The sequence below is a fragment of the Streptomyces pilosus genome, from assembly GCF_014649835.1.
Lineage (GTDB): Bacteria > Actinomycetota > Actinomycetes > Streptomycetales > Streptomycetaceae > Streptomyces > Streptomyces pilosus.
In genome coordinates, this window is sequence record NZ_BMTU01000009.1 from 115115 (window position 1) to 172476 (window position 57362).

The 57362-nt window shown below is 73.0% G+C and carries 48 protein-coding genes and 1 pseudogene (2 of these 49 running past the window's edge); 31 read left to right on the forward strand and 18 right to left on the reverse strand.

Translation table 11 applies throughout. The features are described 5' to 3' along the window. The 3 genes in view from IE118_RS22285 to IE118_RS22295 are tightly spaced (each overlapping or abutting the next) and all read left to right on the forward strand, a layout consistent with a single transcriptional unit that may run on beyond the window. Positions 1-556, forward strand: partial view of a GvpL/GvpF family gas vesicle protein gene (locus IE118_RS22285; protein WP_189559763.1) — the 3' portion only. Its footprint begins 224 nt before the window's first position; only the last 556 of its 780 coding nucleotides appear in the window; its start codon lies off the left edge, out of view; it ends in the stop codon at positions 554-556. After that, positions 553-741 carry a gas vesicle protein gene (locus tag IE118_RS22290; protein ID WP_189559764.1) on the forward strand — a complete coding sequence of 63 codons (189 nt, stop codon included), beginning with the start codon at positions 553-555 and terminating at the stop codon, positions 739-741. The genes IE118_RS22285 and IE118_RS22290 overlap by 4 nt, the downstream gene beginning before the upstream one ends. Next, the gene (locus tag IE118_RS22295; protein ID WP_189559765.1) at positions 738-1061 is read left to right on the forward strand and encodes a gas vesicle protein K; all 324 of its coding nucleotides are present in this window, start codon (positions 738-740) and stop codon (positions 1059-1061) included. The genes IE118_RS22290 and IE118_RS22295 overlap by 4 nt, the downstream gene beginning before the upstream one ends. A gap of 149 nt (positions 1062-1210) precedes the next feature. Here the strand turns inward: IE118_RS22295 and IE118_RS22300 are convergent, their stop codons facing one another. Next, positions 1211-2032, reverse strand: a complete 822-nt coding sequence (locus IE118_RS22300) for a class I SAM-dependent methyltransferase (RefSeq protein WP_189559766.1) — start codon at positions 2030-2032, stop codon at positions 1211-1213. Between the two features lie 146 nt (positions 2033-2178). Between IE118_RS22300 and IE118_RS22305 the strand changes: the two genes are divergently transcribed. After that, positions 2179-3798 (forward strand): ABC-F family ATP-binding cassette domain-containing protein, encoded by a 1620-nt coding sequence (locus tag IE118_RS22305; protein WP_189559767.1) that lies wholly within the window; start codon positions 2179-2181, stop codon positions 3796-3798. A 97-nt stretch (positions 3799-3895) separates the two neighbouring features. On the opposite strand, the gene IE118_RS22310 is transcribed toward IE118_RS22305, so the two are convergent. Further along, positions 3896-5002 carry a baeRF2 domain-containing protein gene (locus IE118_RS22310; RefSeq protein WP_189559768.1) on the reverse strand — a complete coding sequence of 369 codons (1107 nt, stop codon included), beginning with the start codon at positions 5000-5002 and terminating at the stop codon, positions 3896-3898. Between the two features lie 60 nt (positions 5003-5062). Between IE118_RS22310 and IE118_RS22315 the strand changes: the two genes are divergently transcribed. Then, positions 5063-5350, forward strand: coding sequence for a DUF6158 family protein (locus tag IE118_RS22315; RefSeq protein WP_189559769.1), 288 nt, complete (start codon positions 5063-5065; stop codon positions 5348-5350). A gap of 120 nt (positions 5351-5470) precedes the next feature. On the opposite strand, the gene IE118_RS22320 is transcribed toward IE118_RS22315, so the two are convergent. Continuing rightward, the gene (locus IE118_RS22320) at positions 5471-6013 is read right to left on the reverse strand and encodes a type 1 glutamine amidotransferase domain-containing protein (protein WP_189559770.1); all 543 of its coding nucleotides are present in this window, start codon (positions 6011-6013) and stop codon (positions 5471-5473) included. A gap of 109 nt (positions 6014-6122) precedes the next feature. Then, positions 6123-6515, reverse strand: coding sequence for a DUF2795 domain-containing protein (locus IE118_RS22325; RefSeq protein WP_189559771.1), 393 nt, complete (start codon positions 6513-6515; stop codon positions 6123-6125). A gap of 159 nt (positions 6516-6674) precedes the next feature. Between IE118_RS22325 and IE118_RS22330 the strand changes: the two genes are divergently transcribed. The 5 genes from IE118_RS22330 to IE118_RS22350 all read left to right on the forward strand — a co-directional run bounded on the left by IE118_RS22330 (position 6675) and on the right by IE118_RS22350 (position 11143). Further along, positions 6675-6815, forward strand: a complete 141-nt coding sequence (locus IE118_RS22330; RefSeq protein WP_189559772.1) for a hypothetical protein — start codon at positions 6675-6677, stop codon at positions 6813-6815. Between the two features lie 143 nt (positions 6816-6958). After that, positions 6959-7756, forward strand: coding sequence for an RNA polymerase sigma factor SigF (locus tag IE118_RS22335; protein ID WP_189559773.1), 798 nt, complete (start codon positions 6959-6961; stop codon positions 7754-7756). 138 nt (positions 7757-7894) lie between these two features. After that, entirely contained in the window at positions 7895-8680 is a 786-nt protein-coding gene (locus tag IE118_RS22340) for a hypothetical protein (RefSeq protein WP_189559774.1), read from the forward strand. 154 nt (positions 8681-8834) lie between these two features. Further along, on the forward strand, positions 8835-10082 hold the full coding sequence (locus tag IE118_RS22345; protein WP_189559775.1) for an aminotransferase class I/II-fold pyridoxal phosphate-dependent enzyme: 1248 nt from the start codon (positions 8835-8837) through the stop codon (positions 10080-10082). After that, complete coding sequence (locus IE118_RS22350; RefSeq protein WP_189559776.1) at positions 10079-11143, forward strand: MBL fold metallo-hydrolase; 1065 nt, start codon at positions 10079-10081, stop codon at positions 11141-11143. Before IE118_RS22345 ends, IE118_RS22350 begins: the two co-directional genes overlap by 4 nt. 13 nt (positions 11144-11156) lie before the next feature. On the opposite strand, the gene IE118_RS22355 is transcribed toward IE118_RS22350, so the two are convergent. Then, positions 11157-11801, reverse strand: a complete 645-nt coding sequence (locus tag IE118_RS22355; RefSeq protein ID WP_229846894.1) for a DedA family protein — start codon at positions 11799-11801, stop codon at positions 11157-11159. Next, positions 11798-12571, reverse strand: a complete 774-nt coding sequence (locus tag IE118_RS22360; protein WP_189559777.1) for an MBL fold metallo-hydrolase — start codon at positions 12569-12571, stop codon at positions 11798-11800. The genes IE118_RS22355 and IE118_RS22360 overlap by 4 nt, the downstream gene beginning before the upstream one ends. A gap of 83 nt (positions 12572-12654) precedes the next feature. Here IE118_RS22360 and IE118_RS22365 point away from each other — a divergent pair, with 83 nt between their 5' ends. The 7 genes from IE118_RS22365 to dnaK all read left to right on the forward strand — a co-directional run bounded on the left by IE118_RS22365 (position 12655) and on the right by dnaK (position 21550). Then, the gene (locus IE118_RS22365) at positions 12655-13056 is read left to right on the forward strand and encodes a hypothetical protein (RefSeq protein ID WP_189559778.1); all 402 of its coding nucleotides are present in this window, start codon (positions 12655-12657) and stop codon (positions 13054-13056) included. Between the two features lie 89 nt (positions 13057-13145). Further along, positions 13146-15230, forward strand: a complete 2085-nt coding sequence (locus IE118_RS22370) for a phage holin family protein (RefSeq protein ID WP_189559779.1) — start codon at positions 13146-13148, stop codon at positions 15228-15230. Between the two features lie 138 nt (positions 15231-15368). Next, a complete protein-coding gene (locus tag IE118_RS22375) occupies positions 15369-16430 on the forward strand; it encodes an ATP-binding protein (protein WP_189559780.1) in 1062 nt (353 codons plus the stop codon). Beyond that, complete coding sequence (locus IE118_RS22380; protein WP_189559781.1) at positions 16427-18229, forward strand: vWA domain-containing protein; 1803 nt, start codon at positions 16427-16429, stop codon at positions 18227-18229. The genes IE118_RS22375 and IE118_RS22380 overlap by 4 nt, the downstream gene beginning before the upstream one ends. A gap of 98 nt (positions 18230-18327) precedes the next feature. Continuing rightward, positions 18328-18756, forward strand: a complete 429-nt coding sequence (locus IE118_RS22385) for an OsmC family protein (protein WP_189559782.1) — start codon at positions 18328-18330, stop codon at positions 18754-18756. Between the two features lie 79 nt (positions 18757-18835). Next, entirely contained in the window at positions 18836-19579 is a 744-nt protein-coding gene (locus IE118_RS22390; RefSeq protein WP_189559783.1) for a glycerophosphodiester phosphodiesterase family protein, read from the forward strand. A gap of 96 nt (positions 19580-19675) precedes the next feature. Continuing rightward, complete coding sequence (gene dnaK, locus IE118_RS22395; protein WP_189559784.1) at positions 19676-21550, forward strand: molecular chaperone DnaK; 1875 nt, start codon at positions 19676-19678, stop codon at positions 21548-21550. Between the two features lie 19 nt (positions 21551-21569). On the opposite strand, the gene IE118_RS22400 is transcribed toward dnaK, so the two are convergent. Continuing rightward, a complete protein-coding gene (locus IE118_RS22400; RefSeq protein ID WP_189559785.1) occupies positions 21570-22433 on the reverse strand; it encodes a Sco1979 family transcriptional regulator in 864 nt (287 codons plus the stop codon). A gap of 236 nt (positions 22434-22669) precedes the next feature. On the opposite strand from IE118_RS22400, the gene IE118_RS22405 reads away from it, so the two are divergent. Further along, positions 22670-23095 (forward strand): hypothetical protein, encoded by a 426-nt coding sequence (locus tag IE118_RS22405; RefSeq protein ID WP_189559786.1) that lies wholly within the window; start codon positions 22670-22672, stop codon positions 23093-23095. Here IE118_RS22405 and IE118_RS22410 read toward each other — a convergent pair. Next, positions 23077-23898 carry a helix-turn-helix domain-containing protein gene (locus IE118_RS22410; protein ID WP_189559787.1) on the reverse strand — a complete coding sequence of 274 codons (822 nt, stop codon included), beginning with the start codon at positions 23896-23898 and terminating at the stop codon, positions 23077-23079. The genes IE118_RS22405 and IE118_RS22410 overlap by 19 nt on opposite strands. Before the next feature lie 129 nt (positions 23899-24027). Here IE118_RS22410 and IE118_RS22415 point away from each other — a divergent pair, with 129 nt between their 5' ends. From IE118_RS22415 to IE118_RS22425, 3 genes are read left to right on the forward strand one after another with little or no spacing between them, the layout of a single operon-like run. Beyond that, positions 24028-24333 (forward strand): 4a-hydroxytetrahydrobiopterin dehydratase, encoded by a 306-nt coding sequence (locus IE118_RS22415; protein WP_189559788.1) that lies wholly within the window; start codon positions 24028-24030, stop codon positions 24331-24333. A gap of 5 nt (positions 24334-24338) precedes the next feature. Further along, the gene (locus IE118_RS22420; protein ID WP_189559789.1) at positions 24339-25112 is read left to right on the forward strand and encodes a class I SAM-dependent methyltransferase; all 774 of its coding nucleotides are present in this window, start codon (positions 24339-24341) and stop codon (positions 25110-25112) included. A gap of 38 nt (positions 25113-25150) precedes the next feature. Then, positions 25151-27022 (forward strand): rhamnogalacturonan lyase, encoded by a 1872-nt coding sequence (locus IE118_RS22425; RefSeq protein ID WP_189559790.1) that lies wholly within the window; start codon positions 25151-25153, stop codon positions 27020-27022. Positions 27023-27095: 73 nt separating this feature from the next. Here the strand turns inward: IE118_RS22425 and IE118_RS22430 are convergent, their stop codons facing one another. The 3 genes from IE118_RS22430 to IE118_RS22440 form a co-directional block, all read right to left on the reverse strand. Continuing rightward, positions 27096-27728, reverse strand: a complete 633-nt coding sequence (locus IE118_RS22430; protein WP_189559791.1) for a hypothetical protein — start codon at positions 27726-27728, stop codon at positions 27096-27098. A gap of 197 nt (positions 27729-27925) precedes the next feature. After that, complete coding sequence (locus IE118_RS22435; protein WP_189559792.1) at positions 27926-30571, reverse strand: cellulose binding domain-containing protein; 2646 nt, start codon at positions 30569-30571, stop codon at positions 27926-27928. Positions 30572-30705: 134 nt separating this feature from the next. After that, positions 30706-33621 (reverse strand): glycoside hydrolase family 48 protein, encoded by a 2916-nt coding sequence (locus tag IE118_RS22440; RefSeq protein WP_189559793.1) that lies wholly within the window; start codon positions 33619-33621, stop codon positions 30706-30708. A 494-nt stretch (positions 33622-34115) separates the two neighbouring features. On the opposite strand from IE118_RS22440, the gene IE118_RS22445 reads away from it, so the two are divergent. Further along, the gene (locus tag IE118_RS22445) at positions 34116-35834 is read left to right on the forward strand and encodes a glycoside hydrolase family 6 protein (protein WP_189559794.1); all 1719 of its coding nucleotides are present in this window, start codon (positions 34116-34118) and stop codon (positions 35832-35834) included. 165 nt (positions 35835-35999) lie between these two features. Further along, positions 36000-36923 (forward strand): class I SAM-dependent methyltransferase, encoded by a 924-nt coding sequence (locus tag IE118_RS22450; protein WP_189559795.1) that lies wholly within the window; start codon positions 36000-36002, stop codon positions 36921-36923. 62 nt (positions 36924-36985) lie between these two features. Here IE118_RS22450 and IE118_RS22455 read toward each other — a convergent pair whose 3' ends face one another. The 5 genes and pseudogenes from IE118_RS22455 to fdhD form a co-directional block, all read right to left on the reverse strand. Further along, positions 36986-37777, reverse strand: a complete 792-nt coding sequence (locus IE118_RS22455; RefSeq protein ID WP_189559909.1) for an aldo/keto reductase — start codon at positions 37775-37777, stop codon at positions 36986-36988. 127 nt (positions 37778-37904) lie between these two features. Next, entirely contained in the window at positions 37905-39731 is a 1827-nt protein-coding gene (locus tag IE118_RS22460) for an AMP-dependent synthetase/ligase (RefSeq protein ID WP_189559796.1), read from the reverse strand. 330 nt (positions 39732-40061) lie between these two features. After that, a pseudogene (locus IE118_RS22465) lies at positions 40062-40283 on the reverse strand (LysR family transcriptional regulator); the annotation flags it as partial. Beyond that, a complete protein-coding gene (locus IE118_RS22470) occupies positions 40279-41526 on the reverse strand; it encodes a DUF5005 domain-containing protein (RefSeq protein WP_189559797.1) in 1248 nt (415 codons plus the stop codon). The gene IE118_RS22470 and the pseudogene IE118_RS22465, both read right to left, overlap by 5 nt. Positions 41527-41617: 91 nt before the next feature. After that, the gene (fdhD, locus tag IE118_RS22475) at positions 41618-42466 is read right to left on the reverse strand and encodes a formate dehydrogenase accessory sulfurtransferase FdhD (RefSeq protein WP_189559798.1); all 849 of its coding nucleotides are present in this window, start codon (positions 42464-42466) and stop codon (positions 41618-41620) included. Between the two features lie 291 nt (positions 42467-42757). Between fdhD and IE118_RS22480 the strand changes: the two genes are divergently transcribed. Then, the gene (locus IE118_RS22480; protein ID WP_189559799.1) at positions 42758-43705 is read left to right on the forward strand and encodes a beta-ketoacyl-ACP synthase III; all 948 of its coding nucleotides are present in this window, start codon (positions 42758-42760) and stop codon (positions 43703-43705) included. Between the two features lie 16 nt (positions 43706-43721). On the opposite strand, the gene IE118_RS22485 is transcribed toward IE118_RS22480, so the two are convergent. Both IE118_RS22485 and IE118_RS22490 read right to left on the reverse strand, forming a co-directional pair. Further along, positions 43722-44372 (reverse strand): hypothetical protein, encoded by a 651-nt coding sequence (locus tag IE118_RS22485; RefSeq protein ID WP_189559800.1) that lies wholly within the window; start codon positions 44370-44372, stop codon positions 43722-43724. Next, entirely contained in the window at positions 44369-46078 is a 1710-nt protein-coding gene (locus IE118_RS22490) for a serine/threonine-protein kinase (RefSeq protein ID WP_189559801.1), read from the reverse strand. Before IE118_RS22490 ends, IE118_RS22485 begins: the two co-directional genes overlap by 4 nt. Before the next feature lie 349 nt (positions 46079-46427). On the opposite strand from IE118_RS22490, the gene IE118_RS22495 reads away from it, so the two are divergent. The 7 genes from IE118_RS22495 to IE118_RS22525 all read left to right on the forward strand — a co-directional run. Further along, positions 46428-47609, forward strand: coding sequence for an ROK family protein (locus tag IE118_RS22495; protein ID WP_189559910.1), 1182 nt, complete (start codon positions 46428-46430; stop codon positions 47607-47609). A 315-nt stretch (positions 47610-47924) separates the two neighbouring features. After that, entirely contained in the window at positions 47925-49442 is a 1518-nt protein-coding gene (locus IE118_RS22500) for a sugar ABC transporter ATP-binding protein (RefSeq protein WP_189559802.1), read from the forward strand. After that, positions 49439-50458, forward strand: a complete 1020-nt coding sequence (locus IE118_RS22505) for an ABC transporter permease (RefSeq protein ID WP_189559803.1) — start codon at positions 49439-49441, stop codon at positions 50456-50458. The genes IE118_RS22500 and IE118_RS22505 overlap by 4 nt, the downstream gene beginning before the upstream one ends. Before the next feature lie 17 nt (positions 50459-50475). After that, positions 50476-51522 (forward strand): substrate-binding domain-containing protein, encoded by a 1047-nt coding sequence (locus IE118_RS22510; RefSeq protein WP_189559804.1) that lies wholly within the window; start codon positions 50476-50478, stop codon positions 51520-51522. A gap of 80 nt (positions 51523-51602) precedes the next feature. Beyond that, on the forward strand, positions 51603-52811 hold the full coding sequence (locus IE118_RS22515; RefSeq protein WP_189559805.1) for a Gfo/Idh/MocA family protein: 1209 nt from the start codon (positions 51603-51605) through the stop codon (positions 52809-52811). 14 nt (positions 52812-52825) lie between these two features. Further along, entirely contained in the window at positions 52826-53824 is a 999-nt protein-coding gene (locus IE118_RS22520; RefSeq protein WP_189559806.1) for a sugar phosphate isomerase/epimerase family protein, read from the forward strand. Between the two features lie 308 nt (positions 53825-54132). Beyond that, a protein-coding gene (locus IE118_RS22525; RefSeq protein ID WP_189559807.1) for a ThuA domain-containing protein crosses the window boundary here: on the forward strand, positions 54133-57362 show its 5' portion. 487 nt of this gene lie beyond the right edge of the window; the window shows 3230 of its 3717 coding nt (coding positions 1-3230); its start codon is at positions 54133-54135; its stop codon lies beyond the right edge, outside the window.

A 57362-nucleotide genomic window follows, 5' to 3' on the forward strand; every position in this document is an offset into this window, starting at 1 on the left:
GATCGACGCGCTCACCACCGTCACGACCCCGCTGCCGCTGCGGCTCGGCACCGTGTTCCGCGACGACAGCGGCGTACGGACGATGCTCGAGGCGCGGGACGAGGACTTCCACCGCACCCTGGACCGGCTGGAGGGCCGGGTCGAGTGGGGAGTGAAGGTGTTCGTCGAGGCGGAGCAGCCGGAGCAGGCGCCCGCGGCGCCCGCTCCGAAGCCCGCCTCCGGGCGGGACTACCTCCGGCAGCGGCGGCAGCAGACCAAGTCGCGCGAGGACCTGTGGCAGCAGGCCGAGATCCTCGCGACCGATCTGCACCGAATCCTGTCCGAGAGCGCCGAGGACTCACGGCTGCACGCCCCGCAGAATCCCGCGCTCTCCGGCGCGACCGGACGCAATGTGCTCAATGCCGCCTATCTCGTGCCGAGGGCGAAGTCCGAGGAGTTCGTGGAACGGGTGGACCGGACGAAGGACGGAATCCCCGGAATCCGCGTCGAACTCACGGGCCCCTGGGCGGCCTATTCGTTCGCCGGTGAGGAATCGGCCGGGAAGGAGAGCGCGTGACCGTCGTCGAACGCCGCGAGATAGCCCTGGTGGACCTGCTCGACCGGCTGCTGGCCGGAGGCGTCGTCATCAAGGGCGACATCACCTTGCGCATCGCGGACGTCGACCTGGTCCGCATCGACCTCAACGCGCTCATCAGCTCGGTGAACGCGCAGGTCCCGTCCCCCTTCGAGGAGTCGCTGTGACGGCCGCCCCCGACCACGACCACCGTGTCGAACCCCACGGCAGCAGGCGCCGGCGGCTCGACCTGGAGCCGGACACGGTCGAACGCGACCTGATGAAACTGGTGCTCACCGTCGTGGAACTGCTGCGCCAGCTCATGGAACGCCAGGCGCTGCGCCGTTTCGACGAGGGCGGCCTGACCGAGGAGCAGGAGGAGCGGGTGGGGCTCACCCTCATGCTGCTCGAGGACCGGATGGCGGAGCTGCGCAACCGCTACGGGCTGCGGCCCGAGGACCTCAACCTGGACCTCGGGCCGCTCGGGCCGCTGCTGCCCCGGGAGTGACGTCCCCCCGGCCTGCATACGGCGGAAGTGCCGAATGCCTTCGGAACCAGGAATTCCCCGGGACGCGGTCCCGGGGAATTCCTGGTTCCAGATGCTGTAAAAACCAGAGGCTGTAAAAAACTGGTTCCAGAGGCTGTGAAAGAAGCGATTCAGGCTTCCTTGCGGCAGAGGACCTCTCCGTGCAGCACGCTGAACCAGCCGTCCTCCCGCGCGCCCCACTCCCGCCACGCCGCGGCCACCTCCCGCAGTTCCTCCCGGGTGGCGTGGCCCCCTTCGACGGCCCGCCCGGCGTACGCCGACGCCACCGTGCGGTCCGCCCACAGGCCGCTCCACCAGGACCGCTCCGCGGCGGTCGAGAAGGTCCAGGTGCCCGAACCCGCCGTGACGTCGGTGAAGCCCGCGGCGAGCGCCCAGGACTTCAGCCGCCGTCCGGCGTCCGGCTCGCCCCCGTTGGCCCGGGCCACCCGCCGGTACAGGTCCAGCCAGCCGTCCATGCCCGGTGACGCCGGGTACCAGGTCATCGCCGCGTAGTCCGAGTCCCGCACCGCGACCAGGCCGCCCGGCGCGGTCACCCGCCGCATCTCGCGCAGCGCCCGCACCGGGTCGCCCACGTGCTGGAGCACCTGGTGGGCATGGACCACGCAGAAGGTGTCGTCCGGGTGGTCCAGCGCGTGCACGTCGCCCACCGCGAAGTCGACGTTCGTCAGCCCCCGCTCGCCGGCCACCTGCCGGGCCCGTTCCAGGATCTCCGGCTCCCGGTCGACGCCGGTGACGTGGCCGTCGGGGACGAGCGCCGCCAGGTCGGCGGTGATCGTGCCCGGCCCGCACCCGATGTCCAGGATCCGCATGTGGGGCCGCAGGGCCCCGAGAAGATACGCCGCCGAGTTCTCGGCGGTCCGCCAGGTGTGCGACCGCAGCACCGACTCGTGGTGCCCGTGCGTGTAGACGGCGGTCTCCCGCGCTTCCGGCATGCCGAACCCACCCCTTCCACCCTCGTAGGAGGGCTCCCACGCTACGCCTCGTGGTCGCATGCTGAGACCTCTGTATCGCATGGTGGGACGCGGTCGCGTCGAAACCCGTTTGCCACCCGCGCGGGGGACCCCGCACAATCCCCACCATGGGCCATCTGGAAGCAGCACATCTGGAGTACTACCTCCCTGACGGGAGGGCCCTCCTGGGCGATGTGTCCTTCCGGGTCGGGGAAGGCGCGGTCATGGCCCTGGTGGGCCCCAACGGCGCGGGCAAGACGACCCTGCTCCGTCTCCTCGCCGGTGAGCTGAAGCCGCACGGCGGATCGGTCACCGTCACCGGCGGCCTCGGCGTCATGCGCCAGTTCGTCGGCTCCGTACGGGACGAGACGACGGTGCGCGACCTGCTGGTCTCCGTCGCCACACCCCGGATCCGGGAGGCGGCCCACGCCGTCGACCGGGCCGAGCACGCCCTCCTCACCGTCGACGACGAGGCCGCCCAGCTCGCCTACGCCCAGGCGCTCGCCGACTGGGCCGAGGCCCGCGGCTACGAGGCGGAGACGCTGTGGGACATGTGCACCACGGCCGCGCTCGGCATTCCCTACGACAAGGCGCAGTGGCGCGAGGTGCGCACCCTCTCCGGAGGTGAGCAGAAGCGTCTGGTCCTCGAGGCGCTGCTGCGCGGCACCGACCAGGTACTGCTGCTCGACGAGCCGGACAACTACCTCGACGTACCCGGCAAGCGCTGGCTGGAGGAACGGCTGGCGGAGACCCGCAAGACCGTCCTGTTCGTCTCCCACGACCGCGAACTCCTCGCCCGCGCCGCCCAGCGCATCGTCTCCCTCGAACCGAGCCCCACCGGCGCCGACGCCTGGGTGCACGGCGCCGGTTTCGCCACCTACCACGACGCCCGCCGTGAACGCTTCGCCCGCTTCGAGGAGCTGCGCCGGCGCTGGGACGAGAAGCACGCCCAGCTCAAGAAGCTCGTACTGAACCTGCGCCAGGCCGCGGCCAACAGCCCCGACATGGCCTCCCGCTACCAGGCGGCCCAGACCAGGCTGCGCAAGTTCGAGGAGGCGGGGCCGCCGCCGGAGCCGCCGCGCGAGCAGAACATCACCATGCGCCTGAAGGGCGGCCGGACCGGAGTCCGCGCGCTCACCTGCGAGCGGCTGGAGCTCAGCGGCCTGATGAAGCCGTTCGACCTGGAGGTGTTCTACGGGGAGCGGGTCGCCGTGCTCGGCTCCAACGGCTCCGGGAAGTCGCACTTCCTGCGGCTGCTCGCCGGGGACGAGGTGGCCCACACCGGCGGGTGGCGCCTGGGCGCCCGCGTCGTCCCCGGCCACTTCGCGCAGACGCACGCCCACCCGGAACTGGAGGGCCGCACGCTGCTGGACATCCTGTGGAAGGAACACGCCCAGGACCGGGGCGCCGCCATGTCCCGGCTGCGCCGCTACGAGCTGACCGGCCAGGCCGAGCAGACCTTCGAACGGCTCTCCGGCGGCCAGCAGGCCCGCTTCCAGATCCTGCTGCTCGAACTCCAGGGCGTCACCGCCCTGCTGCTCGACGAGCCGACGGACAACCTCGACCTGGAATCCGCGGAGGCGCTGCAGGAGGGTCTGGAGGCGTTCGAGGGCACGGTCCTCGCCGTCACCCACGACCGCTGGTTCGCCCGCTCCTTCGACCGCTACCTGGTCTTCGGCAGCGACGGCCACGTCCGTGAGACCCCCCACCCCGTCTGGGACGAACGCCGCGTCGAACGCACCCGCTGATCACCCGAGGGGCGCGGGGAACCGCGCGGAACGGGGGTCCGGGGCAGAGCCCCCGCGGACGGCACGGGAAGGGGGTGGGGGCGCAAGAAGCCGTGCGCTACCAGCGCAGCAACGCCCCCAGCCCTCCGACCGGCGCGTCGTCCCCCGGCCCCGCCGCATCCACCGCCAGCGCGGGCGCCCCCGTCGCGACCACCGACCGGATCAGCGCGTCGTCCGCCCGCGCCGCCCAGGAGTTCTGCTCACCCAGCACCTTGAGGTCCGTCCGCCGCACCGCCAGCTGGTCCGGATCCTCACCGATCCACACCTCCCGGTGCGCGTCCGGTCCGTCCGTCCGGATCAGCAGCTCGTCGATCCGGTGCTCCCGCGCGGCCTCGACCAGCGCCGGCACGCCCTCCACGGCACCCGCGCGGCCCTCGCCGTCCGGGCCGCGGGCGGCGAGGAACCGCTCCAGCTCCTCGGCGGCACGCGCGTGGACGTGCTCCGCGCGGATCCGTTCGACGTCGCCGTCGAGCAGCCGGCTGCCCGCACCGTGCGACGCCTCGGCCACCCGGCCGTGCAGCCGCTGCGGCAGCCGATCCCGCACGGCCCGCCGCTCACGGTCGTCACCGACGACGATCAGCAGGTCCGCGCCGGTCTCCTCCTGGCAGACGGCGAGCGCGTCGGCGATCTCCGCGGCGTTGTGCTCCCAGGTGTTCTCCACCCGCAGCTGGAAGTGCCGCTCCGACCAGTCGGAGGAGGCGGTCCGGTGCAGCGGCCACTGGCGCCCGGTGACACCGCCCGCGTCGTCCCGGCCCAGCGCACTGCGCAGTTCGAAGTCCGCGCCCCTGCGGTCCACATAGGCGATCACGCACACCGGGTCCTCGCCCGCCAGGTCCAGCAGCGGCGCTACCCGCGGCAACGGGGCCCACTCCGCCCCCTCGCGCCGCGGGGACCGGGCCAGCGGCGGGTCGAGCACCACCTCGCCGTCCCGGGCGAACAGGGCGCGGCCGTGCGGTTCCGCGGAGTGCCCCAGTTCCTCGATCGCGTGCCGCACCGCCCGGCAGGTCGCTTCGTCGGCGCCCTGCCCGGCCAGTTCCCGCGCCATGGCCTGCGCGGTCAGCCGGCGCTCGTCGGGCGTGCTCTCCGTGTGCCGCGAGGTGTCGACGTACACCGAGGCCCAGGGCCCGGGACGTTCGTAGAGTGGATGGAGGAATGCGAGTTCCATGAGTCCCTCCCGTAGCCGTTCGGGGTGGTGCCTGTGCCGCCGGGCGGGTACCCGGAGCCCATGGACGCACACGACGAGCGGGGCACCACGATGACCGGAGTCGAGCCGAACCGCCTGGACGACCAGCAGCTCATGAAGGAGCTGGAGACCATCCACCGCACGCGCCACGACACGCTGCTGTACGGCTCCAACGGCGCGCTGCGTGCCCACAACGAGCGGATGGCGCAACTGGAGGGCGAGTACCTGCGCCGCAATCCGCGCCGCCCGGTGGCCGCGGGCCGCACCCGTGAGGGAGCCCGCGAACGGAACGCCGCGGACACCACGACGCCCACGACCCCGGGCACCTGAGCGCCGGCACCACCTGCAGCCCCGGCGACCGGATGCCCCGCCCCGTGCGACCGGCCGCCCCGAGACGTGCGAACGGGGCCCGCGCGAGCGCGGGCCCCGTCGTGGTGTGCGAGGCGGGCGTCAGGCCGCTTCCGCCCCGAACACCTCCAGATACGTCTCGCAGAACGCCTTCAGGTCGTCCGGCTTGCGGCTGGTGACCAGCTTGTTCGGGCCGTGGTCGCAGACCTTCACCTGCTCGTCCACCCACGTTCCGCCGGCGTTGCCGATGTCCGTCCGCAGGCTCGGCCAGCTCGTCAGCTCGCGGCCCCGAACGACATCGGCCTCCACCAGGGTCCAGGGGGCGTGGCAGATCGCGGCGACCGGACGCCCCTGCTCGAAGAAGTCCTTCACGAACGAGACGGCCTTCTCGTCCATGCGCAGGAGGTCCGGGTTGGCCACCCCGCCCGGCAGCACGAGCCCGCCGAAGGAGTCCGCCGACGCCTCGCCGACGACCTCCTGCACCGGGAAGGTGTCCGCCTTGTCGAGGTGGTTGAACGCCTGGATCTTTCCCTGCTCCGTCGACACGAGCACGGGTTCGTGACCGGCGTCCACGGCGGCCTGCCACGGCTCGGTCAGCTCCACCTGCTCGACGCCCTCGGGTGCGGTCAGGAATGCGATGCGCATGATGGTTCCTACGTCCCTTCGTCAGTCTCCGGCGGCTGTCGTCGCCGCTCTCGTCCGGGCCGCCCGGCCGGTGCGGGCCGGCGCCGGTCCCCCCGAACCGGGGCCCGGGTCAGGCGCTCTCCGTCTCCCGGCTCCGGGTCAGTGCCACCGCCAGCTCCTGGACGCTCTCGTAGCGGTCCCGCTGCGGCAGCCGCTCCAGCGCCTCGATGAGCGTGTCGGGCGCGTGCCGCCGGTCCAGCGCGCGCATCAGCTCGCGCGGACCCGCGGGGAACGACCCGCGGCTCAGGATCCTGGCCAGTTCCAGCCGCACCGACTCCAGTGACGTCGGGCCGCGGCCGGGTGTCACCGGTCCGTACGCGACCTCGGGGTCGTCGTCGGCGAACGGCTCCGGGTCGTTCCACTCCTCGGTCCGGGTGGGATGCCCGGACCTGAGCAGTCCCTGCAGTTCGTGCTTCATCTCGTCGTCACGGTGGACACTGAGCCGGTCACTGCCTCGCTGCATGTCTCCCTCCAGATCCTTCGGGGGTGCGCACCGCGTACCCGGGCAGCCGGGACCGACACAGGGTTCGGACGGTGGATCGGCACGGCCCGGGTTTGCCCGGGGGAGACAGGGAGACCCGGCAGGACACGCCCCCCACGTGCCTCCTGGAAAGGCCAGGCCATGGTGGTGCTCGCCCTGCTCGTCCCCTCCCTCATGCTCGGCGTGGTCCTGATGCTCGGCCGCTACGAGGACATCCTGCTGCCACCCGTGCAGCCACCCGGGGAACCCGTGGAGTCCGGACCCGGACGTTTGGGTCGCTGAAGCGGGGGCACGCGCACGGGAAGTGCTTCGGACAGGAGGCACGCCCGTGGAAGCGGCACCCCGCCGCCCCCGGTGTACCTGTCCACGGTCGGTGCGCCCACCACGGTGACATGCCGAGCACTTCCTAGGGAGTTGCACCGCAGATGCCGATCCGAGCAACCGCGAAGCACCACCCGCACGACGACGCCCCCGACACCGCGGCCGCCTTCCGCAGCCTGGCCGCACTGCCCGACGGAGCGGAGCGCGACGCCCTCCGGGACGCGATCGTCGAGGCGTGGCTGCCCATGGCCGACCGGCTCGCCGGACGGTTCCGCAGCCGCGGCGAGAGCTACGACGACCTGCGCCAGGTGGCCGCGCTGGGCCTGGTGAAGGCCGTCGACCGGTACGACCCCGGACTCGGCAACGCCTTCGAGAGCTATGCCGTCCCGACCATCACCGGCGAGATCAAGCGGCACTTCCGCGACCACATGTGGACGCTGCACGTGCCGCGCCGGGTCCAGGACCTGCGCAACCGGGTCCGCAGCGCCTCCCAGGACCTGTCCCAGACCTCCGGCCGGACACCGACCGTGGCCCAGATCGCCGAGCACTCCGGTCTCAGCGAGGAGGACGTACGCGCCGGTCAGGAGGCGCTGGAGAGCTTCAGCGCGCTCTCCCTGGACGCCGCGCTGCCCGGCAGCGACGACGGCTACTCGCTGGGCGACGCCCTCGGCGCGCCCGACCCGGCGCTGGACACCGTGGTCGACCGCGAGGCCGTCAAGGACCGGCTGGCCGAGCTGCCGGAGCGGGAGCGGGCCATCCTCTACATGCGGTTCTTCGACGACATGACCCAGAGCGGCATCGCCGAGGAGCTGGGCATCTCGCAGATGCACGTCTCCCGGCTGATCAGCCGGAGCTGCGGCCGGGTACGGGATCAGGTCATGAGCGACGCCGGCGGGGAGTGACGCGCCCTTCACCCGCCCGGGTGTGCGCGGTCCCGCCAATGGCGTGCGGCCGCGCGCGGCCCGGCGGCGGGCGGGCTGTGATGGCTGTGGGGCGACCGATCGCCGTGGCCCCGCCCGTCGCTCGAAGGAGCCCGCACCATGCGCCGCACCGCCCGTGCCCTGTCCCTCGCCGCCGTCGCCGGCACCGTCCTCGGCGCGCTCGCACCGGTCGCGGTCGCGGGCACGGTCCCTGGCAGCGGAGCGTCCTCGGCCACCGTCTCGCCCCCGCCCTGTCCGAAGCCCGGCGGTCACGGGTGGGAGGAGCACACGCCCCAGAGCGCCGCCCCGGACGCCGCTCCGCCGGAGGCCCCGGAAGCGGACACCTACGCCGGGCCCGGCGAGGAGGCCCCCGAACCGGAGGCGGTCCTCCCGGACGGCACCGCCCCGGACGCACTCGTGCCGGACGCCGGCCCCGAGGACGCCGCCTCCGAGGACGCCGAGTCCGACGCAGCCGTCTCCGAGGACACGGTCCTCCAGGACGCTCCCTCCGCAGACGCCGACCTCCAGGACGCCGGCATCCCCGCCCCGCCGGGCACCGGTCCGGCCGCCGGACCGCAGGCCGTGGAGCGCGGGGCCGGAGTCCGGGGGCCCGCCGCGCCGGAGACCGCCGGACCCGTGCCGGTGGCACCCCGGCCCCCGGGGTCCGAGCCGGCCCGGCCCGAGCCGGTGCGGCCCGCGCCCACCCCCTCCCGGAGCCCGCACTGCGCCCCCACGCCCTCCGGGCACCCCACACCCCCCGCGCACCAGGGGGTCGACGCCGGCGGAGGCGGCGCGTTCACCGACTCGGTGCCCGCCCTGGCCGCCGGCGGCCTGCTCGTCGCGGGGGCCTTCGGCGCCGCCGCCCACCGCGTGTACCGGGACCGGACCACCCGCCCGGACGCCTGACAGCCGGCCGCCGCGGCGCACCACGCGACCCGGTCCGCACCCGTGGCTCACGGCACCCATGGCGGACGGCACGCGGGGTACTGACTCGCCGAGGGCGGCACGAGCGGGCGCCGGGGCACGGCACCCGGACACCAGGCACTGCGCGGAGGTAGGCATGCGGCGGACGCACCCGGAAGGCCACGGCCCCGTCCGCTTCGGGCCGCCGGACCCCGAGGACGGGCTCCCCGTCCTGCCCGAGCTGTCCGCCGTCCTGGCCGCGGCGGCCTCCCGGGCCGGTGCCGAGCCCGTCGGCGGCGGCCCCGCCCTGCTGGACGCCGCCTGCGGCTACGGCGACCGGCGCGGACTGCCCGCCGCCCCCGACCGGGTGGCGGTCGCACCCGGAGCCCCCGCCCTGCTGGTGGCCCTGACCGCCGCCGTCGGCGGCGACGTCCTGGTGCCCCGGCCCTGCGCCGCCTGGTGGGCGCCCTACGCCCGGCTGCTGGGCAGGAGGGCCTTCTCCGTGCCGACCCCCGCCGAGAGCGGCGGCGTGCCCGACCCGTACGCCCTGCTGGAGACCGTGCGCCGGCTGCGCGCCGAGGGCGGCGACCCGCGCCTGCTGGTGCTGTCCGTCGCCGACGACCCCACCGCCACCGTCGCCCCGCCGGAACTGCTGCACGAGACCGTCGAGGCCGCCGTCGCCGAAGGGCTGCACCTGGTGAGCGACGAGACTTGGCGGGACACCCTGCACGACCCGCACGACACCGTGCTGCTCAGCCCCGCCGAGATGCTGCCCGGCCGGGTCACCGTCGTCACCGACCTGGTCGGTGCCCTGCTCCCGCCCGGCTGGCCCGCCGCGGTGGCCCGCTTCCCGGCCGGCGAGGAGGGCAACGCCCTGCACGCGCGGGTGCTCGACGCGCTCACCGCACTCGACGCGCGGGTCGCCGCCCCCATCGCCGCGGCGGCGGTGTACGCGCTGTCCGAGCCCGAACCGGTCACCACGCGCGTCGCCGACCACGTACGGCTGCACGCGCGCCTGGCCGCCGCCGCGCACCGTGTCGTCGTCGCTGCCGGCGCGGTGTCCCGGCCCCCGCGCTGCGGCCGGCACCTGTACGTCGACCTCACATCGCTGGTGCCCGCGCTCACCGCCCACGGGGTGGGGGACGCGCAGGAACTGGAGGACTTCCTCACCGCCCGGCTCGGCATGCCGGCCCCGGGCGGCCACCGCTTCGGCGACGAGCTCGAGGCGCCTCGCGTACGGCTGTCCACCGCCCCGCTGCTGGGCGGTGCCGCCGAGCTGCGCGCGGAGTGCCTGCGCGCCTCCGACCCGCTGGAACTGCCCCATGTCCGGGACGCGTTGAGCCACCTGGCAGCGGTCTTCGGCGATCTCCGTGACGACGCCCGGCGATGGGAGTCCCCCCGATGACGCAGCAGCCCGAGTCGATCAGGAGAACCACCGCGCCGGCGGCCGCCGGCGAGCCGGAACCCGGCTTCCCGGCCGCCGCGCGGCCGTACCCGCCCCTGGCCGAACCCCGGCCCCTCGCCGAGCGCCGGGTGTGGCCGCGCACCTTCCACGACCGGCTGACCGCCCCGCTGCCCGGCCTCAAGGCCCTCGCCCGCTTCGCCCGCGAGGGCGCCGTACGCCCCACCCCGGACGGTCTCGCCGACATCCCGCGGCTGCCCTGCGAGCCCGGCCCGCTGCCCCGCGCGGACGCCCGCACGATCGCCGTCACCTGGGCGGGACACGCCAGCTGGGTCCTGCGGATCGGCGGGCTGACGGTGCTCACCGACCCGGTCTGGTCCCGGCGCATCCTCGGCACCCCGGCCCGGGTCACCCCGGTCGGTGTCGCCTGGGAGGCGCTGCCCCGCGTGGACGCGGTCGTCATCAGCCACAACCACTACGACCACCTGGACGCCCCCACGCTGCGCCGGCTCCCGCGGGACACCCCGGTGTTCGTACCGGCCGGGCTCGGCCGCTGGTTCCGCCGCCGGCGGTTCACCCGGGTCACCGAGCTCGACTGGTGGGAGGCCGCCGAACTGCACGGCGTCCGCTTCGACTTCGTACCGGCCCACCACTGGTCCAAGCGCACCCTCACCGACACCTGCCGCTCCCTGTGGGGCGGCTGGGTGCTCACCGACCGGGAGGGCCGGCGCGTCCACTTCGCCGGTGACACCGGCTACGGCCACTGGTTCTCCCGCATCGGCCGCCGCTACCCCGGCATCGACCTCACACTGCTGCCCATCGGCGCCTACGACCCCCGCTGGTGGCTGGCCGACGTCCACTGCGACCCGGAGGAGGCCGTCCGGGCCGCCCAGGACCTCGGGGCCCGTCACATGGCCCCCATGCACTGGGGGACGTTCGTCCTGTCCGCGGAACCGGTCCTGGAGCCCCTCGTCCGCGTCCGCGCCGCCTGGAAGCGCGCGGGACTGCCGCGTGAGGCGCTGTGGGACCTGCCGGTGGGCGCGTCGCGCGTGCTGGGGGAGTGAGCCCGGGGCCGGGTCAGCCCGTCGCCGGCCGGCGCAGCCGCCGCCACAGGGCCGGGACCGCGCTGATCAGCAGGGTCAGCACGATCGCCGCGAGGACGCCCTCCCAGGGCTCCGCGAACAGCGACCCGCCAAGAATGCCGATCAGCTGGTACGTCGCCGCCCAGGCCACACAGGCCGGCAGGTTGCCGTGCACGAACCGGCGCATCGGCCACTCGGCGACGAGGCAGGCCAGCATCACCGGCAGCCGTCCGGCCGGCATCAGCCGGGACAGCACCAGCACGGCCACCCCGTGGTCGGCGAGCTTCTGCTGCGCCTGCCGCAGACGGTCCTCCGGGGCCCGCCGGCGGATCGCCTCCAGCCAGCGCGAGCCGTGGTCCGACTTCATCCCGCGCCGCCCCAGCCAGTACAGCGCCATGTCCCCGAGGAACGCGGCCAGCGACGCCGTGACGAGCAGCAGCGCCATCGAGAACGGCGCCGCCCGGTGGAAGGCGACCACGGCCGCCGAACTCACCAGCGCCCCCGTGGGGATCACCGGCACCAGCGCCCCGGCCAGCACCAGCAGGAACAGCGTGGGATAGCCGATCGCCTGCTGCGTGGCCTCGGGTGCTATGACGGCGGGCGCGGCCGCCGACGGCAGATACCCGGCGGGAAGTATCACCGTGCGGCCTCCAGGCGCACGCTCTCCCCGTGCCCGAGCCGGTGCACGGCCACCCCGGGGGCGTGCCGGGCCGCCAGCCGCTCGAACTCGTGGCCCGGCGCGTGGAACTCGTGCGGGCGCACGGCGTCCATCCCGATCGGCCAGTACGTGCCGTAGTGCACCGGCACCGCGCTGGGAGCCCCCAGCAGGGACAGCGCCTCGGCGGCACGCCCCGCGTCCAGGTGCCCCTCACCGAGGTACGGCCCCCAGCCGCCCACCGGCAGCAGCGCCACGTCGACGGGACCCACCTCCTCGGCCATCCCCTCGAACAGGCCGGTGTCCCCGGCGAAGTAGGACCGCGCCTCACCCTCCACGACGTAGCCGAGGGCGGGGGCGCGGTGCGGCCCCACCGGCAGCCGCCGCCCGTCGTGCCGCGCGGGCACCGCCCGGACGGCCAGCCGGCCCACCGTGGTGACCTCGCCGGGCGCCACCTCGCTCACCCGCAGGTGCGTGAGCCGGCGCAGCCCCGGCACCGCCCGGCGTGCGCCCCGGGGCACGAGCAGGCGCGTGCCCGGGGCGAGCAGGGCCAGGGACGGCAGGTGCAGGTGGTCGGCGTGAAGATGGGACACGAGCGCCACGTCCGCGTGCCGGGCCTCGGCGGGCGGCACCGCGCCGCGCCGGCGCCGCAGGTGCGCGAGCCGGCGGGCGAACAGGGGATCGGTGAGCACCCGGGTGTGCGAGTCCTCGACCGTGCAGGTGGCGTGACCCCACCAGGTGACCTCCACCGGCACTTCTTTGCCTCCTTCGCGCGACTCCCCGAAGCCTACGTGCAGGAGTAGGGTCGGCGGCGAAAACCGGAGGTGAGGGGGACGCCATGGAGCCGGTGCGGGTGACGGCGATCGCGAGTCTGACTCCGCTGGAGGAACTGGACACCGATCCGTTCCTGGTGGATTCCCGCGGCCAGCACGCCGTGTGCGCCCGCTGGGCCGCCGAGCGGGGCCATGTCGTGGCCCGGGAACTGCTCGTGCGAGGGCTGCGCCCCGACCACGGCCTGCTGTGGGAGGGGGTGCGGCCCGGCACCGACCTGTTCGTGGCACCCAGCCTGCGGGTACTGGAACGGGCGCTGTCCTCGGTCGAGGAGTTCACCGCCGAGTGCGCGCGGCGCGGGGTGCGCGTGGAGACCGTGGGCGGCGCGGAGCCGTCGTACGACGCGGCGATGAAGGCGCGGGTGCACCGCAGGCTGTCGATGCCGACCGCCGGCTACGACGGCCGCTGAACCGCCGGCGGCCCGCGGCCGGGGACGAAACGCCTGCTCCGGTCGTTGTGACAGGGTGGATATGGGCCGGACCGGCCGGGACGTGAGGTGTGCGGGGCGTGGGTGGCGGGCGTTGGCGACGGGTCGCCAGTCAGATCGGGCGGAGTGTCACCGTGTGGGTGGTCTCCACGCTCACCATGCTGCTGCTCGCCGGGATCCTGCCGGACTTCCGGCTGCGTTCGGCCGACGGCGGCAGCGCCACCGACATCGCGGTCACCGCCGCCCTCGGAGCCGGCGCCTTCGGCCTGCTGTCCGCCCTGGTCTGGCCGCTGCTGGTGCGCCTGCTGCTGCTCGTCCCGGCACTCGTCCTCGGCCTGCTGGTCTTCTTCCTCAACGGCGCCCTGCTCTGGCTGGCCCTGTACGTCAACCCGGTCGAAGGGGGCTCCGCCGCCCCCGAGACGGCGGTCGTGGTCGCCGCGGTCATGTCCGCCGTCGCCTCGGCCACCGGCGCCGGCCTCGCCGTGCGCGACGACGACGCCTACCGCAGCAGGCTCTACCGCCTCGCCGACCGAAGACGCCGCTCGACGCCGCCCTGCCCGGCCACGCCCGGCACCGTCTTCCTGCAACTCGACGGCGTCGGCCACGACGTGCTCCTCGACGCCGTCGACAAGGGCCTGATGCCCACCGTCGCCCGCTGGCTCGGCACCGGCAACGGCGGCGACCACCCCTCGCACCGCCTCACCCGCTGGCGCACCGACTGGTCCAGTCAGACCGGCGCCAGCCAGCTCGGCATCCTGCACGGCAGCAACCACGACGTCCCCGCCTTCCGCTGGTACGAGAAGTCCCGCCGCGAGGTCATGGTCTGCAACCGGCCCACCAGCGCCGCCGAGCTCCAGGCCCGTGCCATCGAGTACTCCGGCCACGCCGGACTCCTCGCCGACGACGGCGCCAGCCGCGGCAACCTGTTCGGCGGCGGCGCCGACGAACAGGCCCTGGTGCTGTCCATAGCCACCCGGCGCCGCGGACCGCAGGCCCGCTCCCGCGCGGGGTACTTCGCCTACTTCTCCGACCCCGCCAACGCGGTGCGCACCGCGCTGTCCTTCGTCGCCGAAGTGGGCCGGGAGATCGGCCAGTCCACCCGCGCCCGGCTGCGCAAGCAGCGCCCGCGCGTCTCGCGCGGCGGCCTCTACCCGTTCGTGCGGGCCTTCGCGACCGTCGTCGAACGGGACGTGGTGGTCGCCGCCGTGACGGGCGACGTGCTGGCCGGCCGCAGCTCGGTCTACGCCGACCTGGTGGCCTACGACGAGGTCGCCCACCACTCCGGGCCGGTGAGCCGGGACACCGAGAAGGTCCTCCAGCGCCTCGACCGCTCCCTCGCCCTGATCGAGAACGTCGCCGAGCACGCGCCCCGCCCGTACCGCATCGTCGTCCTCTCCGACCACGGTCAGAGCCCCGGCGAGACCTTCCGCCACCGCTACGGCCTCACCCTGGGCGACCTGGTGCGGGCCGGCTGCGGACTGCCCGTGCCGCGCCGCGCCCGGCGCACCCACAGCGGCGCCGAGGCCCGCGCCACCGTCCGGGCGGCACTGCGCCGGCCCGTCGAGGAGGGCGCCGAGCACTACCGCCCCTCCCGCGGTTCGGAACCGATCGTGCTCGCCTCCGGCAACCTGGGGCTGGTCTCCTTCCCGGACGTGCCCCACCGGATGACCAAGGAGGAGATCGACGCCCGTCACCCCGCGCTGCTGCCGACCCTCGCCAACCACCCCGGCATCGGCTTCCTCCTCGTCCGCAGCGAACGCCACGGCGGGGTCGTGCTGGGCGCGTACGGCGCGGAGATCCCGCTGGACGAGCTGGACGACGACCCCGGGCCGCTGGCCGCCTTCGGCCCCGGCGCGGCCGACGCGGTGCGCCGCACCCACACCTTCCCGCACACCGCCGACATCATGGTCAACTCCTTCCACGACCCCGCGGACGGCGAGGTGCTCGCCTTCGAGGAGCAGATCGGCTCCCACGGCGGGCTCGGCGGCGCGCAGGCGCGCCCCTTCCTGCTGTCCCCGCTCACCCTGTCGCCGCCCGTCCCCGAGGGCACCGAACTCGCCGGGGCCGAGCAGGTCCACCGGGTGCTGCGACGCTGGCTCACGGAGTCGGACGAGGCGGAGCTGCCCGAGGCACCGCCCCGGGAACGCGCCGCCTGAGCGGCCCGGAAAAGGCGTTGCCCCGTGCGCGCCGGGCACAGTTGACTGGTCCCGGCGCCCCCGCGTGATCCGTGCCCGCCCCGGCCGCGGGCGATCCGAGCGCCCCCGCGTCCTCCCCCGATTGCCAGGAGCCCCTGCGTGCAGGCAGCCGTCACCGTCACTCCCGCCCGTGTCCCGGAACTGCTGCTCGGTCTGGCGACCGTGCGGCCGGTGTTCCTGTGGGGCGCGCCCGGCATCGGGAAGTCCTCCCTGGTCAGGGAGTTCGCCGAGAGCCTGGGACTGGAGTGCGTGAGCCTGCTGGGGACGCAGCTCGCCCCGGAGGACCTGATCGGTGTGCCGCAGATCCGCGACGGCCGCTCGGTGTTCTGCCCGCCGCAGGCCATCGCCCGCGACGAGCCCTACTGCCTGTTCCTGGACGAGCTCAACGCGGCCACCCCGGACGTGCAGAAGGCGTTCTACTCGCTGATCCTGGACCGCCGGATCGGCGACTACGAGCTGCCCAAGGGCTCCATCGTGATCGGCGCCGGCAACCGCGCCACCGACAACGCGCTGGCCCGCCCCATCGCCTCCGCGCTCGTCAACCGGCTCACCCACGTCCACCTCGAGGTGTCCGCCCGGGACTGGCTGGTCTGGGCGGGGAACAACGGCATCCACCCCTGGATCACCGATCACCTCGCCGACCGCCCCGACCACCTGTGGTCCAAGCCCCCGAAGACCGAGGAGCCGTTCTCCACGCCCCGCTCCTGGCACATGCTCTCCGACGCGCTGCACTCCTTCGGCCGCGACCTCGACGAGGACACCCTGAAGGTCCTGGCCCACGGCACGCTCACCCCCGCGCACGCCACCGCCTTCTGCGGCTACGTCAAGATCGTGCGCAGCCGCTTCGGGATCGAAGCCGTCATCAAGGGCGAGGCCCGCTGGCCGCACCGCCTCGAGGACCGCGACCTGCTCTACTACCTCGCCGAGTCCTTCCGCGGACGCCTGGTCAAGGAACTCCCGGCGAGCAAGGAGCACATGTCGGCGAACGGCCGGCAGACCGCGTACCGCGCCAAGGCGCTGCTGGTGCAGCTCGCCGAGATCTCCGTCGAGGTCGCCCAGACCGTCATCGCCTCCGACCACGACGGCAACCCGGTCCTGCCGGCCTGGTTCCTCGTCGAGGCGGCCCGCGACATGCCGCGGCTGGTGGAGGCGCGCCGGTGAGCGGCGCCCGCGCGAAGGGGCCGAAGAAGCGGGACCTCGCGCTGGAGGCGTTCGAGGCGGGACTCGGACTGGTGCGGACCAACCCCGCGCTGAACGCCGTCGAGTTCGACGTCTGCCGCCGGGAGGACTGCGAGCTGGCGCCCCGCGACGGGCTGGTCCGCGTGGACTCCGAGGCCGTGCTGCACGCCCACCCGGACCGCATGGCCGACCCGGGCGCGTGGGCGTGGGCCCTCGCGCACGCCGTCCTCCACCTCGGCTTCGGCCACGTCCCGGCCGCCCGGGGCAGCCGCGAACAGCCCGACCGTAGCGAGCTCGCCGCCCGCTGCGTCGTCGTCAACCGCTTCCTGCTCGGCTTCCCCGTCGGCAGGACCCCCGACCACCTGCCCGCCTCCTACCCCGACGGCGACGAGGAGCGGCTCGCCGCGCGCTGGCGCCGCGACGGCGTCCCGGCCGTGTACGAGCGGTGCGGCACGGCCGGCGGCGAGGCCGACCTGTTCCTCCAGGAGTGGCACAGCTACTACGGGCAGCCGCCGGACCACCAGCTGGCGTTCGCCACCGCCCTCACCCGCACCGTGTCCGCCGCGATGGACATGGCGGGCGGCCGCCGCGACAGCCTGGACGGCAAGCCGGCCCCACGGCACCCCTGGGAGCGGGCGCTCGGCTGGTTCGTCTCCTCCTACCCGCTGCTCGGCGGCATCGCCTCCGGCATCACCCTCGTCGCCGACGCCGAACTGGCCCGCGCCCACGGCATCTCCGTCGCGGCCGTCGACGCCGCGGCCGGCGAGATCTACGTCAACCCGCTGCGGCGCTTCGAGGAGGAGGAGTGGCGGTTCGTCCTCGCCCACGAGATGCTGCACGCCGCGCTGCGCCACGGCGACCGCCTCGGCGGACGCGACCCGTTCCTGTTCAACGTGGCCTGCGACTTCGTCGTCAACGGCTGGCTGGCGGAGATGCGGGTCGGCACCATGCCGGAGGGCCTGCTGTACGACAAGGACCTCGCCGGGCTGTCCGCCGAGGAGGTCTACGACCGCGTCGCGGGCGACCCGCGCCGCGTCCGGCGCTTCGCCACCCCGCGCGGCAGAGGGGTCGGCGACATCCTCGGCGAGCCCCTCGGCCCGCCCCGCGACCTCGCCGACCTCGACGGCTTCTACCGGCGCGGCCTCGCCCAGGGCCTGGACCTGCACGACCGGCAGGAGCGCGGCTTCCTGCCCGCCGGCCTGGTCCAGGAGATCCGGGCGCTCAGTCACCCCCCGGTGCCCTGGGACGCCCGGCTCGCCCGCTGGTTCGACGAGTTCGTGCCGAGGCCCGAACCGCTCCGGTCGTACGCCCGTCCCTCCCGCCGTCAGGCGTCCACCCCCGACATTCCCCGCGCGGGCCGGTACTTCCCGCCCGAGGAGGTCGCCCGCTGCACCTTCGGCGTCGTCCTGGACACCTCCGGGTCCATGGACCGCGTCCTGCTCGGCAAGGCGCTCGGCGCCATCGCCTCCTACGCCGAGGCCCGCGACGTGCCGGCCGCCCGCGTGGTGTTCTGCGACGCGGCGCCGCACGACGCGGGATACCTCCCGGTCACCGAGATCGCCGGACGGGTGCGGGTGCGCGGCCGGGGCGGCACCGTCCTCCAGCCCGGCATCGACTTCCTCCAGCGCGCCGACGACTTCCCCGCCACCGCGCCCGTCCTGGTGATCACCGACGGCTGGTGCGACGACGTGCTGCGCGTCCGGCGCGAGCACGCGTACCTGATCCCGCAGGGCGCGCGGCTGCCGTTCACCGCGAGGGGGCCCGTCTTCCGGGTGAGTTGAGCCGTGATGTGATCGGATGGGGGAGGGCGCCCGGTGATCCGGGCACCCGGACCGAGCACCCCCGGACACACGGCCGGACTTTTTCGAAAGGATGCGTCATGGCAGCCACGCGCTCCGCACACACCGTTTGGGAAGGCAGTCTCTTCAAGGGCAGCGGGGTCGTCGCCTTCGACTCCTCCGGCGCCATCGCCGAGCAGCCGGTCACCTGGGCGTCGCGTGCCGAGGAGGCGAACGGCAGGACCAGCCCGGAGGAGCTGATCGCCGCAGCGCACTCCAGCTGCTTCTCCATGGCCCTGTCCAACGGACTCGACAAGGCGGGCACCCCGCCGACCAGGCTGACCACCTCCGCCGACGTCACCTTCGTGCCCGGCGAGGGCATCACCGGCATCCACCTCACCGTCGAGGGCACCGTCCCCGGCCTGGACGAGTCCGGTTTCGTCGCCGCGGCCGAGGACGCCAAGGTGAACTGCCCGGTCAGCCAGGCACTGAAGGGCACGAACATCACCCTGACGGCGAAGCTCGCCTGATCCGCTCGCCGCGCCGGGCGACCGCGGGCCGCCCCGTCCGGGGCGGCCCGCGGCACGTCACCCCCCGGGAGCCGACACCATGACGCCACGCCCCGCCGTCTCCGCGCACCGCGGAGGCACCGAGCGCGCCGCCCCGGCCACCTGGGAGGCGTACGAGGACGCGCTCGCCTCGGGCGCGGAGTACGCCGAGATGGACGTGCGGCGCACCGCGGACGGCGTCCTCGTCGTCCACCACGACGCCCGGGCGGGGCACACCGGGCCGCTGTTGTCCACGCTCACCCACGCCGAGCTGAACGCGCGCGCCGGGTACCCGGTGCCGGTCGTGGACGAGGTCATGGAACGGGTCGCCGGGAGGCTCGTCGCCCACCTGGACCTCAAGGAGACCGGATACGAGCGGGAGCTGATCGGCCGGGCGGTCGCCCTGCTCGGTGCGGACGGCTGCGTCGCCACCACCCTGGAGGACCGTTCGGTCGCCGCCGTCACCGCCGCCCACCCGCGGGTGCGCACCGCCCTCTCCCTGGGCCGCGACGGCAGGGGGCTCGGCCGGCGCCGCCTGGTCGCCACCCGGATCAGCGAGCTGCTGCCCATGCGCCGCGTGCGCGCCTGCGGCGCCCACGGGGTGGCCGTGCACCAGCGTCTGGCCCGTGCCACCGTGCTGCGCGAGGCCGCGCGTCACAGACTGTTCACCATGGTGTGGACCGTCAACGAGGACGCGGCCCTGCGCGGCTTCCTCGCCGACCCGCGCGTGGACGTGCTGATCACGGACCGTCCCCGCCGGGCCGTGGAACTGCGCGGACTCACGGACGCCCGCACCCCCGGGTGACAACCACCCGAACAAACCATTGACAACAGGGCGCTCAAGTTTTGTGCTGGAAGGTGCCGGAAGTGCGGAGAGGTGCCCTGGCGGAAGGGGACAGCGATGGGACGTGCCGTCGGAATCGACCTGGGAACCACGAACTCGGTGGTCGCCGTGCTGGAGGGCGGTGAGCCCACCGTCATCGCCAACGCGGAGGGCGCGCGCACCACACCCTCGGTGGTGGCCTTCGCCAAGAACGGCGAGGTGTTGGTCGGGGAGGTCGCCAAACGCCAGGCCGTCACCAACGTCGACCGCACCGCCCGCTCGGTCAAGCGGCACATGGGCGACGCCCGGTGGCGCTTCCCCGCGGAGGGCTCCGTCGACGGCACCCGCTACACCGCGCAGGAACTGTCCGCCCGGGTGCTGCAGAAGCTGCGCAGGGACGCCGAGTCCTACCTCGGCGAGGACGTCACCGACGCCGTGATCACCGTACCGGCGTACTTCGACGACACCCAGCGGCAGGCGACCAAGGAGGCCGGGGAGATCGCCGGCCTCAAGGTGCTGAGGATCATCAACGAGCCCACGGCGGCGGCCCTGGCGTACGGCCTGGACAAGGAGAACGACCAGACCGTCCTCGTGTTCGACCTCGGCGGCGGCACCTTCGACGTGTCGCTCCTCGACATGGGCGAGGGCGTCATCGAGGTGAAGGCCACCAACGGCGACACCCACCTCGGCGGTGACGACTGGGACCAGCGCGTCGTCGAGTACCTCACCAAACGCTTCAAGGGGCAGTACGGCGTCGACCTGGCGCAGGACAGGATGGCGGTGCAGCGGCTTCGGGAGGCCGCAGAGAAGGCGAAGATCGAGCTGTCCTCGTCCACCGAGACCACCATCAACCTGCCCTACATCACCGCCTCCGCCGAGGGCCCCCTGCACCTCGACGAGAAGCTGACCCGGGCGCAGTTCCAGGAGCTCACCGAGGACCTGCTGGAGCGCTGCAAGAAGCCCTTCCACCAGGCCGTCAAGGACGCCGGTGTGCAGCTGTCCGCGGTCGACCACGTCATCCTCGTCGGCGGCTCCACCCGGATGCCCGCCGTCACCGACCTGGTCCGCGAACTCACCGGCAAGGAGCCGCACAAGGGCGTCAACCCCGACGAGGTGGTGGCCCTCGGCGCCGCCCTCCAGGCCGGTGTCATCCGCGGCGACGTCAAGGACGTGCTGCTGCTCGACGTCACCCCGCTGTCCCTCGGCATCGAGACCAAGGGCGGCATCATGACCACACTGATCGAACGCAACACCACGATCCCCACGCGCCGTTCGGAGATCTTCACCACCGCCGTCGACAACCAGCCCTCGGTCGGCATCCAGGTCTACCAGGGCGAACGCGAGATGGCCGCCTACAACAAGAAGCTCGGCGTCTTCGACCTCACCGGCCTGCCGCCCGCCCCGCGCGGCATCCCGCAGATCGAGGTCGCCTTCGACATCGACGCCAACGGCATCATGCACGTCTCCGCCAAGGACCTCGCCACCGGCCGCGAACAGAAGATGACCGTCACCGGCGGCTCCGCCCTGCCGAAGGACGACATCGACCGCATGATGCGCGACGCCGAGAACTACGCCGAGGAGGACCGCAAGCGCCGCGAGAGCGCCGAGACCCGCAACCAGGCGGAGCAACTCGTCTACCAGACCGAGCGGTTCCTGCGGGAGAACGCCGACAGGATCCCCGGCGACACCACGTCCGAGGTCGAGGCCGCCGTCACCGAGCTGAAGCAGCTGCTGGAACGGGAGGGCGCCGAGACGGCCGAGCTGCGCGCCGGGGTGGAGAAGCTCGCCGCGGTGAGCCAGAAGATGGGCCAGGCGATGTACGCGCAGGCCACGCCGCCGCCCGGCGGGGGCACCGAACGGGACGACTCACCGCGGGAGGAGGAGGGCGTCGTCGACGCGGAGATCGTCGACGACGACAAGGACACCGGCGGACGCCGGGACGGAGCGGCCTGAACCGGGCCCGCCCCCCGGTTCAGTAGTGCTCCCGGCACTCCCGCAGCAGCTTCTCGGTGCGCTGGGCCGAGGCCGCCCGCGCGGTCATGTGGTCCAGCACCTCCAGGTGCACCGCGACCTCCTTGCGGGAGTCCAGGTACAGCGCACCGGTCAGGTACTCGGTGAACACCATGTCCGGCAGCTCCGGCTCGCCGAAGCGGAACAGCGAGAAGGGCGCGTAGGTGCCCGGGTGCGGCCCGTCCGCGAACTCGGCGATCTGCAGGGTGATCCGGTCCCGTTCGGAGTACTCGAGCAGCTTGTCGAGCTGGTCGCGCATCACCCGGCCGTCGATGCTCACCGGGCGGCGCAGCACCGTCTCCTCCATCAGCACCCACAGGTGCGGGGGGTCGGCCCGCTCCAGCAGCCGCTGGCGCTCCATGCGCAGCGAGACGTGCCGTTCGACCGCGTCCGGGCCCGCGGTGCCGATCGTCCCGGCCTCCAGGACGGCGCGCGCGTAGTCCTCCGTCTGGAGCAGCCCCGGCACGAAGTGCGGCTCGTAGGAACGGATGATGCGGGCGGCGCCCTCCAGGCTCACGTACAGGCTGAACCACTCGGGCAGCACGTCGTGGTACCGCTGCCACCAGCCCGGCCGGTTCGCCTCCTCGGCGAGCTCCACGAACGCCAGGGACTCGCTGTCGGGCACCCCGTACGCGGTCAGCAGCAGCTGGACGTAGGGAATCTTCAGCGCGACCTCGGCGGTCTCCATCCGCCGCACGGTGGCCGGGGCCACCCGCAGGATCCGGGCCGCCTCCTCCCGCGAGAGGCCGGCGGCCTCCCGCAGCTCCTGCAGCCGCCTTCCCAGAACCACCTGGCCCACGGTCGGTGCGGCCCGCCGCTCACTCACGCCACGCCTCCCCAACGCGCCCGGGCATGCGCTCAGTCTGTCATGTTCCTCCGACACTCTCACGAGCCGAGGGGAAGCGCCCTGTTTCCCTGCTCCCCACCACGATTACCCGGCGGGTAATCGACCCGGACGGGCCCTGACGGGATCGTGGACGTACCGGGTTCCGGGCCGGCGCACTCCGGCCCGGGACCCGGCCCGAACCCGCCCCGAACGACCCCGACGGAGGGTGATCCACCATGTCCACGACCCAGCTCGCCGTACTCGCCCGGACCGTGGAGCCGCAGCGGATGCTGCGCCGCTTCCTCGCCCTCGACGCCGCGGTGACCGGCGCCAACGCGCTCGCCTACCTCACCCTGTCGGGTCCCCTCGGACGCCTGTTCGGTGCCGGCTCCGGTCTGCTGCTCGGTCTGGGCGCGTTCCTCGCGGTGTACACGGCGGGCGTGGCCCTGCTGGCCGCCCGGCCGCATCCGCCGACGACCGGCGTGCGGATCGTCGTCGAGGCCAACCTCGCCTGGACGGCGGTGAGTCTGGCCGCCCTCGCCCTGTGGCTCACCCCGACCGCGGCGGGCGCGGTGTGGACGGTCCTCCAGGCGCTCACCGTGGCGGGTTTCGCCGTGCTCCAGCACATGGCCCTGAGAGCACGTCAGCTCAACCAGGACTGAAGGTACTTGGCCGTCGCCGGGTCCGCAGGGAGCAGCGTCTCCACGGCCAGCTCGGCGACGGTCACGTCCATCGGGGTGTTGAACGTCGAGATCGACGACACGAACGACAGCCGGCGCCCCTCGTGCTCGATCACCATCGGCAGCGCGAAGTACGCCACCGGCTCCTCCGGCTCCTCCGCGAGCCGCTCGCCGCTCTCGGGGACCGGATAGGCCGAGACCTCCTCGTACAGCGCCCGCAGCGGCTCGGAGCGGTGCAGCGCGATGTGCCGCCGCATCTGCTCCAGCAGGTGGCCGCGCCACTCCCGCAGGTTCAGGATCCGCGGCGCCAGCCCCCGCGGGTGCAGGGTGAGCCGCACCGCGTTCAGCGGCGGCTCCAGCAGTTCCTCGGGCACCCCGTCGAACAGGGCCATGACGCCCCGGTTGGCCGCCACGACGTCGTACCTGGCGTCCACCACCAGCGCCGGATACGGCTCGAAGCCGCCGATCAGCCGCTGGATGCCGTCCCGCAGCGCGTCCAGCGAGGGATCGTCCAGCGGGGTGTGCGGGAACCGGGGCGCGTAACCGGCCGCCAGCAGCAGCGCGTTGCGCTCCCGCATCGGGACCTCCAGCTGCTCGGCGAGCCGCAGCACCATCTCCTCGCTGGGCCGGGAGCGGCCGGTCTCGATGAAGCTGATGTGCCGGGCGGAGGAGTCGGCACGCAGGGCCAGCTCCAGCTGGCTGACCCGCCGCTGCTCGCGCCAGGCACGCAGCAGCGGGCCCACGCCCTCGACGGTGGAAACGGCTCGGGACGGCACAGTGGTCATGTCAGGACCGTAGTCGACGAGCGGCCGGACCGGGGAGTCGGACGCCGCGGGCCCGAGCCCCGGCGGCCCTCCTGTGGCAGCCTGGGAGCCCGGTACGAGCCCCCGTCACCCGTCGAAGGAGCGCAGGCCATGCCCGTCGAACCGCTGTCGCAGAAGGAGATCGAGGACCGGCTGGCGCACCTGCCGGGCTGGTCCCTCGACGGGGACCGCCTCAGCCGCTCCTACCGGCTCGGCTCGCACTTCGCGGCGACGGCGATGGTCGTCCACATCGCCCAGGTCCAGGAGGAACTGGACCACCACTCCGACCTCACCCTCGGCTACGACACCGTGTCCCTGTCCGTGCACACCCACAGCGCGGGCGGCACCGTCACCGCCAAGGACTTCGATCTCGCCCGCAGGGTGGAGGACCTGGCGCCCGGCCACGGTGCACACTGAGGCGCGTGCTGGACTACGACGAGGAAGCGGAGCGGTACGACGCCCTGCGCGGCGGTGAACCCCGCGCCGCGGCCGCCGCCGAGGCCGTCCTGGGTCTCGTGCCCCCCGGCGCGCGGGACCTGCTGGACGCGGCCTGCGGCACCGGCCTGGTGACCCGGCGCTTCCCCGCCGCGCGCCCCGGCCTGCGGGTGACCGGGGTCGACCTGGCCCGGTCGATGACCCGGATGGCGGTGTCCCGGCTGCCGGGTGCCGTGGTCCGCGCGGACAGCCGCCGGCTGCCCTTCGGCGAGGCACGGTTCGACGCCGTGGTCACCGTGTGGCTGCTGCACCTCATGTCCGGCGCGGAGGACGTCCACGCGGTCGTCGGCGAATGCGCCCGCGTGCTGCGGCCCGGCGGCGTCTACGTCACCACCGTCGGCAAGGGCGCCTCCCACAACGTGGGCAGCGACATCGACGCGGTCCTCGCCGCCCGCCCGGCCGGCCCGGTGTCCGACGCCCCCGCCGCCGTGGAGGCCTGCGCCGTGGCGCACGGGCTGCTCCCGGCGGGGGAGGCCCGCTTCCGCGGCCACGGCCAGGGCCGCAGTCCCCGCCGCACCATCGAGGACCTGCGCCGCGGCTGGTTCGTCACCCTGCCGCCCGGGCAGCCGATCGCGGAGGACTTCGCCGCCCGTCTGGCCGCGCTCCCCGACCCGGAACGCCCTCGCCCCGAACCGGTGTTCCGGCTCCGGGCGTACCGCAAGCCGGGGCCCGGCAACCCGGGCGGCCCCGGCGGCGACTGAGGGACGGAACCCGTCCGTCCTCCCAGGAGGTCCGTCCCGTGACCCACCCCCACAGGCACCGCAGACGCCGTGTCCTCCTCCCCGCGGCCCTCGCCGTCGCCGCACTGGCCGGAGCCGGCCCGACCGCGCTGACGCCGGCGTCCGCCGGGGCCGCCACCGCCCGCCAGGCCGAGGCGCTCGACCGGGGCGTCGTCAGCGTCCACACCGGCACCGGAAACCTGGTCGGCTGGCGCTGGCTCGGCACCGACCCGGACTCCGTCGCCTTCAACGTCTACCGGGCCGGCACCAAGGTCAACGCCTCCCCGATCACCGGCTCCACCACCTACTTCCACTCCGGCGCCCCCTCCCACGCCGACTACACCGTCCGCGCGGTGGTCGACGGCACCGAGCAGGGCGACTCGGTGCACGCCGTCCAGTTCCGCAGCGGCTACAAGGACGTTCCCCTCAGCCCTCCGTCCGGCGGCACCACCCCCGACGGCGTCGCCTACACCTACGAGGCCAACGACGCCTCCGTCGGCGACCTCGACGGCGACGGCGCCCTCGACTTCGTCCTCAAGTGGCAGCCCACCAACGCCAAGGACAACTCCCAGTCCGGCCACACCGGCAACACGATCGTCGACGGCATCAAGCTCGACGGCACCCGGCTGTGGCGCGTCGACCTGGGCCGCAACATCCGCTCCGGCGCCCACTACACGCAGTTCCAGGTGTACGACTACGACGGCGACGGCGAGGCGGAGGTCGCCATGAAGACCGCCGACGGGACGAGGGACGGCACCGGCGCGGTCATCGGCGACTCCGCCGCCGACCACCGCAACTCCGGCGGGTACGTGCTCTCCGGACCCGAGTACCTGACGATGTTCCACGGCCGCACGGGCCGGGCGATGGCCACCGTCGACTACGTCCCGGCCCGCGGCACCGTCTCCTCCTGGGGCGACTCCTACGGCAACCGCGTCGACCGCTTCCTCGCCGGGACGGCCTACCTCGACGGCGCCCGCCCCTCCCTGATCATGGCGCGCGGCTACTACACCCGCACGGTGATCGCGGCCTGGGACTGGCGGGGCGGCGCCTTCACCCGCCGCTGGACCTTCGACACCAATTCCTCCACCAACAGCGGCAAGGGCTACGACGGCCAGGGCTCCCACAGCCTCTCCGTCGGGGACGTCGACCGCGACGGCCGGGACGAGATCGTCTACGGCTCGATGGCCGTGGACGACAACGGCAACGGCCTGTGGACGACGAGGACGGGGCACGGTGACGCCCAGCACCTCGGCGACCTCGACCCGTCGACGTCCGGCCTGGAGTACTACAAGGTCTCCGAGTCCACGGGCCAGCCGGCCGCCCTCTACATCGACCCCGCGAGCGGCGCCGTCCGCTGGAAGCTCGCCGCCTGCTGCGACAACGGCCGCGGCGTCGCCGGGGACATCTGGGCGGGCGACCCCGGCCCCGAGATGTGGTCGTCCTCCGACGGCTCCGTCCGCGACGAAGGCGGCGGCACCAAGGGCCGCAAGCCCTCCTCCGCCAACTTCCTGGCCTGGTGGGACGGCGACCCAGTCCGCGAACTCCTGGACGGCACCCGCATCGACAAGTACGGCACGGCCTCCGACACCCGGCTGCTGACCGGCGCGGGCGTGGCGTCGAACAACGGCACCAAGGCCACGCCGGTACTGTCCGGCGACATCCTCGGCGACTGGCGCGAGGAGGTCGTCTGGCGCACCGGTGACAACCGGGCCCTGCGCATCTACTCCACCCCCCACGACACCGACCGCCGCATCACCACCCTCCTGCACGACACCCTCTACCGCACCTCCCTGGCCTGGCAGAACACCGCCTACAACCAGCCTCCGCACACCGGCTTCTTCCTGGGCGCGGACATGCCCACCCCACCGAGGCCGACGGTCTACACGCCCTGAACCCCCGGCCGGCACGAACGGCGGCGCCCCGCTTGCCCGTTCCGGCGGGTAAGCGGGGCGCCGCGCCGTCCGCTCACTCCGTGATCGTGCCGTTGAACTCCGGGAACGCGAGGCTGGAGTCGTCGCTGCTCCGCTGCACCGTCACCACGATCTTCCTGCCGTACTGGGACTCGATGCTGTTGTCGTGGTTCTTCGTCGTCGACACCCCCGGTGCCAGCCGGCCCTCCAGCGGCTGCGACCCCTTCGAGAAGAGGGTGAAGACGGCTTCGCCTCCGTTCGTGGCCCCCTCGACGATGAGCGACAGGTCGTCCAGGGCCACTGGCCCGGTGCCGCCGTTCTCCAGCTTCAGCCCCACCCGGAAGTCGGTGTTGCCGGGCTCCGGCGACTCCAGCAGGTCCTCGTCGTGGTCGGTGAACACCTTCGCGTCCACCACCGTCACCTCCAGCCCGTCCGGCCACGTGTAGGACTCCCCGAACTCCAGCACGGTGGCCTGCCGGCCGGTGCTGTCCCCGCCCGGTTCGGCCCCCTCGTCGGAGCAGTGGGCCATCCAGTCGGCCTGGCTGATGTTCTCGTCCATGCAGTCGACCGCCGGTGCGGTCGTGGAAGCCTTGCCCTTCGCTGCTGTGCCGCCGTCGTCTCCGCCGCCGCACGCGGTGAGCGCGGCCAGGAGCAGGGCGGCCGTGGCCGCGGTGGCGCGAACGCGCATATTCCCCCCAAGGTAGAACGTCGGAACACCGTAGACCGCCCGCGGGCGAGGTGCCGACCACCGTCACCGAGCCGTGACACAAGATCACGAGGAGGCCGGTACGGCCCGCCGGGTGCCCGTCATGCTGCGACCGGGCACCCGGGGCCGCCCCGCGGTCACCGGTGGGGCGGAGGGTGTGTCTCCCCACCGGCGGGGTCTCAGCGGACGGCGCAGGAGCGGCCCCCCACCTCGAAGGCCGTCGGTGCCCTGTTCGCCGCCGATCTGGTGGCCGTGAAGCCGAAGGCGGCCGAGGAGCCCGGTGCGACCCTCGCGTTCCAGTCGGTGTTGCGTGCCGTCACCGCCGGACCGGACTGGGTGTGGGACCCGTTCCAGAGCTGGGAGATCCGCTGGCCGTCCGCGAAGGACCAGGTGAGGGACCAGCCGTTCCAGGCGGCCGGGCCCGTGTTGGTCAGCCGGACGTCGGCCTGGAAGCCGTCGGCCCACTGGTGGGTGATCCGGTAGGTCACCTCGCACGCGCCGGACGGCTCCGGGTCCGGGCCGGGCCCCGTGCCCGAGGTGTCGCCGTAGACGATCCCGCGGCCGTTGGTCGCCACGTACACGCGGCCGTACACCCGTGGGTCGCCGGTGATCGCCGCCCCGGTCCAGCCCCACTGGTGGGCGTCGTCGTTGACGCGGGTCCAGGTCGCGCCCCGGTCCGTGGAACGGAAGATGCCGCGCACGCCGTCGATCTGCGCGCTGGTGAAGAGGGTCTGGTAGGAGGCGCCCGGCGCCGCCTTGCCGAAGCCGACGGTGTCGGCCTCGTCGACGCCCGGCAGCTTCGTGAACGTCGCTCCGGCGTCCACGGAGTGCCACAGGCCGTACGGTCCGTCGCTCGCCCCTCCCGCCAGCCAGACCTCGCCCCGCGCACCCGGGAGGGCCTTGAAGCGCACGCTGTCACCGGCGGGCAGCCCCGTCGCGGACGAGGCCGTGAACGTCGCGCCGCCGTCCGTACTGACGTAGAACCTGCCGGACTTGAAGCCGTAGAACGTCCTCGGGTCGACCCGGTCGGACTCGACGACCGCTCCGGACGGGATGCCGGACGACGGGGACCAGGACGTCCCGAACCCGGTCGCGTGGTGCACGCCGGCACCCTGCGGGCTCCACACGAACCGGCTGCCGTCGGCCGCCGCCGCGACCGTGCCGCCGCCGCTCACCCCCGAAGGGTCGGTGCCCGCGAACCAGCTGGCGCCGTTGTCCGTGGAGAAGGCGATGTGCGGGCCGGAGTCCAGGTTGCCGGCCCGGACCACGATCCCCGGGTTCGACTCGGCGAAGTCCAGACTGGTCGTCGTCGTGAAGTTCGGCTGGGTGAACATCATCGGCGGCACCCGGGTGAGGTCCGTGTGCCGGAAGCCGCCGACGTCACCGAGCGCGCTGATCAGCGGGGCGCCCGACGGGGGAGAGATCAGGTCGTTGACGGCCGTCTCCTCCAGGCCCCGCACCATCGGTCTGATGGTGAACGGGGTGTCGTCGTCCCAGGCGGTCAGGTTCTCCGTGCCGTAGATCGTCGCGCCCGTCCCGTACATCATCCGGTCGGAGTCGAACGGGTCGATCTCCAGCGCCTCCGTCATCCAGCCCAGCTTCGGTGTCTGCTCCGGCGGCGACGGGTTCGCGCCCCAGGTCAGCCAGGGCGACGACGAGACGTCCATCGTGTAGCGGTTCTCACGGTCCGGGTACGAGGTGTAGCTCCACGCCTGCGTCCACGTGCCGCCGCTGTCCGTGGAGCGGAAGATCTGCGTGTCCGGCCACCAGGAGCTGTACGCCGTCGCCATCACGGTGCCCGGGTTCTGCCGGTCCACGGTCAGTCCGCTGAACCCGTAGTAGGTGTCGGCCTCCGCGACCGGGCTGATGTCCGTCCAGGTGCCGGTCGCCGTGGTGTACCGGTACAGCCGGCCCTTGCCCCCGTCGTACGGTCCGCCGGTGTCGCTGTAGGCGAGGTAGAGGTGGCCGTTCCGGGCGTCCAGGACGCCCTTGTGCGCCAGGTACCCGGTGGGCTGACCGGCGATCCGCTGCCAGGTCGCGCCCGCGTCCGTCGACCGGTACACGGCGTTCTCCTTGTCGGCGACCCCGGCGTAGACCGTCCGCGTCGCCGTGCCCGCGCTGCCCGTCGACTCGTCGAAGGTGACCCAGACGACGCCCTGGTTGTCGGAGGCGTAGCCGGAGGTGTCGCCCGGATCCTGCACGTAGTTCCCGGGGTTGGGGAAGGCCGTCACCTTCGACCAGGTGGCACCCGCGTCCGTCGACCGCCACAGCCCGTGGCCGCTGGGCGCGCCGAGATACAGCACGTCGTTGTCGTGGGGGTCGACCGCGAGGCGTTCCCCCATGCCCCGGCCGGGCATGTTGCCGCCCAGCTTGAACGGCAGGTCCGCCTTCCTCCAGCTCGCGCCCCGGTCCGCGGAGCGCAGCACCGCGCCGTTGCCCGGGTCCCAGTCGTTGGTGTAGGTGCCGACCGCCGCGTACACCCGGTCGGGGTCGGCGGAGTCGGAGGCGAGGCTCACCACGCCCGTGTGCCCCCAGTCGTCCCAGCCGACCGAGTCCAGCAGCGGGGTCCAGCTCTTCGTGGCCTCCTGCCAGCGGTAGGCGCCGCCGATGTCGGTGCGGGCGTAGGCCAGGTCCTTCTCGGTGCGGTTGAAGACGATCCCGGGCACGAAGCCGCCGCCGTCGACGCGCGCGTTCTTCCAGGTGTAGGTGTCGGCGGCGAGCGGGGCGGCCGGCTCGGGAGCCCCGGCGGCCAGGGCGGGCGGACCGCCGGCGAGCAGACCGGCCGCCAGCGCGAGCACGGTCGTGAGGATGCGGGTTCTTCGCACGGTGCGTTCCTTCCTCATGGGGGGAGGGGAGGTGGGGGGAGCGTGCGAGGACCGGGCGGCCCTGCGAGGGCCGCCCGGCCGGTGGTGGCCCCGGCGTCAGGTACCGGGGCCGGTACGCGGAGCGTCGGCGGGGGCTATTCGAGAAGCTCCGCGTACGAGCCCATGGCCAGGGCGATGTCCGCCTGGGCCCAGAACCGGTGGTACGTGAAGGTGGGCGCGGCGCCGCCCGCCAGGTAGGACTCGATCTTCGACCACGCGGGGTCGTCCTGGTAGAAGGAGCGGATCGAGGCGAAGGTCGACGACGAGTTGATCGTGTCGCCGTTGGGCATGGTGCCGGTCCAGCCGCTCGGGACGTGCACCGGGTCGTCGAAGCGGTTGTAGTCGGCGCGGGTCTCCGGGACGGCGATGCCGAGCGCGGTCTGGTTGTTCTTCCACATGCCGTCCAGCAGCGCCTTCGCCGTGGTAGCAGCCTCCGTGTCACCGGAGCGGTCGGCGTAGTACGTCAGCGTCTTGGCGTAGGCCGCGGCCACACCGACGTCGTTGGTGTAGTCGGTGACGGTGACGTGCAGGCCGCTGTTGGCGCCGGGCGACGACGCGTTCCAGGTGTCTGGCTTGCCCGACCACCGCAGTGTCGACGGCATCAGGAAGGAGCCGTCGGGGTTGACGGTGGTCTCGGACAGCGCCCAGTCCACCCACTTGTCGAGGACCGACTTGGCGAGCGCGTTGCCGGTCTGCTGGTACAGCTCGGCGACCCGCTCCATCGACCACGCCTGGAAGCCGAACCACTGGTTGGACGGCGGGTCGTGGTAGACGGGCTTCTCGTCGTAGTGCATGCCGTAGAAGGTCGGCGTGCCGGCCGGCGGGGTCGTGTACCGGCCCGCCCAGCTGTTGGTGGCGCCGCCCGCGATGCCGCCCTCGTCGGACTGCAGCCAGCGGTAGAACTCCAGCTGCCGCTGCATCGACTTGCCCCAGTCCGCCGCACCCGTCGCCGACTTCGGCTTCAGCGGCGCGTAGGTGCTCAGCGCGTACGCGGCGAGGGGGTTCTGGTAGCCGCCGTGCGCGTGGCTGGAGCCGATGCGCCAGGCCCAGCCGGCCGAGGTGTCGGTGGCACCGCCCCAGGCGTAGTACCAGGACAGCAGGTAGTGCGAGGCGTCCTTGCCGGTGCCGGCGGGGCAGGACGGGCTGGTGCAGTTGCCGACCTTCTTGAAGTACTTGTCGTACATCGCGTAGCGCAGGTAGTCACCCATCTTCGCGGCCTTGGCGACCGTCGCGGAGATCTGGGCGCCCTTGCCCTGGTCCTTGGCCCACAGGTCCGCCCAGTACGCGGCCTGCACGGCCCGTGCGTCGGCGTCCGGGGCGTTGGTGAACTTCCACTGCTTGGCGTACGAGGCGTCCTTGGTGAACAGGTCCAGGTAGCCGTTCTTCCCGCCGTACTTGAAGGCGTCGCAGGTGGGCTGCGGGACGGTCTCCCACACCGACTCCTGCGGACCGCGCTGGAAGGTGTTGATGTAGGACGGTCCGGTGTCCGCCGGGCCCGCCTCGCACTTGCCGGGCGAGTTGCCGTAGCCGTACACGTTGTCGACGTCCTGGATCCAGTGCATGCCGTAGACGTCGTCCGTGCCGTAGGCGGACTTCAGCTCGGCCGCGATCGGGTCCGGGCCGACCGACACGCCCGCGTCGAGCTGCGAGGGGTACTCGTCCGGGGTGTCGTGCTCCGGCGCGTAGGTCGCCGGCTTCGAGGCGTTGTAGAAGGAGTTCGTCGGCTGGTCGGCGCGGGTCGGGATCATGTACTTCTCCATGATCTCCCAGGCCCCGTTGAACTTCGACCAGTCACCGGTCACCTTGCCGTACATCGCCTGCAGCCACAGCAGGTAGCTGTACGCCTCCGAGGTGGTCTCGTGACCGTGGTCGGGGGCCTCGACGATCAGCGTCTCCACCGAGTGGTACGGGATGCCCTCGGGGGAGAAGTAGCCGTTGGCCGGGTCGGTGATCTTCCCGTACAGCTCCAGGAACCGCGCGTCGTACGTCTTCGCCGCGCCCAGCTGCGTCACGGTGACCGCGGCCTTGGCGTGGCCGGGCGCGGTGGACTCGAAGACGGCCGAGCCGCTGCCGGAGGCGTCGGCGGCGATCGTCACCCGCTGCGCGGTGTTCCAGTTGGACGGGGTGAAGGTGAGCGAGGCGCCGGAGGAGACGGACAGGCCCGTGTTGCCGCTCGCCCGCGTCGTCGTGACGGTCGTGTTGGCGCTCGGCTGCTTGGACAGCTTCACTTCGTACGTGCCCGACTCACCCTGCTGCACGCCGAGTTGGGACGGGGTGGCGACCACGGCGGGACCGGAGGCGACGGTGATGCCGACCGGCGTCGAGCTCGCGGAGGCGCCCATGCTGTCGTACGCCTTCGCCACCAGCGAATGACTGCCCACGGTCAAACCGGCGACCGAGAGGGTGAAGGGGGCGCTGGTGTCGGTGCCCAGCAGCTCGGTGTCGTCGTAGAACTCGACCTTGGTGATCGTCGCCTGGTCGGCCGCCGCGGCGGTGGCCGCGAGCGGGACCGACTCGCCCTGTGTGTAGACGGCGCCGGCCGCCGGGCTGGTCAGCACGGTGATCGGCGGCTGGTGGGCGCCGGCGCAGGTGGTGCCGTTGACCGCGAAGGACGTGGGGGCGGCGTTGGTGCCGCTGTAGGTGAACTGGCCGCCGGTCGTGACGGCGGCGCCGGCGGCGATCCGGGCGTTGTACCCGGCGTTCTTCACGGTCACGGTGGAGCCGGACTGCGACCAGGTGCCGTTCCAGCCGTTCACCAGCCGCTGGTTGCCCGTGTAGCCGTAGGTCAGGGTCCAGCCGTCGATGGCCTCGGTCCCGCGGTTGGTGAGGGTCAGCTCCGCGGTGAACCCGGAGCCCCAGTCGTTCGCCTTGTAGTCGACACTGCACTGGACGGCGGCCGCCTGAGCGGGAGTCGAGCCGGTCGAGAGCATCGTGAGCGGCAGTGCCAGAGCCGCCGCCGCGGCCGTCAGCAGCCGGCGTAAGCCGCCGCGTCTCCTGGGTGGGGGATGCATGGTGCTGGTTCCTCCTGCGACTCGGTGAAGTCAAGCCTTGAACCAGTGGGAGCGCTCCCATAGTGGGGATGGGGGGATGGGCGGTCAAGCCTTGTGGAGAATCGAAAAGATTCGACGATTCGAGTTGCGCGAAAGTCTGTGGTCCCCCTGTTCTTCACCGTCACTTGGCGCTAGCTTCAAGAGCACCAGTGGGAGCGGTTCCATCAGTCGACGCGTCCGCCACGACGCGTCCGAGCTGCAAGGAGTCGCTCATGCGCCACCCCCCGCGTTCAGTACTTTGAGCCACCCCGTGCACGTGTGGAGCACCTGACGCGGGATCGCTCCTCCCTGTGGGATCCACGTGCCGTCGTGTGCTGCCCGCACCTCCCGGCAGACACCGCGGGACCCGTACCGACCGGGTCCGCACGGCACCCCCACCCCCGTAAGGCACCAGGCCGCGTGGTCGTCCGCGCGCGCCCCGAAGGACAGCCCCCTACGGATAGGAAACCCGCACCATGAGTCGCACCAGAACCGCGCTTCTCGCCGCCACGGCGCTGGTCGCAGGCGCCGCCGGGACGGCGATGGCAGCCGTCCCCGGCGACGTCGGCGCGGCCGCCGTTCCCTGCACCGTGGACTACCAGGTGCAGAACCAGTGGAACACCGGCTTCACCGCGTCCGTGAAGGTCACCAACAACGGCGCCGCGAAGTCGTCGTGGTCGGTGAAGTGGACCTACGCCGGCAACCAGCAGGTCACCAGCGGCTGGAACGCCAAGGTCACCCAGTCCGGCGCGAACGTCACCGCCGCCAACGAGTCCTACAACGGCACGCTCGCCACCGGGGGTTCGGCCACCTTCGGCTTCCAGGGCACCTACAGCGGCAGCAACGCGGTCCCCGCCACCTTCACCCTCGACGGCGTGACCTGCAACGTCGACTCCGGCGGCCCGACCGACCCGCCGGACCCGACCGACCCCCCGCCGGGCAACCGGGTCGACAACCCGTACAGCGGTGCCAAGGTGTACGTGAACCCGGAGTGGTCCGAGAACGCCGCCGCCGAGCCGGGCGGCAGCCGCATCGCCAACCAGCCCACCGGTGTCTGGATGGACCGCATCGCGGCCGTCAACGGGGCCAACGGCAAGATGAGCCTGCGTGACCACCTCGACGAGGCCCTGCGGCAGAAGGGCTCGGGCGAGCTCGTCTTCCAGGTGGTCATCTACAACCTGCCCGGCCGCGACTGCGCGGCCCTCGCCTCCAACGGCGAGCTCGGCCCGACGGAGATCGACAAGTACAAGACGCAGTACATCGACCCGATCAAGACCATCCTCGCCGACCCGAAGTACGCCTCGCTGCGGATCGTCACCACGGTCGAGATCGACTCCCTGCCGAACCTGGTCACCAACGTCTCGCCGCGCGCCACCGCCACACCCAACTGCGACGTGATGAAGGCCAACGGCAACTACGTGAAGGGCGTCGGCTACGCCCTGAACAAGCTCGGCGACGTGCCCAACGTCTACAACTACGTGGACGCGGGCCACCACGGCTGGCTGGGCTGGGACGACAACTTCGGCGCGTCGGCGGAGCTGTTCAAGCAGGCCGCGACGGCCGAGGGTGCCACGGTCGCCGACGTGCACGGCTTCATCGCCAACACGGCCAACTACAGCGCGCTGAAGGAGGACCACTTCTCCATCGGCGACTCCGTGGCGGGCAAGTCGGTGCGCGAGTCGAAGTGGGTCAGCTGGAACCGGTACGTCGACGAGCTGTCCTACGCCCAGGCCCTGCGCGACAAGCTGGTCTCGCTCGGCTTCGACTCGAAGATCGGCATGCTGATCGACACCTCCCGCAACGGCTGGGGCGGGGCGAACCGGCCCACCGGTCCCGGAGCCACCACCAGCGTGGACACCTACGTCGACGGCGGCCGCTACGACCGCCGGTTCAACACGGGCAACTGGTGCAACCAGTCGGGAGCCGGCCTCGGTGAGCGGCCCAAGGCGTCCCCGGAGCCCGGGATCGACGCGTACGTGTGGATGAAGCCCCCGGGCGAGTCCGACGGGGCGAGCAAGGCCATCGACAACGACGAGGGCAAGGGCTTCGACCGGATGTGCGACCCGACGTACACCGGCAACCCGCGCAACGACAACAACAAGTCGGGCGCCCTGCCCGATGCCCCGATCTCCGGGCACTGGTTCTCCGCCCAGTTCCAGGAGCTGATGAAGAACGCCTACCCGCCGCTGTCGTGACGGGCTGATCCCCGGTCCGCCGGGTCCCGGCCCCTCGGTGCCCGGACCCGGCGGACCGCCGCACGCCCTCTCCCGGACCGCGCCTTTGCGGAAGCGGCAACATCGTTTGCCCCTCGGCGGTGCGTCGTCGCACGCTGGCGGCATCCGAGCGGAGAGGCTGACCCCATGGCGCACCACCACGACGACCGGCACGGACACGGACACGGACACGGATACGGACACGGGCACGGACACGGTCACGACGACGGCGACATCGACTGGGCCGAGATGGCCCACCTGCTGGAGACGCAGGCGGAACTCTTCGCCCCGCTGTACGAGCGCGCCCTGAACTGGCTGGCGAAGGAGGTGACCGAACCGGGACTGATCGTGGACGCGGGCAGCGGGCCCGGCGTCATCGCGTGCCTGTTCGCCGAGACCTTCCCCGGCGCGCGGGTGGTGGCCGTCGACGGCTCCGAGCCGCTGCTGCAGCGCGCCCGGGCACGCGCCGAACGCCAGGGCGTCGCCGACCGGTTCGGCACCGTCGCCGGTGAACTCCCCGACGCGCTCGGCGATCTGGACTACCCGGCCGACCTGCTGTGGGCCAGCCGCAGCGTGCACCACCTGGGCGACCAGCGGGCCGCACTGGCCGCCTGCGCCGAGCGGCTCGCCCCCGGCGGCACGCTCGCGGTGATGGAGGGCGGGCTGCCCGCCCGCTTCCTGCCCCGCGACATCGGCTTCGGCCGCCCCGGACTCCAGGCGCGCATCGACGCGGTGGAACAGGACCGGTTCAGCCGTATGCGCGCAGAACTGCCGGGCTCGGTGGCCGTCGTCGAGGACTGGCCCGCCCTGCTGACCGCGGCCGGCCTGCGCCACACCCGCTCGCGCACCTTCCTGCTCGACCTGCCCGCCCCGGCCACGGAACGGGCCCGCGCCTATGTCGCCGCCGCCCTCACCCACACCCGTGACGTCCTCGGCGGGGAACTGGACGCCGGCGACCGCGCCACCCTCGACCGGCTCCTCGACCCCGACGACGGGGCGAGCGTGCACCACCGGCCGGACGTGTTCGTCCTCGCGGCCCACACGGTCCACTCGGCGGTGCGTCCCGTGTGACGGTCCGGCCGGGAACGCGGACGGCCTCCCCGTGCCGGGGAGGCCGTCCCTGTGCCGTGCGGTCAGCCGCCGTTGAACTCCGCCGGGTCGGCGCCCAGGCGCCGGTCCTCGTTCAGGGCGCTGATCGCGGCGAGGTCCTCGTCGTCCAGATCGAAGCCGAAGACGTCGATGTTCTCCGCGATCCGCGACGGCGTCACCGACTTCGGGATGACGACGTTGCCCAGCTGGAGGTGCCAGCGCAGCACCACCTGGGCCGGCGTGCGGCCGTGCTTCTGCGCGATCGCCACGATCGCCGGGATCTCCAGGATGCCCTTGCCGGACCCGAGCGGCGACCACGCCTCGGTGGCGATGCCGTGCCCGGCGTGGTGGTCACGCGCGGCGTGCTGCTGGAGGTGCGGGTGCAGTTCGATCTGGTTGACCGCCGGGACGACGGACGTCTCGGCGATCAGGTGGTCCAGGTGCTCCGGCAGGAAGTTGGACACGCCGATGGCGCGGACCCGGCCGTCGGCGTACAGCTTCTCGAACGCCTTGTACGTGTCGACGTACCGGCCCCGGGCGGGCGTCGGCCAGTGGATGAGGTAGAGGTCCACGTGGTCGAGGCCGAGCTTCGACAGGGAGGTGTCGAAGGCCCGCAGGGTGGAGTCGTACCCCTGGTCGTTGTTCCAGAGCTTGGTGGTGACGAAGAGGTCCTCGCGGGGGACGCCCGAGCGTGCGAGGGCCCGGCCCGTTCCCTCCTCGTTGCCGTAGATCGCCGCGGTGTCGATGCTGCGGTAGCCCGCCTCCAGAGCCGTCGCCACGGCCGTCTCGGCCTCCGCGTCGGGCACCTGCCAGACGCCGAACCCCAGCTGGGGCATCTCGACGCCGTTGTTCAGGATGATCGGGGGGACCTTGCTCACGAGCTCTCTCGATCCTTCGGTTGTGGTCGGCTGTTACCCCCATCGTCAACGATCACGGCCCGTGGCGCATTCCTGACCGCACAATTCAGGTGCGGTAGAGCGCCTCGACCTCGTCCCCGTAGGCCTTCTCGATCGCCCTGCGCTTCAGTTTCAGCGACGGTGTGAGCAGCCCGTGCTCCTCGCTGAACGGCTGCGCCAGGATGCGGAACGTGCGGATCGACTCGGCCTGCGAGACCAGGGTGTTCGCGGTGACCACCGCGCGCCGCACCTCCGTCTCCAGGTCCGGGTCCCGCACCAGCTCGGCCGGCGGCATCGGCGCCTTGCCGCGCATCGCCAGCCAGTGCTCCACGGCCTCCTCGTCGAGGGTGACCAGGGCGGCGACGTAGGGGCGGTCGTTGCCGACCACGATGCACTGGTTGACCAGCGGATGGTCACGGACCCGCTCCTCCAGCACCGCCGGGGAGACGCTCTTGCCGCCGGAGGTCACCAGGATCTCCTTCTTGCGCCCGGTGATGGTCAAGTAGCCGTCCCCGTCCAGGGATCCGAGGTCGCCGGTGGCCAGCCAGCCGTCGTGCAGGGTCTCGTCGGTGGCCTTGGCGTCGTTCAGGTAGCCCTGGAAGACGTTGTCGCCGCGCAGCAGGATCTCGCCGTCGTCCGCGATGTGCACGGTGACCCCGGGCACGGGCAGGCCGACCGTGCCGAAACGGGTGCGCTCGGGCGGGTTGGCGACGGCAGCCGCCGTCGACTCGGTGAGCCCGTACCCCTCGTAGACGTGCACGCCCGCTCCCGAGAAGAACAGCCCGAGCCGGCGGTCCATCGCCGAACCGCCCGACATGGCGTGCCGGATCCTGCCGCCCATCGCCGCGCGGATCCTGGTGTAGACGAGCTTGTCGAAGAGCTGATGCCGCATCCGCAGCGACGCGGACGGGCCCGGCCCGATGCCCCACGCCTTCGCCTCCACGGCCTCCGCGTACCGGACGGCCACGTCGACGGCCTTCTCGAAGGGGCCCGCGCGGCCCTCGCGTTCGGCCTTGCGCCGCGCCGCGGCGAACACCTTCTCGAAGATGTACGGCACGGCCAGGAAGAACGTCGGCCGGAAGGCGGCCAGGTCGGGCAGCAGGGCCGCCGCGTGCAGCTGCGGCTGGTGGCCGAAGCGGACCTTCCCGCGGATCGCCGCGACCTGCACCATCCGCCCGAAGACGTGCGCGAGCGGCAGGAACAGCAGCGTCGACGTCTCCTCGCCCCTGCGGGAGCGGAACACCGGCTCCCAGCGGGCGACGACGGTGTCGGCCTCGTACATGAGGTTGCCGTGCGAGAGCACACAGCCCTTGGGGCGCCCGGTGGTGCCCGAGGTGTAGATGACCGTCGCCACCGAGTCGGGCGTGACCGCCCGCCGGTGGCGGTGGACCACCTCGTCGCCCAGGTGGGCGCCCGCGTCGTACAGCTCCTGCACCGCGCCGGCGTCGAGCTGCCACAGCCGGCGCATCCGGGGCAGCCGGTCGATGACGGTGGCGATGGTCATGGCGTGGTCCTCGTGCTCCACGACCGCGGCCGTCACCTCGGCGTCGTGCAGCATCCAGTAGCACTGCCCGGCCGACGAGGTGGGGTAGACGGGCACGACCTGCGCGCCGACGGCCCACAGTGCGAAGTCGAACAGCGTCCACTCGTACCGGGTGCGGGACATGACCGCGACCCGGTCGCCGAACCGGACACCGCCCGCGAGCAGGCCCTTGGCGAGGGCGAGCACCTCGTCGCGGAACTCGGCGGCGGTCACGTCCCGCCACCGGCCGGTGGCGTCCTTGCGGCCGAGCGCCACCCGCGAGGGGTCCTCCTCCGCATGCCGGAAGACCACGTCGGCCAGACCGCCCCTCGCAGGCTCCAGGGCGAACGGAGGGCTGCTGATCTCGCGCACACCCGCTCCCCGCTCCTCGGCGTCCGGACTGCCGCGGGACCTCGTCGTCCCGCAGGGCGCCGTGAAAGCTACCCCACACGGACGGAGGGCGGGAGGGGGCCGAGCGTCCCGCGCGGCTGCCGTCCGCGCTGGTCAGGGGCGGAAAATCCGCGCACAAGGGGAAACGGCGGACGAAAACCTGACCGACGGGTAAGTTCGGTGGAGCCATCTCCACCGAATCTGTACGACCCCGTGACCGGCCCTTGGGGCGGCCGACGGCGGCACGACGGCGGCACGGCGGCCTCCACCGGATCACGTGCGGGCGGCGGACGGCGGGTGCCGGCGGAACCGTCACCCCGGCCCGCCGCGGTGCAGCCGGCCGCCGCCCGCCAGGATCGCCGCAGCCGGCGCGTCGGCGGCTCCCCGCGCGGCGGGCCGGTGCCGGCCGTGCACCACGAAGTCCACCTCACCCGGCTGCGGCAGTCCCGCGCGGTCGGGCACCCGCTCCAGCCCCGGCGGGATCAGCCCCCGCGAGTGCACCATCACGCCCAGCCCGGCGCGGGCCGCGTCAGTCCCGCGGACCGAGCCGCACGGTCAGGAACCGGGGCCGGTACAGGGACACGTTCCGGCTGAGCATGACGGCGGCCTGGGACATCTCCAGCCAGTTCACGTCGTAGCTGAGCACCAGCCGCCCGTCCCCGCTCAGCTCCGGGTGCGTCTGCGGGTTGTAGGCGGCCGTCCCGTCCGCGGGCAGCGCGGGGGTGAGCTCGTGCGCCGGCCCGTGCCACGGCCCGGTCGGGGAACAGGCCCAGTACGACGCCACCGTGGTCAGCCCCTCGGCGCCCGCCGCCATCGTGAACAGGACGTACGTCCCCTCGTCGCGGGCCACCGAGAACGCGCTGCCCACGCCGGTGTGCCGGCCGTCGCCGAGCACGGGGCCCGGGCGGGCGCGGGTCTGCCACCGGGAGCCGTCCCAGAACTCCCAGGCGGCCGGGTCGCCGAGCCCGCCGTCGGGGACGCGCGCCACATAGGCGTGCGAGGCCGGACGGGCGGCGGGACGGCCGTCGTCACCGCCGAACACGTACGTCCAGCCGTCCTCCTCGACGAGGGTGGTCCCGAACAGCACCCGCCGGGACGGATCGGCGACCTGCTGCTGGTCGTGCACCGTGACGACCGACTCCAGCCGCAGGTCGGGCAGGGAGAGCGTGGCGACCTCGGTGGCGACGGGGACACCGTAGATCCAGGGGTGCTGCCCGTCCTGGCGCACCCACAGCAGCACCTTCACCACCTGCTCCGGGGAGCCGGGGGAGCGCGCCTCGACCCGGGCGGCCACCGGCCAGCGCCACCGGCCCGGGGCCGGGTCGGGGAAGAGCGGAGCGGGCAGGGTGCTTTCGAGCCGGCCGTCGCGCATGAGCACGGCCGAGTTGCGCACCATCGGGGCGGTGGTGTCCCGCCAGGCGTACGACTCGCCGACCGGGTTGGGCGGCCGGTGCACCGTCCCCAGGAAGGTGTCGGAGAACAGCCACAGCAGCCGCCCGTCGGGCAGCCGCACCGAGTGGCTGCCGTCCCCGCCGGTCCAGTCGTCGGTGCGGCCGGCGTCGTCGCCGTACCGGGCGAACTCGGAGGTGAGGGCGGTGTCCGCGCTCCATGAGGCGACCGTACGGGGCCGGCAGCCGCCGTCGTCCGGTCCGCCGTCGTCCGGTCCGCTGTCGTCGCCGGGCAGGCCGGTGACCAGGACGGTGCCGAGGACCAGGGTCAGCGCCAGCGCGATCCCGGTCCCCGTCCACTCGCGTGCTCGTGCTGTGTCGTCGGGCACGCCCGGTGACGTTAGTGGATCGTGGTGCGCCGGGTCCATGGGGCCCGGCGCGCGGTCGGGGTGGCGCGATGAGGGCGCTCCGGGCGGCAGGTCAGTCCCGGGCGGCCGCGGTCCGCGGGGCGACGCGGTCCGCGCCGGCGTACACGTTCATGGAACGGCCGCGCAGGAAGCCCACCAGGGTCAGCCCCGTCTCCGAGGCCAGGTCCACGGCCAGCGAGGACGGCGCCGACACCGCCGCCAGCATCGGGACGCCGGCCATGACCGCCTTCTGCGCCAGCTCGAAGGAGGCGCGGCCGGAGACTAGCAGGACCGACCGGGACAGCGGCAGGCCGCCGGCCTGCAGGGCGCGGCCGACCAGCTTGTCGACGGCGTTGTGCCGGCCCACGTCCTCGCGCACGTCGAGCAGTTCGCCGTGCTCGTCGAACAGGGCCGCGGCGTGCAGGCCGCCGGTGCGGTCGAAGACCCGCTGCGCGGCACGCAGCCGGTCCGGGAGCGCGGCCAGCAGTTCGGGGTCCACGCGCAGCGGGGGTGAGTCGGCGATGGGGTGGCGGGCCGTCGTGCGCACCGCGTCGAGGCTGGCCTTGCCGCACAGGCCGCAGGAGGACGTGGTGTAGACGTTGCGTTCCAGCGTGATGTCCGGGACCGTCACGTGGGCGGCGGTCTGCACGTCGACCACGTTGTAGGTGTTCGACCCCTCGGCGGTGGCCCCCGCGCAGTAGACGATGTTCCGCAGGTCGTCCGCGGCCGCCAGCACCCCCTCGCTCACCAGGAAACCGGCCGCCAGCGCGAAGTCGTCGCCCGGGGTACGCATGGTGACGGCGAGGGGCCTGCCGTTCAGCCTGATCTCCAGGGGTTCCTCGGCGACGAGCGTGTCGGGGCGGCTGGAGACGGCTCCGTCCCGGATGCGGAGCACCTTGCGTCGTTCCGTGACTCGTCCCATGTCTCCACCAGTTCCGCTCGGTCCCGGCCTTCACGATCTCATGGTCCCGCACGGGGCAGCGGGGCCGCTGATCCCGGTGGGGCTCCGTGCGGCACCGGTGGTCCGTCTCCCGGCACCACGCCGGCGCAACCGGCCACCGGCTGACCCGTCCGCCCGCGGCGCGCCCCCTGCGGGGGCTGACCGAAGCCGACAAGCATGGTGCGCGTTTCCTGTCGCTTCACCTGCCCTCGTACCCGTGAGTCACTGATCAGACTGGTGCATCCCGTAACCGGAAACGAGGGGGATCCACCCATGATCGGCTCGCGCATCGCCGCCGTCGGCCACTACCAGCCCGCCCGGGTCCTCACCAACGAGGATCTGGCGGGCATGGTCGACACCAGCGACGCGTGGATCACCAGCCGGGTGGGCATCCGGACCCGTCACATCGCGGGACCCGACGAACCCGTCGACGAACTGGCCGCGCACGCCGCCGCCAAGGCTCTGGCGGCGGCCGGCCGCACGCCCGCCGAGATCGACCTGGTCCTGGTCGCCACCTCCACCGCGATCGACCGCTCGCCCAACATGGCCGCCCGGGTCGCCGCCCGCCTCGGCATGCCCGGACCCGCCGTCATGGACATCAACGTGGTGTGCGCCGGTTTCACCCACGCCCTCGCCACCGCCGACCACGCCGTACGGGCCGGCGGCGCGCAGCGGGTGCTGGTCGTCGGCGCGGACAAGATGTCCGAGGTGGCCGACTGGACCGACCGCTCCACCTGCGTCCTCGTCGGCGACGGGGCCGGGGCCGCCGTGGTGGAGGCATGCGCCCCGCAGGAGCGGGCGGGGATCGGCCCGGTGCTGTGGGGTTCGGTGCCCGAGATGGGGAACGCGGTGCGGATCGAGGGGACGCCGCCCCGGTTCGCCCAGGAGGGGCAGAGCGTCTACCGCTGGGCCGCCACCCAGCTGCCCGTCGTCGCCCGCCAGGCCTGCGAGAAGGCGGGGCTGGCCCCGGCGGACCTCGCCGGGGTGGTGCTGCACCAGGCCAACCTGCGCATCATCGAACCCCTCGCCCGCAGGCTCGGCGCCGTCAACGCCGTCGTGGCACGCGATGTCACCGAGTCCGGCAACACCTCGGCCGCGAGCATCCCGCTGGCCTTCTCCAAGCTCGTCGAACAGGGCGCCGTCTCGACCGGCGACCCCGTGCTGCTCTTCGGCTTCGGCGGGAACCTGTCGTACGCGGGACAGGTCGTCCGCTGCCCCTGAGCCCGCCCCGGGCGGGCTACCGGGGCCGCCCGCCGGCCGGGCAGTCGTACGTCAGCCCGGCCGCCGCGGTACGGACGCCGGGGGACAGGATCCGCAGCTCCGCCCGGGCCTCGTAGCGGCCCGCGCCCTCGAAGGTCCACAACAGGTGCAGCCGCACCCGCTCCTGCCCCGGGGCCACCTCCTCGCGCAGGACGCCGGACGACGTGCCGTCGCTGCGCGTCCAGCGGTAGGTGAGGGTGCCCGGGCGGCCGTTCGTGGTCACCGTGCCCACGAGGTCCGCGGTGCCGCCACAGCCCACCGCGGCGGCCGGCGCCGCCACCTCCGCGTCCCGTACCGCCGGCGCCGGACCGAGACGCTGCCAGGTCAGCAGGGCCAGGACGGCGAGCAGGACGAGGGCCGGCAGCGCGTACCGGCGCACACCGTGCCGCCGGGGCGGCGGCAGCGGGGCGGGGGGCGGCGTCCTGGCGGACCGGTGCGCGAGGGCGCCCGGTACACCCGGGCCGAAGCGCAGCACCGTGCCCTCGACCCGGTCCGGCCGGGTACCGGTGTCCCGTACCGTCGCCGTCGCCGGGGTGTCCTGCCCGGGCCGCTGGATCCAGTGGCTCCCCAGCACGGTGGCGCTGTAGTCGTCGCCGGGCGGGGGAGCCGGCTCGTCCGTCTCCTTCATCGCAGGTCGCACCGCCTGGTGAGCAGGGTCCGGGAGGCGCCGCCGGCGGCGGACGCCGGTGCGGTCGTCGCCGTCACCGTCCAGTAGCAGCCGGGGCCGAGGAAGACGTGCTCGGCGGTGATCGTGTACTGGGTGGCGCCACTGCGTTCGAAGACCTGATTGGCGCCGTCCGGGGTTCCGGGCGCGCCCCGGGTGTCGCCCGTGGACCAGCGCAGGCCGATCGACACCGGTCCGGGACCGTCCGTGACGACGGTGACCGTGGCCGTGCCGGTGTCGGGGCCCGTCTGCCGGAACTCGGACACGGTGAGGTCCTTCACGGCGGGCGCGGCCGGGGCGGTGCCGGTGGGGGACGCGGTCGGGGTACCGGTCGCGGGCGGCGGGCCGGCGGGTGTGCCCGTACCGGGGTCCGTGCCCGGCTCCGTACCGGGGGCGGGCCCCGTGCCGGGTTCCGGCCCCGGTTCCGCGCCCGTGTCCGGGTCCGTAGCCGTGGCGGCCGGGCTCGTCCCGGCGTCCGGGGCCGTGGTGGGGTCCGGGGCCGCGCCGGTGAGGGCGGGGGACGGCCCGGCGGGGCCCGCGGTCGCCGGAGCCGGTGCCGCGGGGGTGGGCCCCGCGGTCACGTCGGGGACGGCGCTGGTGGTGGCGAGCGCCTCGGCCGCCCGCTCCCCGGACCCTCCGGTGTCCGGCGGCGCGGCGTGTGCCACCAGCAGGGCCAGGAGCACGGCGGCCGCGGCCGCGAGCATCCCCGGCCCCGTGGGCTTCCAGGCCTGCGCCCGGCCCCGGCCCCGCGGACGGCGCAGCACGGTGTGCGCGGTGTCGGCCGCCGACCGCCCCGGCGTACGGGCCGACGGCAGCAGCAGCGGGAGCAGCGCCACCAGCGCGGCCAGCCGCCCGCGGCCCCGCTCCTCCCAGCCGGGCCCGTACGCCGCGCCGGCGACGGCCTCCAGCTCCGCGACGAACGCCTCGGCGTCGGCCGGCCGCCCGGACGCCTCCTTGGCCAGGCCGCGGCGGACCAGGGCCCGTACGGGCGCGGGCACGTCGTCCGACGGCACCGGTGCGTCGACGTGCCGCAGCGCGAGCTCGGCGATGTTGTCGCCCGCGTAGGGCCTGCGGCCGGTGAGGCACTCGAAGAAGGTCGCCGTCGCCGCGTACACGTCGGTGGCCGGGGAGGCGGGCTCGCCGCGCCACTGCTCGGGAGCCATGTAGGAGGGGGTGCCCGCCACCCCGGCGCGCGCACGGGAGCCGACCGCGATCCCGAAGTCCACGAGCTTCGACGCGCCGTCGGGCGTGACCAGGACGTTCTCCGGCTTGTAGTCGCGGTGCACCACGCCGAGCCGGTGCGCGTCGGCGAGGCCCAGCAGGGACCCCTTCAGGACCAGCAGCGCGGCCTCGGGATCCAGCGGGCCCCGCCGGGCCAGCAGGGCGCGCAGGGACACACCGTCCACCAGTTCCATCACGATGGCGGCCCCGTCGGGGCTCTCCACGTACTCGTACAGGCCCGCGACGTACGGACTGTCCAGCCCGCCGAGCAGCCGCGCCTCGGCGCGGAAGCCGTGCACGAAGCCCGGGCGCGTGTGCAGCGACTCGCTGAGGTACTTGACCGCGACCGGCACGCCGGTCCCCTCGTGGACGGCCAGCACCACGCGCCCGCTCGCCCCGGCCCCCAGCTCCAGCGACTCGGTGTATCCCGGAACCGTCCACGCACTCATCGACAACCCCCCGGGGCCGTTTGTCCGGGCCCGGGAGCGTCACGGCACTCCGGGGCGTCCGGCCCTCGCGATGACAGACACACTTCCGGCCACCGCGGTTGCGGATCCGCCCCTCCTCGCCGTGCGGCGGGCCCGCGAACCGGTCGTGGGCGGACGGCGGGGCGACGGGCGGCCGGCGGGCCGCGGACACGTCTTTGTCCTGTGAGTGGAAAAAGTAGGGGTCAATTCCTGCGCGACTTCTTCCCACCTCCGGCAGGCGCTGCTACTTTCCCATCCGAAGGAACGCCACACACGTGGCCGGAATCCGGCACGCACAGGCCGACGAGGCGGGGAGGGGTACGTGAGACGCATGACGGCGCGCCCCGCGAACGCCCATCAGGCCAGGCTGTTGAGGCTGCTGCGCGACGGCGGCCCCAACTCCCGCGCCCAGCTGGGCGACCAGGTCGACCTCTCGCGGTCGAAACTGGCCGTGGAAGTGGACCGGCTGCTGGAGACGGAACTCGTCGTGGCCGACGGACTCGCCGCCTCGCGCGGCGGCCGGCGCTCCCACAACATCCGTCTCAACCCGCACCTGCGGTTCCTCGGCGTCGACATCGGCGCGACCTCGGTCGACGTCGCCGTCACCAACGCCGAACTGGAGATCCTCGGGCACATCAACCAGCCCATGGACGTACGCGAGGGACCGGTCGCGGTCTTCGAGCAAGTGCTGTCCATGGCAGCCAAGTTGAAGGCCTCCGGGTTCGCGGAGGGGTTCGACGGCGCCGGTATCGGCGTCCCGGGCCCGGTCCGCTTCCCCGAGGGCATCCCGGTGGCTCCGCCGATCATGCCGGGCTGGGACGGCTTCCCCGTGCGGGAGGCGCTCAGCCAGGACCTCGGCTGCCCGGTCATGGTCGACAACGACGTGAACCTGATGGCCATGGGGGAGCAGCACGCCGGTGTCGCCCGCACCGTCGGGGACTTCCTCTGCGTCAAGATCGGCACCGGCATCGGCTGCGGCATCGTCGTCGGCGGTGAGGTGCACCGCGGCGCGACGGGCAGCGCGGGCGACATCGGGCACATCCAGGCCGTGCCCGACGGCCGCCCGTGCGCCTGCGGCAACCGGGGCTGCCTGGAGGCACACTTCTCCGGCGCTGCCCTCGCCCGGGACGCCACGGAGGCCGCCCAGCAGCAGCGCTCCGCGGAACTCGCCGGCCGACTGGAGATCAACGGCACGCTCAGCGCCGTCGACGTCGCCGCCGCGGCCGCGGCCGGTGACGCCACCGCCCTCGACCTGATCCGCGAGGGCGGCAACCGCACCGGCCAGGTCATCGCCGGCCTGGTCAGCTTCTTCAACCCCGGCCTGGTGGTGATCGGCGGCGGGGTGACCGGCCTCGGCCACACCCTGCTCGCCGCGATCCGCACCCAGGTCTACCGCGGGTCGCTGCCCCTGGCCACCGGCAACCTGCCGATCGTCCTGGGGGAGCTGGGCCCCACCGCCGGCGTCATCGGCGGAGCCCGGCTGATCAGCGACCACCTGTTCTCACCCGCGTAAGCAGCACCACTTCTTCACTACTCCTGCTCCACCGCACAGGACAGCTCCGCCCTTCACCACCTCCGTTCCACCGCACAGGACAGCTCCGCCCTTCACCACCTCCGTTCCACCGCACAGGACACCTTCGCCCCCGCCCCGATCGCACCGCGCCCCGTCCCACCCGGGTCACCGCACGCACCACTCCCGCCGTTCGCCGCATCCGTCACCGCGGGCGACCACGCCCGCCACCGCGTCGCTCCGCCCTGCCCGAAAACGCCTGCCCCGCGAGGGAACCGCCCTGACACCGGCCCCGCACGCCCGCCGAGGGGAATCCGCATGGCACCACAACCACCGCTGCTCAGCATGTCCGGCATCACCAAGTCGTTCCCCGGAGTCCGGGCCCTGGACGGCGTCGACCTCGACGTCCAGGCCGGCGAGGTGCACTGCCTGCTCGGCCAGAACGGCGCCGGCAAGTCCACCCTGATCAAGGTGCTGGCCGGCGCCCACCAGCCCGACTCGGGCACCATCCGCTGGCGCGGCGAGGACGTCACGCTCCGCTCGCCGATCGCCGCCATGCGTCTCGGCATCGCCACCATCTACCAGGAACTCGACCTGGTGGAACACCTGTCGGTCGCCGAGAACGTCCACCTCGGCCACGAACCCACCACCGCCGGGTTCGTGGTGCGGGGCAGGGCCGCCAAGGCGTCGACCGCCGCCCTCCTCGAACGGCTCGGGCACCCGGAGATCGACCCGGGCCGGCTGGTGGGCGACCTCTCGGCGGCACACCAGCAGATCGTCTCGATGGCGCGGGCCCTCTCCCACGAGGTGCGGCTCATCGTCATGGACGAACCGTCGGCCGCCCTCGACCCGGACGAGGTCGACAACCTCTTCCGCATCGTCGGCGACCTCACCGCCGACGGCGTCGCCGTCGTCTACATCTCGCACCGGCTCGAGGAGATCCGGCGCATCGGCGACCGGGTCACCGTCCTGAAGGACGGCCGGGCCGTGGCCGGCGGACTGCCCGCGAAGTCGACGCCGACCAAGGAGGTGGTCGCGCTGATGACGGGCCGCAACGTCGAGTACGTCTTCCCGCCCCGGCCCGCCTCCGACCCACAGGGCGACCCGGTGCTGGTCGTCGAAGGACTGTCCCGCAAGGGGGAGTTCGCGCCGATCGACCTCCAGGTCCGCCCCGGCGAGATCGTCGGGCTGGCCGGGCTCGTCGGCTCGGGCCGCTCCGAGATCCTGGAGACGGTCTACGGCGCCCGCAGGCCCGACACCGGCCGCGTGCTCGTCGACGGGAAGCCGCTGAGGCCGGGCAGCGTACGGGCCGCCGTGCGCGCCGGGCTCGGACTGGCCCCCGAGGAACGCAAGGCGCAGGCGCTGCTCATGCTGGAGTCCGTCACCCGCAACGTGTCGGTCTCCTCCATGTCCCGCTTCGCGCGGCTCGGCTGGATCGACCGCCGCGCCGAACTGGGGGCGGCGCGCGCGGCGGTCCGCGAACTGTCCCTGCGGCCCGACAACCCGGACGTGCCCGTGCGCACCCTGTCCGGCGGCAACCAGCAGAAGGCGGTGCTGGCCCGCTGGCTGCTGCGCGGCTGCCGGGTGCTGCTGCTCGACGAACCCACCCGCGGCGTCGACGTCGGCGCCCGCGCGGAGCTGTACGCGGTGGTGCGCCGGCTGGCCGACGAGGGCCTCGCCGTGCTGCTGGTCTCCAGCGAGGTGCCCGAGGTCCTCGGCCTCGCCGACCGCGTCCTGGTCCTGCGCGAGGGCGACGTCGTCCACACCGCGCCCGCAACGCAACTCGACGAACACCGTGTACTCGACCTGGTCATGGAAGGAAGCCCGGCGTCATGACGCAGCCCGTCTCCCCGCCGCGGGACAGCACCGGCAAGGTGCCGTCGGCCGCCGAACCACCCGCCTGGCGCGCCGTGCTGTTCCGCGCCGACGTCCGCACGATGTCCCTGCTCGGCGTACTCGCCGTACTGATCCTGATCGGCGGCATCACCAAACCGGACCAGTTCCTGGACACCCGCAACCTGCAGCTCGTCCTCACCCAGGCCTCCGTCATCGGTGTCGTCACCGTCGGCATGACCTTCGTGATCATCTCCGGCGGCATCGACCTGTCGGTCGGCGCGATCGTCGCCCTCGCCTCGGTGTGGGCCACCACGGTCGCCACCCAGGAGTACGGCTTCGCCGGCATCCTCTTCACCGCCGTCCTCGTGGGCCTGGGGTGCGGGCTGGTCAACGGAGTGCTCATCGCGTACGGCGGGATGGTCCCCTTCATCGCCACCCTCGCCATGCTCGCCTCGGCCCGCGGTCTCGCCCTGCAGATCACCGACGGGCGCACCCAGATCGTCACCGTCGACGGCGTCCTCGACCTCGGTGAGCGCGACTCCTACGTCCTCGGCATCCCGCCGCTGGTCCTGGTGTTCGCGGCCGTCACCGTCATCGGCTGGCTGGTGCTCAACCGGACCACCTTCGGCCGCCGCAGCGTCGCCGTCGGCGGCAACGCGGAGGCCGCCCGGCTGGCCGGCATCGACGTCCGCCGCCAGCGCCTCTACCTGTACCTGCTCTCCGGACTGTGCTGCGGCATCGCGGCCTTCCTGCTGATCGTCCTGGCCGGCTCCGGCCAGAACACCAACGGCAACCTCTACGAACTCGACGCCATCGCCGCCGCGATCATCGGCGGCACCCTGCTCACCGGGGGCCGCGGCACCATCGTCGGCTCCGTCCTCGGCGTCCTGATCTTCACCACCATCACCAACATCTTCGCCCTGAACAACCTGCAGAGCGACGTCCAGCAGATCGCCAAGGGCGCGATCATCGTCGCCGCCGTGCTGGTCCAGCGCCGTACCGCGAGCACGACCTGAGGAAAGGGTTCACCGCCATGCCAGAGACACCTTTCACGAGCCGCAGAGGACTGCTCTTCGGGGCGGCCGCCGTATCCGCCGGCGTGCTCGTCACCGGATGCACGAGCAACGAGCCCAGTGAGGACAAGCAGGCCGCCGACAACCAGCCCGCCGCCGACGACAAGCCCGGCAAGCCGGTCACCATCGGCTTCGCCGGACCCCAGGCCGACCACGGCTGGCTCAACGCCATCAACGACAACGCCAAGAAGCGCGCGGAGAAGTACAGCGACGTCACCCTGGAGATCACCGAGGGCTCCAACGACACCGCCCAGCAGATCGGCCAGATCGAGACCCTCATCAACAAGAAGGTCGACGTGCTGGTGATCCTGCCCGCCGACGGCAAGGCCCTCACCCAGGTCGGACTCAAGGCGATGCGCGCCGGCATCCCCGTCGTCAACCTCGACCGCATCTTCAACACCCCGCAGGCGTACCGCTGCTGGGTCGGCGGCGACAACTACGGCATGGGCCTGAACGCCGGTCACTACATCGGCGAGAAGCTCAAGGACAAGCCGGACGCCAAGGTCATCGAGCTGGCCGGCCTGGACAACCTGGAGCTGACCAAGCAGCGCACCCAGGGCTTCGACGACGCGCTGAAGAACTACCCCAACATCAAGAAGGTGGCCCGCCAGGCCGCCGAGTTCACCGTCGAGTCCGGCCAGGCCAAGATGGCCCAGCTGCTCCAGGCCCAGTCGCAGATCGACGCGCTGTGGAACCACGACGACGACCAGGGCGTGGGCGCGCTGCGCGCCATCGAGCAGGCCGGCCGGGACGAGTTCCTGATGGTGGGCGGCGCGGGCGCGCTCTCCGCCTTCGAGGCCATCAAGGCCGACAACGGTGTCCTCAAGGCCACCGTCCTGTACCCGCCGACCATGGCCGCCTCCGCGATCGACCTCGCCCGCGCCCTCGGCCAGGGCAAGGGCGTCGGCGGCCTCGCCGAATTCGAGATCCCCTCGTCGGTGACCTGCTACTCGGCCGTCGTCGACAAGGACAACGTGGACCAGTACATGTCCACCGGCTTCAAGTGAGGAGCCCCGCCCCGCGGGCCTGACCAGCCCACCGGGCGGGGCCCATCCCCGCCCGCCACGACGACGAGGAGGACATCCGCATGGCACAGCCGCAAGCGTCCGAAGGGGACCGGACGGGGAAGCCACCGCTGCGCATCGGCATGGTCGGTTACGCGTTCATGGGCGCCGCCCACTCCCAGGGCTGGCGCACCGCGGGACACGTCTTCGACCTGCCGCTCAGCCCCGAACTGGCCGTGATCTGCGGCCGGGACGCGGACGCCGTGCGCGCCGCGGCCGACCGGCACGGCTGGGCCGGGACCGAGACCGACTGGCACGCCCTGGTCGAGCGGGACGACATCGACCTCGTCGACATCTGCACCCCCGGCGACAGCCACGCCGAGATCGCGCTGGCCGCGCTCGCCGCGGGCAAGCACGTGCTGTGCGAGAAGCCCCTCGCCAACACCGTCGCGGAGGCCGAGGCGATGGCCCGCGCCGCGCACCAGGCGGCCGGGCGCGGACAGCTGGCGATGGTCGGCTTCAACTACCGCCGGGTGCCGGCGACCGCGCTGGCCCGCCGGATGGTGGCCGAGGGCCGCATCGGCACCCTGCGGCACGTGCGGGTGGCGTACCTCCAGGACTGGCTGGTGGACCCGCAGTTCCCGCTGACCTGGCGGCTGCGCCGGGAACAGGCCGGCTCCGGGTCGCTCGGGGACCTCGGCGCGCACATCGTCGACCTGGCCCAGTACCTGGCCGGCGAGCAGCTGGCCGGCGTCTCCGCGCTCACCGAGACGTTCGTGCGGGAGCGGCCCCTGCCCAGTGCCCCGAGCAGCGGCCTGGCCGCCGTCTCCGCGAGCGGCACCGGGCAGGTCACCGTCGACGACGCCGCCCTGTTCACCGGCCGCTTCGCCTCCGGCGCCCTCGCCTCCTTCGAGGCCACCCGGTACGCCACCGGACGCAAGAACGCCCTGCGCATCGAACTCAACGGCGAGCGCGGCTCCCTCGCCTTCGACCTGGAACGGCTCAACGAGCTGGAGTTCCACGACGGCACGGAGCCCGCCGCCCACGCCGGGTTCCGCCGCATCCTGGTCACCGAACCCGACCACCCCTACCTCGAGGCCTGGTGGCCGCCGGGCCACGGCCTCGGCTACGAGCACACCTTCGTGCACCAGGCCCGCGACCTGGTCCACGCCGTCGCCGAGGGCCGCGCCCCCGAACCCTCCTTCGCCGACGGGCTGCAGGTCCAGCGTGTCCTCGCTGCGGTGGAGGAGAGCGCCGAGAAGAACTCCGTCTACACCCCGATCGCCGCCTGAGAGGACGGAAACGTATGCCGCGCACCTTCACACTGTTCACCGGCCAGTGGGCGGACCTGCCCCTGGAGGAGGTCTGCCGACTCGCCCGCGACTTCGGCTACGACGGCCTCGAACTCGCCTGCTGGGGAGACCACTTCGAGGTGGACAAGGCACTCGCCGACCCCACCTACGTCGCCGGGCGCCACCAGCTCCTGGAGAAGTACGGCCTGAAGTGCTGGGCGATCTCCAACCACCTGGTCGGCCAGGCGGTCTGCGACGCCATCATCGACGAACGCCACCGGGCGATCCTGCCCGACCGCATCTGGGGCGACGGCGAGCCCGAGGGCGTACGGCAGCGCGCCGCCGCCGAGATCAAGGACACCGCGCGCGCGGCCGCCCTGCTCGGTGTCGACACCGTCATCGGCTTCACCGGGTCCGCCATCTGGCACCTGGTCGCCATGTTCCCGCCCGCTCCCGAGTCCATGATCGAGCGCGGCTACCAGGACTTCGCCGAGCGCTGGAACCCGATCCTGGACGTCTTCGACACCGAGGGCGTGCGCTTCGCCCACGAGGTGCACCCCAGCGAGATCGCCTACGACTACTGGACGACCGTGCGCGCCCTGGAGGCCGTCGACCGCCGGCCGGCCTTCGGCCTCAACTTCGACCCCTCCCACTTCGTGTGGCAGGACCTCGACCCGGTCGGCTTCCTGTGGGACTTCCGCGACCGGATCTACCACGTCGACTGCAAGGAGGCCCGCAAGCGCCTCGACGGCCGCAACGGCCGCCTCGGCTCCCACCTGCCGTGGGGCGACCCCCGCCGCGGCTGGGACTTCGTGTCCGCCGGCCACGGCGACGTCCCCTGGGAGGACGTCTTCCGCATGCTGCGTTCCATCGACTACCAGGGGCCCGTCTCCGTCGAGTGGGAGGACGCCGGCATGGACCGCCTGCAGGGCGCCCCCGAGGCCCTGACCCGCCTCAAGGCGTACGACTTCGAGCCGCCCAGCGCCTCCTTCGACGCCGCGTTCAACAGCTGACCGGAGCATCCGCGGCGGCTTCCGCGACGGGAGCCGCCGCGGATGCGGGCAGGGACCGGGGACCGGTGAGAACGCCGGCCCCCGGGTCCGGCCTGCCCGCGTCCCGCTTTGTCCTGAACTGGGAAAAAGTTCAACCAGCTCCGGCCCAAGGGCTGTTCGGCCCGGACGAACGCGGTTACCGTCCCTGAAGTGGTCAGGACACCCACGCCTCCGGGGTGACGGCGCACCCCGGCGCCCGCACGCACCGCACGCACCACATGTCTTCGCACCTGTTCCGTACGGCCCCACCCCGTTCCCGGAGGGACTTCGTGCACAGAAGCAGACTCACATCCACCCACGCCCCGAGGCGTCGACCCCGACTGCGCACCGGACTCGCCCTGTTCACCGGACTGCTGCTGGCCGTGGGCACCCCGGCCACCGTCGCCGGAGCCCACCCCGGACACCCGGAGCACGACGAACCGGCGGCTGCCGAGGGACAGTTCCAGCAGGTGCCGCTCGCCAAGGGCGAACCCGAGATGGGTGAGCCCATGTCGCTCACCGTGCTCCCGGACCGCAGCGTGCTGCACACCTCGCGCGACGGCACCCTCCGCCTCACCGACCAGGGCGGCGTCACCAAGGTCGCCGGCAAGATCCCCGTCTACAGCCACGACGAGGAGGGCCTGCAGGGCGTCGGCGTCGACCCGGACTTCGAGAACAACCGGGCGATCTACCTCTACTACGCCCCGCCGCTCGACACCCCCGGGGGCGACGCCCCGGAGAACGGCAGCGCCGCGGACTTCGCGAAGTTCGACGGCGTCAACCGCCTCTCCCGGTTCGTCCTCAACCCCAACGGCACGCTGGACATGGCCAGCGAGAAGAAGGTCCTGGACGTCGCCGCCTCCCGCGGCACCTGCTGCCACGTCGGCGGCGACATCGACTTCGACGCCGAGGGCAACCTCTACCTGTCCACCGGCGACGACACCAACCCCTTCGCCTCCGACGGGTACACGCCCATCGACGACCGGCCCGACCGCAACCCGGCCTTCGACGCCCGCCGCAGCTCCGGCAACACCAACGACCTGCGCGGCAAGATCCTGCGCATCAAGGTCGCCGAGGACGGCTCGTACACCGTCCCGGAGGGCAACCTCTTCGCCCCGGGCACCGAGAAGACCCGCCCCGAGATCTACGCGATGGGCTTCCGCAACCCGTTCCGGATGAGCGTCGACGACAAGACGGGCATCGTCTACGTCGGCGACTACGGCCCCGACGCGGGCGCCGCCGACCCGAACCGCGGCCCGGCGGGACAGGTGGAGTTCGCCAAGGTCACCGAGGCCGCCAACTTCGGCTGGCCGTTCTGCACCGGCGACAACGACGCGTACAACGACTACGACTTCGCCACCGGCGCCTCCGGCGCGAAGTTCGACTGCGCCGCCCCGAAGAACACCTCCCCGCACAACACCGGCCTCACCGAGCTGCCGCCCGCCCAGCCCGCCTGGATCCCCTACGACGGAGGGTCCGTCCCCGAGTTCGGCAGCGGCTCCGAGTCCCCGATGGCCGGCCCGGTCTACCGCTACGACCCCGAGCTCGACTCCTCGGTGAAGTTCCCCGAGGCGTACGACGGCGACTTCTTCGCGGGCGAGTTCGGGCGCCGCTGGATCAAGCGGATCGAGCAGACCGAGGACGGCGCCGTCGCGAAGATCAACGACTTCCCGTGGACCGGCACCCAGATCATGGACATGGAGTTCGGCCCCGACGGCGCGCTCTACGTCCTCGACTACGGCGTCTCCTGGTTCCAGGGCGACGAGAACTCCGCCCTCTACCGGATCGAGAACGCCGAGGACGGCTTCTCCCCGATCGCCGAGGTGGGCGCGGACAGGACGTCCGGCGCGGTCGGCCTGAAGGTGAAGTTCACGGCCTCCGCCAAGGACGCCGACTCCCCGGACCTCACCTACGGCTGGGACTTCGGCGACGGCACCACGGGCGAGGGACTCACCCCCACCCACAAGTACAAGAAGGCCGGCACCTACACCGCCACCTTCACCGCGAAGGACCCCGAGGGCAACACCGGCAACGCCAGCATCCGGATCGTGGTCGGCAACACCGAACCCACGGTGAAGATCGAGGTACCGGGCAACGGCAGCCTGGCCGCCTTCGGTGAACCCGTCCCGTTCAAGGTGAAGGTCACCGACCCCGAGGAGCGCGTCGACTGCTCCAAGGTCAAGGTCGTCTACAGCCTCGGCCACGACTCCCACGCCCACGAGCTGACCAGCGAGACGGGCTGCGAGGGCATCCTCGAGCCGCCCCCCGGCGACGGAGGTCACGACCCCAACGCCAACATCTACGGCGTCGTCGGCGCCAGTTACACCGACGGCGGGGCGAACGGCCAGGAGGCCCTGACCGGCACCGCCCGGGCCGTGCTCCAGCCGCTGCACCGCCAGGCCGAGCACTTCACCGCCCAGCAGGGCGTGTCCGTGATCGACAAGACGGGCGCCAACGGCGGCAAGACCGTCGGTGACGTTCACGACGGCGACTGGATCTCCTTCACCCCCTACCGGTTCGACGGGCAGAAGAAGCTGACCGTACGGGCCTCCTCCGGCGGCGCCGGCGGCTTCGTCGAGGTGCGCACCGGCTCGCCCGACGGCACGCTGCACGGCTCGGCGTACATCCCGCCCACCGGCGGCTGGGAGACGTTCCAGAACGTCGACGTGCCGCTGCGGTCCCTGCCGAAGAAGACCACGGAGGTCTACCTGGTCTTCCGGGGCGGCGAGGGCGCGCTGTACGACCTGGACGACTTCGAGTTCTCCAAGGAGCCGTTCAAGCAGGGCAAGAAGGTCCTGGTCTTCTCCAAGACCGCCGGCTTCCGGCACGACTCCATCGGGGACGGCGTCGCCGCCCTGAAGGAACTGGGCGCCCCGGCCGGCATCACCGTCACGGCCACCGAGGAGGCCGGGCAGTTCACCACCGCCAACCTCGCCAAGTACGACGCGGTCGCCTTCCTGTCCACTACCGGTGACGTCCTGAACGACGCACAGCAGAAGGCGTTCGAGAACTACGTCGGGAACGGCGGCGGCTACCTGGGCATCCACGCCGCCGCCGACACCGAGTACGACTGGGAGTTCTACGGCGGCCTCGTCGGCGCCCACTTCGACTCGCACCCGGCCATCCAGAAGGCCACCGTGCGCGTCCACGACCACGACCACCCGTCCACCGCGCACCTGGGCGACACCTGGGAGCGCACCGACGAGTGGTACAACTACCGCACCAACCCGCGTGACCAGGCCAAGATCCTCGCCACCCTCGACGAGACCACCTACCAGGGCGGCACCATGAAGGGCGACCACCCGATCGCCTGGTGCCAGAGCTACGGCGGCGGCCGCTCCTTCTACACCGGCGGCGGCCACACCAAGGAGTCCTACGCCGACGAGGCGTTCCGCAACCACCTGCTCGGCGGCATGCGGTACGCCACCGGCCAGGTCAAGGCGGACTGCAAGCCGGACAAGGGCTACCGGGAGATCTTCAACGGCCAGACCCTGGACGGCTGGAAGCAGGCCGGCCCCGG

Excerpts from the sequence above, each read along its gene's own strand:
- IE118_RS22495 (WP_189559910.1), top strand. The coding sequence starts at position 46,428 with ATGACGGCGCGCCCCGCGAACGCCCATCAGGCCAGGCTGTTGAGGCTG.
- IE118_RS22310 (WP_189559768.1), bottom strand. The coding sequence starts at position 5,002 with ATGGAACTCGCATTCCTCCATCCACTCTACGAACGTCCCGGGCCCTGG.
- IE118_RS22485 (WP_189559800.1), bottom strand. The coding sequence starts at position 44,372 with ATGAAGGAGACGGACGAGCCGGCTCCCCCGCCCGGCGACGACTACAGC.
- IE118_RS22330 (WP_189559772.1), top strand. The coding sequence starts at position 6,675 with ATGGTGGTGCTCGCCCTGCTCGTCCCCTCCCTCATGCTCGGCGTGGTC.
- IE118_RS22385 (WP_189559782.1), top strand. The coding sequence starts at position 18,328 with ATGGCAGCCACGCGCTCCGCACACACCGTTTGGGAAGGCAGTCTCTTC.
- IE118_RS22440 (WP_189559793.1), bottom strand. The coding sequence starts at position 33,621 with ATGCATCCCCCACCCAGGAGACGCGGCGGCTTACGCCGGCTGCTGACG.
- IE118_RS22480 (WP_189559799.1), top strand. The coding sequence starts at position 42,758 with ATGATCGGCTCGCGCATCGCCGCCGTCGGCCACTACCAGCCCGCCCGG.
- IE118_RS22315 (WP_189559769.1), top strand. The coding sequence starts at position 5,063 with ATGGACGCACACGACGAGCGGGGCACCACGATGACCGGAGTCGAGCCG.
- IE118_RS22305 (WP_189559767.1), top strand. The coding sequence starts at position 2,179 with ATGGGCCATCTGGAAGCAGCACATCTGGAGTACTACCTCCCTGACGGG.
- IE118_RS22515 (WP_189559805.1), top strand. The coding sequence starts at position 51,603 with ATGGCACAGCCGCAAGCGTCCGAAGGGGACCGGACGGGGAAGCCACCG.
- IE118_RS22450 (WP_189559795.1), top strand. The coding sequence starts at position 36,000 with ATGGCGCACCACCACGACGACCGGCACGGACACGGACACGGACACGGA.
- IE118_RS22325 (WP_189559771.1), bottom strand. The coding sequence starts at position 6,515 with ATGCAGCGAGGCAGTGACCGGCTCAGTGTCCACCGTGACGACGAGATG.
- IE118_RS22500 (WP_189559802.1), top strand. The coding sequence starts at position 47,925 with ATGGCACCACAACCACCGCTGCTCAGCATGTCCGGCATCACCAAGTCG.
- IE118_RS22445 (WP_189559794.1), top strand. The coding sequence starts at position 34,116 with ATGAGTCGCACCAGAACCGCGCTTCTCGCCGCCACGGCGCTGGTCGCA.
- IE118_RS22490 (WP_189559801.1), bottom strand. The coding sequence starts at position 46,078 with ATGAGTGCGTGGACGGTTCCGGGATACACCGAGTCGCTGGAGCTGGGG.
- IE118_RS22415 (WP_189559788.1), top strand. The coding sequence starts at position 24,028 with ATGCCCGTCGAACCGCTGTCGCAGAAGGAGATCGAGGACCGGCTGGCG.
- IE118_RS22365 (WP_189559778.1), top strand. The coding sequence starts at position 12,655 with ATGGAGCCGGTGCGGGTGACGGCGATCGCGAGTCTGACTCCGCTGGAG.
- IE118_RS22345 (WP_189559775.1), top strand. The coding sequence starts at position 8,835 with ATGCGGCGGACGCACCCGGAAGGCCACGGCCCCGTCCGCTTCGGGCCG.
- IE118_RS22430 (WP_189559791.1), bottom strand. The coding sequence starts at position 27,728 with ATGCGCGTTCGCGCCACCGCGGCCACGGCCGCCCTGCTCCTGGCCGCG.
- fdhD (WP_189559798.1), bottom strand. The coding sequence starts at position 42,466 with ATGGGACGAGTCACGGAACGACGCAAGGTGCTCCGCATCCGGGACGGA.
- IE118_RS22405 (WP_189559786.1), top strand. The coding sequence starts at position 22,670 with ATGTCCACGACCCAGCTCGCCGTACTCGCCCGGACCGTGGAGCCGCAG.
- IE118_RS22410 (WP_189559787.1), bottom strand. The coding sequence starts at position 23,898 with ATGACCACTGTGCCGTCCCGAGCCGTTTCCACCGTCGAGGGCGTGGGC.
- IE118_RS22300 (WP_189559766.1), bottom strand. The coding sequence starts at position 2,032 with ATGCCGGAAGCGCGGGAGACCGCCGTCTACACGCACGGGCACCACGAG.
- IE118_RS22320 (WP_189559770.1), bottom strand. The coding sequence starts at position 6,013 with ATGCGCATCGCATTCCTGACCGCACCCGAGGGCGTCGAGCAGGTGGAG.
- IE118_RS22340 (WP_189559774.1), top strand. The coding sequence starts at position 7,895 with ATGCGCCGCACCGCCCGTGCCCTGTCCCTCGCCGCCGTCGCCGGCACC.
- IE118_RS22520 (WP_189559806.1), top strand. The coding sequence starts at position 52,826 with ATGCCGCGCACCTTCACACTGTTCACCGGCCAGTGGGCGGACCTGCCC.
- dnaK (WP_189559784.1), top strand. The coding sequence starts at position 19,676 with ATGGGACGTGCCGTCGGAATCGACCTGGGAACCACGAACTCGGTGGTC.
- IE118_RS22390 (WP_189559783.1), top strand. The coding sequence starts at position 18,836 with ATGACGCCACGCCCCGCCGTCTCCGCGCACCGCGGAGGCACCGAGCGC.
- IE118_RS22510 (WP_189559804.1), top strand. The coding sequence starts at position 50,476 with ATGCCAGAGACACCTTTCACGAGCCGCAGAGGACTGCTCTTCGGGGCG.
- IE118_RS22335 (WP_189559773.1), top strand. The coding sequence starts at position 6,959 with ATGCCGATCCGAGCAACCGCGAAGCACCACCCGCACGACGACGCCCCC.
- IE118_RS22455 (WP_189559909.1), bottom strand. The coding sequence starts at position 37,777 with ATGCCCCAGCTGGGGTTCGGCGTCTGGCAGGTGCCCGACGCGGAGGCC.
- IE118_RS22505 (WP_189559803.1), top strand. The coding sequence starts at position 49,439 with ATGACGCAGCCCGTCTCCCCGCCGCGGGACAGCACCGGCAAGGTGCCG.
- IE118_RS22350 (WP_189559776.1), top strand. The coding sequence starts at position 10,079 with ATGACGCAGCAGCCCGAGTCGATCAGGAGAACCACCGCGCCGGCGGCC.